Origin of the sequence: Paraburkholderia unamae (genome assembly GCF_003096875.1) — a bacterium.
In the GTDB taxonomy this organism is placed as follows: domain Bacteria; phylum Pseudomonadota; class Gammaproteobacteria; order Burkholderiales; family Burkholderiaceae; genus Paraburkholderia; species Paraburkholderia unamae.
Genome location: NZ_QEOB01000006.1, coordinates 1 through 57,671, shown reverse-complemented (window position 1 = coordinate 57,671; position 57,671 = coordinate 1). Strand labels below are relative to the sequence as shown.

The window sequence follows — 57,671 nt, the reverse complement described above, 5'->3', positions numbered from 1 at the left end:
TCGCGCTCTTCATTGAGGAGCTGTACATGCCTGATATCAAACATTTCGAATATTTATTTCTCGGCGGCGGCAAGGGTGGCAAGTCGCTGGCGATGGATCTGGCGCGTAAAGGCAGGCGCGTCGCGCTCATTGAGCGGGGAATGATCGGAGGGTCATGCATCAACGTCGCGTGCATTCCCAGTAAGACGCTGATCCAGAACGCACGAAACATGCAGGTCTGGCGCACAATGTCTGCCGAGCCTGACCTGCGGGTGGACATGACGAAAGTGCATGCGAACGTTCGTGCTGTTGTGGACGGCATGGTTGGCATCAATCGTCGCTCGTTTGAGCAGTCCGGGCTCGAGCTTGTGCTCGGAACAGGCCGGTTCGTCGCACCGCGACGAATTCTCGTTCGCCTGAATGACGGCACCGAACAACTCTTCTCTGGCGACCAGGTATATATCAACACGGGAACCGTCGCGGTGATTCCGGACATTCCAGGATTGCGCGGCTCCCGGCCAATGACCCATATCGAGGCACTGAACCTGGAAAGTCTGCCGGAGCATCTAATCGTGCTCGGGGGCGGCTATATCGGCCTGGAAATGGCTCAAGCATTTCGTCGTCTTGGCAGTCAGGTTACGCTCGTCCACAATATGCCGCGCGTCGCAATGCGTGAGGACGAGGACGTCAGCCGCGAGATTCAGAGCGCATTCGAGGAGGATGGAATCCGCCTGTCGCTGGCCACGACAATCACCCGCGTCGATGGAATTTCCGGCGAGAAGGTCACTATTGAATTCGATGATGGCGGTTCGATCGAGGGCAGCCATCTCCTCGTCGCAGCCGGTCGACAACCGGTGACCAACGACCTCGGGCTGGATCTCGCTGGAGTAGATCTCGATGAGCGTGGCTACATTAAGGTCGACGATAGGCTTGCGACGACCGCAAAGAACACGTGGGCTATTGGCGAGGTTGCTGGATCGCCCATGTTCACGCACGCTTCATTTGATGACTATCGCGTGCTCAAAGCGCGGATCGAAGGGCGTTCATCTAGCACGGCGTCGCGCGTCGTGCCTTACGCTCTTTTCACCGAGCCGGAACTCGGCCGCGTGGGCATCAACGAATCGGACGCAAAAGCACTCGGAATCACTGTGCGGGTGGCGCGTTTGCCGATGATGGCGGTTCCCCGCGCCCGCACCAATGGCACCACGCGTGGATTCATGAAGGCACTCGTGGCCCCCGATTCTGGGCGCATCCTTGGCTTTACGATGGTTGGCTCCGGGGCAGGTGAAGTCACGTCGGTTGTCCAGATGGCCATGCTCGGAGGTCTGCCGTACACCGCAATACGTGACGCAATTATCGCTCACCCTCTGCTTGCGGAAGGGCTGAATCTACTCTTCGCCACGCTTGACTAGGCTCGCTGGAGCGGCCGTCCCCGGAACTCACATGCAGGATCTGTTGACTTGTGCATTTCAGCCCCGGGTGCGTCGAGACTGTTGTCGTGCGTCCTCTTCCCAAACACGAGGGTACCGAGCGCTCTCTGGAGTACGTTGACGTCGCGGGACTTTCAAAGTCTCTTTGATTCTGAATATTGTCGCGGGCACTTATTCGCAGGTCACTCGGTACAGCAGAATTCTTCAATAGGCGTGCTGGATTGATTGCGTGTACTGCCTATTGCACCGGGAAAAAGGAGAGTCAAATGCGGAAAAGAAAACGACTGGCGCTTGCGATCGTGGGCGCGATGGCCAGTTTCGCGACACAAGTAGCAATTGCGGATGATGGCTCGACGAGGGCCCACAAGGAAGCTTCAGTGGTGCAACTTGTCAGCGTTCGTTCAAGTGAGAAAATGCCATGGAATGCAGTGGTTGTCGACTCAAGAAATCGGGTCATCGTGAGTTCACCCCGCTGGACCGGGAGCGTGGGTCCGGCAGTTGCCATTGCAGGGGAACACGGTGAATTGACGCCGTTTCCGGATGCGTCGTGGAACGATTGGAAGCCGGGCTCGGATGCATCTAGGCGTTTCGTCAGCGTCAATGCGATCCACGCAGACGCTAGCGGAGACTTGTGGATCGTTGATACCGGTTCGCCGGATTTTGGTGGGAGTCCGATTGAGAGCGGCGCCAAGATCGTACGAATCGATCCACGCACAGACGCGATCATACGAGTCTACATACTGCCTAAAGGTGCGCTCCGCACACACACCTACGTTGACGATATCCGGATCAATGGTACGCATGCCTATCTCACGGATGCCGGTGAGGGGGCGTTGCTTGTGCTGAACCTCGAAGACGGATCGGTACACCGGCATTTCGACAGCGCGGTGTTCACCCATGCCAGAGCGGATGACAAGATCGTTGTCAATGGCAAGGTGCTTGCAGGTGCAGATGGAAAGCCATTGAAGGTCAACGCTGATCCGCTAGAACTAAGTCCCGACGGCAGAGTGCTGTACTTTGGGCCACTTTCGGGGCCGATGTCCCAGATCGAGACCAGATATCTCGATGATGAATCCCTGAGCGAACAGTTACTCGCGGAGCACGTGACGCCATGGTTTGCCGATATGCCACCGGTCGGGGGCACCGCAATGGACGCAGACGGCAGTCTCTATTACACACCGCTCGCCGATAATTCATTGATGCTCCGAGCGCAGGACGGAACCATCTCAACGGTGATTCGAGATAACCGGCTGCGCTGGGTCGACGCGCCTTTTATCGATGGGCACGGCAACATATTCCTCCCTGTGCCGCAAATCGATGGTGCACCGGCCTTTAATCACGGGAAGTCCACAATGAATATGCCCATCGAGCTTTATCGCCTTCGTCTGCCCGATGCCAGAAGTTGAGGGGGGCGCGGTGTGTTCCCATACCGGAGACTGTCCGCTATGGGGCGATTGCCGCGCGCCCTCTGTTGAAGGGCCGCGGATCGACCATGCTACGAGCCCGACAAGGCAAGAAATTTGCCTCATCGGGTTGCTCAACGATTTCTTGGCCCTCCCGACGCCAACAGGTCGAAAACACGCCAGCAGTCGCGAATAAGTCCGGCAACAAATAATCGGCGTTTCGACGGTGCAGATAGCGGCGGCGTGATTGTCAGAGAGAGGGGATCTGACGTTCGAGATATTGATGAATTTGCGCAACCACAGAGGCTCCATCGCCAACGGCCGCTGCTACGCGTTTCGCGGAACCGCGACGCACGTCGCCTGCGCAAAATATGCCATTGACGCTGGTTTCGTGCTCAGAGGAACCGGTGGAGGCCGCGGTCCCAGTCAAAACGAAACCGCCGGGGTCAACCGCTACGCCGCATCCACTGAGCCATTCGGTGTTTGGGTGGGCGCCGATGAAAAGGAACACATGTCCTATCTCACGGGTCGTCCGATCGGATTCCTCGAGAATTTCAACAGTTTCGAGATTTGCGGACCCGTGAAGGGCGGTGATGGTGGCGTTGTAATGAACCTCAATGTTCTTGAGCGTCGCGATGCGTTCAATCAGATACTGCGACATGCTGGCGTTCAGGTTTCGCCCGCGAACAAGCATGACAACGCGCCGCGCATGTGAGGCAAGATAGACAGCTGCTTGTCCGGCCGAATTCCCTCCACCGACGACGATGACGTCCTGTCCAGTACATATCTTTGCCTCAACTGGAGACGCCCAATAGTATGCGCCTCGCCCTTCAAAGCGTGCGAGCCCATCGATATCCGGTCTGCGGTATGCGGCGCCAGATGCGATGACCACGCTGCGGGATCTGATGGCTGTCTTGTTTGCGAGCTGCAACTGAAACGGCGACGAAGCGCAGTCGAGAGATGTAACCGCTAGGGGGATTGCGAAGCGGGCACCGAATTTTTGAGCCTGAACGAAAGCTCGTGCCGTAAGTGAATGCCCCGAAATGCCCGTCGGAAATCCGAAGAAGTTTTCGATGCGCGCGCTTGCGCCAGCCTGTCCGCCTGGAGCTTGTGGGTCAAGCACAACTACGCGAAGTCCTTCGGACGCGGCATAAACGGCGGTTGCCAGGCCAGCGGGCCCGGCGCCGACTATAGCGACGTCGAAAACTTCATCAGTTCCGAACTCGGGCAGCCAACCCAAGGCTTCCGCAAGTTGTGCTTCCGTGGGAGCGTGGAGAATTACGCCATCCGGGCTAAGAACGATTGGATATTCGGGGCGATGATGAGACCACTTCTGAAGGAACTGCGATACTTCCCCATCCACGTCGGCGTTGACTACCGTGTGGGGAATATTGTTGCGAGAGAGAAAGCTTTGGAGCGCATTTAGTTTCTGCGTAGGCGCGTCAGTTACGAGAACGATTCCACTGCCACTTTCGATGAGGCCTACGCGCCTGAGGATTAGAGCACGCATGATTCGCTCGCCGAGTTCTGCCTCGGCAATGAGTAGCGAGCGTAGCTGCGCGGGCTGCAGGTGTATGGCGCGAACCTCGCCGATTGCATGACCATCAACGAGACAGCGGCTTCCGGAAAGCTGTCCGGCTTCACCGACGAAATTGCCAGGCCCCTGTTCGTTGATGACAATCGCGCGATCGAAAGCATCCCGGCGCGTTACCCGAATCTCGCCGGTGAGTACGACGTACATTCCGAATCCCGGATCGCCGATCTCGAACATGGACGAGCCGTCTGGCCATACCCGGACTTCTCCGAACCGCGCGATGCGGGACACTTCGTCGTCGGAGAGCGTCGGATACATCTGCTCTCGACGTGACGAATTGACGGAGCGTTGTGTCACTGGAGCGGGTAGTTCGCCGGAACGACCATCGAAATCGCTCGGAGGTTGCATTGATAGTTCCTGAGTCGGGGAGGAAATCGTTGGTTAGTCGACACGGAAGCCGCGGCTGGCATGTGGTGATGTTTAGGAACCACTCGCGAGCCGCGATCCGTATTTAGAACTGGAGGGGCACAGCGACGCGATCAGAGCCGGATTTGAAGAGGGAACTTACTCCCGTCTGTCAAAAGCCTTCCAAAACGATCTTGCCGACGGCCTTGTTGCTCTCTATCTGTGCGTGCGCCTTTCGCAGATTGGTAGCGTTGACGATTCCGATGTGTTGCCCTAGCGTTGACGTAAGCGTTCCCTGGTCGATGAGAGAGGCAACACGATCAAGCAGGAGATGTTGCTTGTCCATGTCAGCAGTCCGGTACATCGACCGGGTGAACATGAACTCCCAGTGAAGCGAGATTGACTTGCGCTTGAGCGGCATCGCGTCAAGTGTAGAGGGATCATCGATCAGCGCGAGTTGGCCTTGCGGCTTGAGCAGATCCACAATCTGCACGTAATATGAGTCCGTATGCGTCAGGCTGATGACGTGATCGACTTGCTTGATCCCGAGCTCTTCCAGCTGCGGACGCAGTGGCTTTGCGTGATCAATGACATGATTGGCTCCGAGCTCACGTACCCAGGCCTGTGAGGCTGTTCTCGATGCCGTGCCAATCACAGTGAGTTCGGTCAATTTGCTCGCCAGCTGCACTAGGATCGAGCCCACGCCGCCGCCTGCGCCGATGACGAGCAGCCTTTCACCTTGCCCGCCGCGCTCTGCAACCTTGAGACGCTCGAACAACAATTCCCATGCAGTAATGGCTGTCAGGGGCAACGCAGCCGCTTGCGCAGCAGAAATGCTGGTGGGGCGATGCCCAGCGATGCGCTCATCCACGAGTCCAAATTCTGCATAGCTTCCCGGGCGTGTGATGTCGCCGGCATACCAGACCGCATCGCCAGGCTTGAAACCCCTGACCTCCGCTCCAACCGATTCCACAGTTCCTGCTGCATCCCATCCGAGAATACGCGCGCCAGGTGGCTGCATGCCTTGGCGCAGTTTGCTGTCTACCGGGTTTACGGAGATGGCTTCGATTTTTACGAGAAGGTCACGGGGGCCCGGTTCAGGCTTTGGCAAATCCACTTCGTACAGCGCCTGCGGATCATCGATAGGCAGGCCTGCCTGCGAGTAGACGATGGCTTTCATATAACATTCCTTGATGACTGAGGTGGGACGAACAAGCTCTATTCGCCGCGCAAGAATTCACGTACGTGTGCGGTATAGGTCGATGCGTATTGGAACAGGGCACCATGGCCCGCGTTCGGATACACAATGAGCGTTGCATTCGGCAGATCTCTTCCGAGAACAAAGCTGTTTTTCGTTGGGATCATGATGTCGTTGTCGCCATTGGTAACAAGTACCGGATGGCCGATCTTCGCCAGCTTCCCACGCACATCGCCCTTCCAGTTTGCCCACGCGATCATGGCCTGTAGTTGTGTCCCTGCTACGTCTGGGCCTGCCGGTAGGTCGGGCTCTGCGCTGCGGGTGTCAAGGCGATTGACAAAGGCGGACGCCGCCGCCCTACCATCTGCCGTAGAGGGAAAAAACAGGCGCTTGAGCTTCTCGCTCATCGGCATGTCGCCATCGGTGTAGATCGCGACAAGTTCGGGGCGATCCATGCCTGCCCCCTCGCCGCCTTCGGGGGCGGAACCCGAAAGAATGATGCGTGACACGCGGTCCGGCATCTCGATTGCGATCTCCTGCGCCAGGAAGCCACCTAATGAGAAGCCGAGGATGTGGAGCTTGGGCACGTCGATCGCATCAATGAACTTCATTGCGTGCGCGGCCATTTCGGCAATCGTTGCTGGGACAGTTCCAGTCGAACGGCCAACCCCAGCGTTTTCGAAGAGGATGATTTCTCGATCCTCGGCGAGCGCATCGACGATTTCCGGATCCCAGTTGTCAAGCGTGCCGGTGAAGTGTTGAAGACAGAGCAGCGGCAGGCCGCCGTTGCTGTTGCCGAAACGGCGCATGGCGTAACGGAGACCAGACACTTCGACGAATTGAGTTTCGACGCCGGATGAGCGATTGGTATTCACGGATATTCCTCCGGAGCGCAGACTGCGCCCCGTCAAGTTTTTAGGTGAGACTGATATTGCTCAGGTCGATCGATACGACGAGTGGGTCCGGGAGCGAGGAGCCGTCCGGGAGCCGGGGGAAGATGCGCCGCTTGGTCGGGATGCGGATTCCAGAAACCGTGGTGTAGTCGGTTACGTAGTGCGCACCGGGTGTGTTCCCTGCAATTTCCACGTCATAGTCGAGACGTCGGACAAGATGGTCAGCGTCGACATAGATTGCCTGGACTTTACTGAATACCTCTAGCGAATCGGGGTAACGCACGATCACCTTGCGCCAGATTTCGTCCTGCTCCTTCCACTCGCCCGCGTCTTCACATTCGACGCCGGGCCATGCAAGGACGAACGGCGTGTTCAGATACGTCCACATTGCGCATCCCGCAAAAAATGCGAGCTGCAGTGAATTCCAGGGCGTTTCGAGCGTGTGGCCAGCAAAGGACGAGCGTGGCTTGTTGGCTGTTTCGACGATGTTCTGCGATTCGTCGAGAAGTGCAATCGTATCGCCGGTGAATTCCGTGCGTGCCGCGAGCGTGCCGAACGGCGCGTGCGATGCCCATTGGCGATCGGTCGCTACGGTGACAGTCGTCTGATCGAGTATTCCGCCTTTACCTTTTAGTGCCCACAACGCACCGCCTTGCGAGAGGTCGGCATGAATTTTCGTGAACTTGCGCCATTGCGTGAGTCCGCCATGGGCATCGATGATTGTTTGCGCGAGAGAATTCATGCGAGGCTCCTCAGTGTGTGGGTTTCATTACAAGGACCGCGCGGAAGCGAACGTCACCGCGCATCATGCGGTCATAGGCTGATTGCGCCTGCTCCAGCGGAAATGTTTCGATCAGCGGACGGATGTTCCGCTGTTGCGCGAACGCAAGCGTTTGTTCGTTGTCTGCGACGGTGCCGGTCAGCGCGCCAACTACCGAGCGGCCACCGAACACGAGATCTATGGCGTTCACCGTAATGGGTTCGCTGGCGATCGCAACGACGACGAGCTTCCCGCGAGGAGAAAGCCCAGGCACCATCTCCGACATGCCAAGGCCGGTCGGTGCGGTAGCGAGGATGACCTTTGCACCACCGAGGTTATGTAGAACCTCAGCGACGCTTTCGGCCTTGGCATCGATGTACCGATGTGCGCCAAGGTCGCGCGCCAGCGGTGCCTTGTCGGCACCACGCGCAATCGCGACGGTATAAAAGCCCATACTGTTGGCGAACTGAACCGCAAGGTGGCCGAGTCCACCAAGTCCATGGACAGCAACGATGTCTCCAGCCCGAGCCCCAGCGTTACGAAGTGCGTTGAAGGTAGTTAGACCTGCGCAGAGCAGCGGTGCGGCTTCTGCGGCCTCCAGGTCGTCAGGGACGCGAACCAGTCCGCGCGCCTCGGCGATCATGATTTCAGCGTAGCCGCCGTCGACGGTCATGCCAGTGATGACCGGCTTTTCGCAATTTACGATGTCGCCTTGCCGGCACGATGGGCACGTCCGATCTTCGCCAGCAAGGAAGCCCACTCCGACTCGTTGGCCGAGCGACCAACCCTCGACACCTTCGCCGAGTGCTTCGATGCGTCCTACAACCTCATGGCCGGGCACGAGTGCGCTGGCGCTTTCGGCTCTTTCAGGCTCAATGGTGGCGCTGTCGGAGTGACATACCCCGCAGGCCTCGACACGAATGCGGACTTGTCCGTAGCGGGGTTCAGGAACGGGGCGCTCTGCGAATTCGAGTTTTCCCGAGCCTACTGCGACGGCCGCACGGTACGTGGCTGGTTGGATCATTTGGGTTCTCACTCAAAACGGAAGTCAGAAAGATCAACACCGACGATCAACGGCTCCGGCAGGGCGATGTTGTCCGGGGTGCGAGGGTAGATACGCAGACGCGTCGGCATCCGGATGCCTTGGACGGTGACGTAGTCACTCAGATAACGTGCGGCGGCATTGCGTCCCTGGATATCGACTTCGTAGTCGTGGCGGCGGAGAAGTCCATCTGCATCGAAGTAAAGCGTCTGCACGGTGCTGTGCGTTGCGATGCTCGGTGCGAATTCGACCCGGAGACGTCGCCACGGCAGGCCATCGACAATCCAAGGATCAATCTCCTGCGCCACCACGCCTGGATATCGCAACAGGAACGGAGACGTCAGATAGGTCCACATGGTGTAGCCCGCGAAATACGCGAGCTGCGCATTAGACCAGGGCGTTTCCATCTCGTATCCTTCGAACGACGCCCGCGGATGATTGAGGGTCTCCACGATCGAGTCGTCAGCTCGTCGAATCTCAACGAGCGAGGGGGTATAGATCGAATGATCTGACGATGGTGCGAACGGCTCGTGTGACACTCGTTGTTCGTGAAGATCAACGGTGACACGCGAGTGCGTCAACACGTTTTCGCACTGTTTGAGTTTCCAGAGCGCGCCGATGTGATGAAGCTGGGCAGACACGCGGCGAAAGCTACGAAATCGGTCAAGACCGCCGGCAGTCGCGATGGCCTTGTCGATGAGGTTTTCCATTAGTAATCCTTATTTCATTTCAGATTGGTCCGATTTTTCCACTACTTGAAAAGATCGTGCCTCAGGGTCTGTCTAAACTGTGCGCGGCGTCAGCAGGAGAGCTTTTGCGAGTAAGCTAGAAATGCCACGATGTGAGCTGCAGATGCCTGCGGAAACTGGAGTTGAGGTCCATGTCCCGACTGTGGAAATGTGACCAGGTGAAGACTGGGGAACTGGGCGTTCAAGGCATACCAGTTCTCAACTGGAAATACGATGTCGTGATCGCCGCCAATGTGTAAAATCGGAATCGAAGCGGCGCGCAGCGCTTGCAGGACCGGCGGTGCTGGGAAAGCGGGATTTCTAGGGCCTTCACCGAGTTGATCCGCGGCCCAGCTATAGGGCACTTCAGGACTGACGTCGGACGTGCGGGCGGCGAGACGTCGTGAAGCCTCTTCTGCAGCCGCGCGGCTTTTCGCTGAAGTGGGTTCGAAGAAAAGGCTGACGAAGTCTTCGAAGTCGTTCTCGCGTTTTGCAAGCGTGTAGAACAAGGGCTCACCTGTTTTCACCAGCGGCCCGGGTGGTGTGGTCGCGATAAGCACCGCGTGACTCGCAATTTGCGGAGCTTGCGCCAATACAATTTGTGCAGCTACGCCACCGATAGACCAGCCACCGATGATTACGCGACCAAGCTCGAGTGCACCGATCAATTCGATGGCGTCTCGCGCCAGTGCGGCGGGGTTGTAGGTACGCTCGCCGGTGGACTGTCCGAGTCCACTGTAGTCAAAAATGACGACTTCGAACCCTTTTGCGGCGAGACTGTCAAGGAACAGAGGATCCCAAGAATCCATTGTGCCCCTAAAGCGTACGCAAAGTACGAAGGGCTTACCGCTACCAAAACGTCGATACGCTAGGCGTCGGTTCGGTAGGTCGGCGAAGCGTGTTACCGCACTGAGAGACGGGGAATCAACTTCGGGAGTTGTGCTCATCCGTATTCAACTGGTTGTTCAAGCGATTCTGCGGAGCTAAAACGGGACTGGACTGCCATTTATTCTGCCGGAGCTGGTCACGACGACGGCTGAACGGCAGAGGTTGGCCGAGCCACCACTCGAGGCGAATTTCCTGACTGCCGCGCAGGACACTTCACACTCAAGTCCAACGGACTTGATCAGCGAATCGGCCTGCACAGCAGAAAACGCGTTGTCTACTCCTTCATCTGTGACACTGACAACCAGAACGACGCTGGCATCCTGATCGATCTTTTCGGCGATCAATGCGACATCGGAGGGAGATCGTCGATCGGCGGCTACGACCTCAACTGCGCGGCGGGTCTGGGTGGTCAACTCCTCTGCGAGTGCGTTCAGACTCGCGCGATCCCGATCGATCAGAATGAGATCGTGACCGTTGGCTGCAAGGTAATCCGCATAGGCGGCACCAATAACAGACAATGCGCCGCTCACCACTGCAGTTCCGCGTGAAGCCGTCATTCTTATTTCCTCGTTGGAAAATCTATCGACGATAGGAGCCTATGATCCTGGGGAATCACGTGTTTCTCCAACGACATTTATAATCAGGTTTTCGGTCATGGCCCGCGGTGACAATGATGCATCGAATTGGTTACTTTTTGACTGATGGCTTCCAGGTTATGGCCATCGGAACACAAACTGTTTTCGAGATTGCCAACGTAGTGGCGCGAGAGCAGATTTATAGCGTCACAAATTATTCACTTGCAGGTGGGGAAACCAAGGCGTCACTAGGCGTATCCGTGAATACGCAGCCGGCCGACTCTACCGCGGTGGCGGACACGTGGATGGTCAGTGGAATCGTCAATCCGATCGGACGATCCACCGATCCTGAAGAACTCCGATTCGTCATCGAAGCGTCTGAGCGCTCGCGGCGCACGGCGGGCCTTTGCACAGGTGGATTTGTCCTTGGAGAAGCGGGTCTTCTCGACGGGCGGCGCGCGACGACCCATTGGGCGTTTGCGGCGGCGATGCAAGAGCGCTGGCCTAAGGCGGAAGTGGAGGCAGACCGGATCTTCATCGTCGATGGCCCAATATGGACTTCAGCTGGACTGACGGCGGCGATGGATCTCGCGCTGGGTATGGTGGAGAAGGACCAGGGTCCGGATTTTGCCAATTCGGTCGCGCGTGCGCTCGTCATGCATCATCGTCGGTCCGGTGGCCAATCGCAGCATTCTGAAATGCTGGCGCTTGCACCAAAATCGGACAGGATTCACTTAGCTCTTGAGTATGCGCGAGTGAATCTGTCAAAGCCTTTGCGTGTCGACGATCTCGCAAAGGCCGCACACTTGAGCCCTCGGCAGTTCGGCCGCATTTTCCTCGCAGAGACTGGCGAGTCGCCCGCCAAAGCCATCGAGCGACTTCGCTTGGAGGCGGCGCGGAATATGATTGAGCGAGGTCGGCATCCGCTGGAGACGATTGCCCGCGAGACAGGGTTTCGCGACAGGCGCCATCTGCGGGAAGTTTTTGTTCGTGGGTTTGGTGTATCTCCGCAGTCATTAAGGCGGGATGCACGATGCGATGAGCCCTCTGAGGCGGCGGAATAGCCGGCTAACGAACCGCTTGCTCTCGTTGAACAGCGGAACACTCAGCAAGGTCATAACCGCGCCGTTTGAAACTTTGCGGTTCCTGCCTTGGCCCAGGCGAGAGCAATGCGATGCGCCAACGTTGCTCGGAGGACAATTTGATCAAACGGCTGCACGGGAGGGAACCGGGCGACTTCTGTTCTGGACCCCGGTCTTACCGCAAAAGCTCGGTGATAACGACAGCTTTGTCATCGCGCGCCCTCAACGTCAGTGGCGCTTTGTTGCGGATCGCGGCCCGCATCGACCGGCGCGGGCTGGACAGGTCCTACGTCGATCCGCGCGTGATCCGCGCAAGATATGCTGAGCGGGGCACCGGCAATACATCATTTATCGTCGTTCCTTCGCGCTGTGCCGCGAAATGTTCGCGTGGGGCGCCGTTGATCGGCTGCGCGCCTTCTCTTATACCTCGCACGGCCGTTGCGCGCTTCGCTCGACAAGTTCGCTTGCCGCCCGCGATGATCCAGACGGCGCGGTTCAGCATGTTGCGGGACGAACGCGGACCCACGGCTATTGGCTTGACAAGGTCAGGAACGCCGTGGCGACGTTGTACAAAGGCGCGATCCACGATTTCAACTACTGAAAGTGCTCGCCGCTCACGCACCGATAGGCGCCGTCATGCAACAGACGGAGACAGCACTAAAGACGCCTCTGAAATTACGCGGCTCGCAGCGCGAGAGGGCAAGATGACGCTGTTGCGCGGGACTGGATACCGTGATGCCGCAAACGCGTTCGAGATGACCCGTGTCGTTCTTTGATGTCCTTGAGGAAAGGCGGCTTTGTCGCGAAAAGCGGTCGCTCGACTTGGCGATCCCGATGGGCCGGTCTTGGCCGCACGTTCATTGCGCGACCGGCACTGCGGCGTCGCCAAGAAGACCTTTCAGCGTACGCGCATTTCGCTGACCTTGGTCCTCGTAATGGTTGTTGAACACGACGTGCGTCTGCGCGACGGTTGCGGCAAGCATCTCTAATGCGTATGGAGAACTCGCGAAGCTTGTCGTCGCTGTAGTCGTAGTTGAAACGATCACTTGCAGCAGTTGCGCCTTTGATGTTCCACGTCTCGTGGTTGCGGCCGTGCAGGCGGACCAACGCGAGGTCGGGGCTCGTTACCTCCCAAACTGCGGGGATCGAATTCGCGGTGCCTTGCGGCTCGTCCACGATCACGTTCACAAGTCTTCTTTCGCACTCGAAAGCGAGTGTCGAGTCTCTGTGTTTCTCGTCGAACCAGCTCCGGTTGCGAAATTCGACTGCCATCAGATGTCGCCCGGCGATGATGTCGGCACAAGGCTCGACGTGTGCCCGGCCATCGGGACCTGAAATTACCCAGGGCGCGAACTGGAAGTGGACGGCGCCGAGCTTTCCGGCTTCGTGCAATGGCGCGATCGCTTCGAAATACCGTCACCAAAGCTCCTTGCGGACGTCCTAAGGCTTGTCCTTGTAGTAGAGATTTTTCTTGCCGTTCTGTGGGAGTGCCGGTTGCATGTCCTTCGGGAACATGTCTCGAGGCGTCTGGTGCCGAGTGAACAGGCGGAAAGCCTTGATGTTGAACACGAATCCGGGCGGTGTGCGCTCGACCCACAGGACGGAGTTGCTTCCGTTGGGCATGGAGTGTAGCTCGAGTCGACCTCCACCAGCGTGAACTGGCTGGCATAGAAGCGCAGTCGCGCCTCCGCGCTGTTGCAGCCGAGGGATAGAAGCGCTTGCTGTTGATGAGCGCGGGATCTGTCCAAGATGTGTTGCCAACACGGATGTTCATTGGCTCTCCATCAGCAGAAGTTACGACTCATGGTAGGGAGTTCGCCAAGCAGCTTACTGCAGTCTACCAGGCGGTTTGCAACGAGGTGGCGAACCTCGCCTTCCTTTTGCCAGACGCCGTAGACGGCAAGCAGTGACGAGCCAAGTGCTTCGCGCCGGAATTTTTCCAGCACCGACTGCCAGATGATGATATTTACGCTTCCGGTTTCATCCTCAAGCGTCATGAACATTACCCCCTTTGCGGTGCCGGGCCGCTGCCGGACGGTGACGATCCCGCAGGCACGCGCGAGTTGTCCATTGCGATAACCCATGAGCGTCCGGAAGGCGACGAGGCGCATCTTCGTGAGCTTGGGGCGGAGCAGGGCGACCGGATGCCGGCCTAATGTGAGACCTGTTGAACGATAGTCAACGACGATCTCCTCGCCTTCGGTCATCGGAGCAAGTACCGGGGTTTCATCGTCATCAGTGGCGCCGCGCAGGAGGTCGCGATCAGGAACCGCTGCAACTGATTGCCAGAGCGCGGCACGGCGATCACCGGCGAGCGAACGAAGGGCATTCGCAGACGCGAGGATTTCAAGGTCGCGACGATCGAGCTGGGCCCGTCGCGCAAGATCCGATACATCAAGGAACGGGCGCACCGCCCGAGCCATCTCGATGCGCGCGGCCGCTTCCTCCTTCATGCCGCGAACAAGCGACATGCCGAGGCGCAACGGGCCGTCGGTCGATGCGCCTTCGATCGTCGAGTCCCAGTTGCTCAGCGCCACATCTACCGGCAGCACCTGCACTCCATGGCGCTTGGCATCCTGAATAAGCTGCGATGGAGAGTAGAAACCCATCGGCTGGCTGTTGAGCAACGCGCATACGAAAACCGTAGGCTCGCGGCATTTGATCCATGCACTCGCATAGACGAGCAGTGCGAAGCTCGCAGCGTGGCTCTCCGGAAATCCGTATTCGCCGAAACCATGGATCTGCGCGAAGATTTGCTCGGCGAATTCCTTATCGTATCCGCGCTCAAGCATGCCGTTCACGATACGGTCGTAATAGACGCCAAGTCCCCCCTTGCGTCTCCACGCGGCCATGGCACGACGAAGCTGGTCCGCCTCGCCGGCGGAGAAGCCGGCGGCGAGCATCGCAACTTGCATGACCTGCTCCTGGAAAATCGGCACGCCGAGCGTGCGCGCGAGCGCCTGCTCCATCTGTGGGCTTGGAAATGTCACGGGCTCGATGCCCTGACGTCGGCGAAGGTATGGATGAACCATGCCGCCCTGGACGGGGCCAGGGCGCACAATTGCCACCTCGATCACGAGGTCGTAGAACCGACGCGGTTGCAGACGAGGCAGCATGCTCATCTGCGCCCGCGATTCGATCTGGAAAACGCCGACTGTATCTGCGCGGCAGATCATTTCGTATGTGGCGGAGTCTTCTGGGGGGATGTCCTGAAGCTCAAAGACTTCGCCGCGTTTCTCCGAGATGAGATCCAGCGCGCGACGCACGGCTGACAGCATGCCGAGCGCGAGTACGTCGATCTTAAGCAACCCCAAGGCTTCGATATCATCTTTGTCCCACTGGATGATCGATCGATCTGCCATTGCCGCATTCTCGATTGGAACGAGGCGTGAGAGCTTGCCCCGGCTGATCACAAAACCACCGCTATGCTGCGACAGGTGGCGTGGAAAGCCGAGCAGCAGGGCGGCGAAATTCGCCCACTGCGCAATCAGTGGCGCCTCGGGATCAAGTCCAGCCTCTGCGAACCGGATCAGCAGGTCCTGACTTGAGTCAAACCATTGGTGGGCCTTCGCAACACGATCGACAATTGCCGGATCGACGCCCAGCGCCTTGCCGGCTTCACGCAGTGCGCTTCGGGGCCGATAGGTGGTGACCGCAGCTGTCAGCGCTGCGCGATCGCGTCCGTACTTGCGGTAGATGTACTGAACGATTTCGTCACGTCGCTGGTGCTCAAAGTCGATATCGATATCCGGAGGCTCCCCCCTCTCCTTGCTGATGAAGCGCTCGAAGAGCATCGATGATCGTGCAGGGTCGACCTCGGTTATGCCCAGGCAGTAACACACTGCCGAGTTGGCGGCAGAGCCTCGGCCCTGGCAAAGGATCCCCTCGTTCCGAGCGAAACGCACGATGTCATAGACCGTGAGGAAGTACGGCTCATATTTCAGGTCGGCGATAAGTGCGAGTTCGTGCTCGATCTGCGTCTGGACGTTTTTGGGGATGCCTGCGGTCCAGCGCCGATGTGCGCCGATATATGTTTCCTGACGCAGATAGGCCTCAGGCGTGAAGCCGTCTGGCACAAGTTCGTCGGGATATTCATACCGCAGTTCGTCGAGCGAGAATGTGCAGCGCCGCGCGATTGCAACGGTTTCAGCGAGTGCTCTGGCAGGATACAGGTTCGCGAGGCGCAGGCGGGCTCGAAGGTGCTGCTCGGCGTTTGGCGCGAGGTCATATCCGCAATCAGCAACGGGTCGGCCAAGCCGGATTGCCGTGAGGACGTCCTGAAGCGGTTTGCGTGAGCGCACATGCATGACCGGAGCGCCCGTTGCAACGATGGGCACGCCATGACGCACGGCTATCTGTTCGACCACACCGCGGTGGATGTCATCCATCGCGCGAGCGTGGAGCGTCAGCGCGACCCATGCACGCTCACCGAATGTAGTGGCGAACCATTCCATCTGCACATCAAGGCGCGCCTCGTCTGCCGGATATTCCGGGCTGAGGATCGCAATGCATTCGGGGAGCGACTTTAGATGGGCGTGAGGAGGCTCTGGATGGTCAAGATCTCGCGTCGCCAGACGATAGCTACCTTTGTCGGCACGCATGCGGCCGAGCGTGATCAGTTCGCTCAGGTTGCCATAGCCCTCGCGATTCATCGCTAGCGCGGTAAAACGAAGCGCGGGCAAACCATCAGCATTGGTCAATCCAAACTCGGAGCCGACGATGAAGGGAATGCCCGCTTTCTTCGCCTCAACGTGCGCGCGTACGACACCCGCGAGCGAGCATTCGTCGGTCACTGCGATCGCGGTATAGCCTAATTGCGCTGCGCGCTCGGAGAGATCGTCCGCGTGCGACGCTCCGCGGAGAAACGAAAAATTTGAGACGCATTGAAGCTCTGCGTAATCGGGCAGTGCGCCATAGGGCGAAGCCAACATCACTCGCTCCGGGGCTAGCCGAACAGGCCATGCAGAAACCAGCGCGGCTCTCGTTCATCGCTGACGCCAACGCGCTCGCGATAAATCCAGTAATGCATATGGTTCTCTGCTTCGGCGACAAAATAATCACGGGTTACTGTTTCTTCGTCCTGCCAGCCGCATTCGATCCGTTCACCCGGAGAGACCATCCGCAGTGGTGTCCCGTAAAACGGTCGGTGCCCACGCATGATGAGTTCTATGGGCTTGTCTAGCAGCCACGAGGGACGCGGCAGGTCACGCGGCAACTCTCGGCCCGCCCTTGCGTAGTCGCTTGAAATGGGCACCCATCGAGCAGCGATTTCGGGTCGGAAGTCCGCTATCGGATTGGGGCGCAAAACGTTTTCTGCTCCCAGTCGTGCTGTCAGCAGTTCCATTAGTCGTGCGTGATCCTGGATGGAGCCACCCGGTTCCGGAAATAGCGAATCGCTCGGTGCCTCAGCCTCGCGCACATCCTTCGCTTTGAGCCGCAGCGCGATAACGGGCGCGGCAAGTTCGACCCGTGCAAGCCGCTCCTTCAGGAGACGAACGAGATGCTCCTCGTGCCAGGTGGGTTCTCCGAGTGCAATCTCAAGCTCGGTTGGTGGAATCGCTTTGCGCCCGCGCTCATGCTCTAGCGAAAGGACAAAACGGGCTATTGCCAGCTTGCGCGAGGCTAACCAGCCTGTCATCTGGAGGGTGAGTCGTCGCGCGGCAAAAAGCGTCGCTTCGACGTGTTCGATGCGATCAGGGAGTTCTATCCGCTCATTGAAGATCGGCGGCATGGTTATCCACTCATGTGCTTCAGGGGCTGCTGCCGTTGCGCGATCAAGCACGTCGAGAACGGCTGTGCCGCATCGCTTCTTCAATCCTGCGCGCGGCAATCGCATCACGTCAGCGATCGACGTGCAGCCCAGTCCCTCGAACCACTCCGCAAATTTGCGCGCTGCCGGTACAGCGGTCACCGGGACACTCATAAATCGACGGGACAAGGTTCGAATCGAGACTGCAAAGCCGCCGTCAACCCGTGCAAGAAGCCAGGCGGCCTGTGCCGTGGGCGCGACGGATATGGAACCCGTCACTCCAAAGGCCGTAATTGCGCTGCGAATGCGCTGACGCAAAGAGCGCAAACCACCGAAAAGCCGCAAGCTTGCCGTGACGTCCGCAAGCACGACATGCTCCTCGGTTACGACGACATTGGGTGTGAACTGAAGAAGAGCAAACGCAACACTCCTGACTGTCTGCTCTTCGCGTGCCACGTCGCGCTCCCTCAGGTCCGCATTCGGTGCGAGGGTGAGTACCCCGCCTCGGCGCATGCCTGCAACTATCCCGTGAGCGTGCGCCGTCGCGTCTAACGCGAGTACGCGGCCCTTTTCCAGCACCACGACGCCAGCGTCATGCGCTGGCGTGTGCCACGTCGGGCAAAAGCTCTCGATGGGCAGGCGCGGCAGATGAACGCCGATCCAGTGGTGCATTTCGGTTCAACAGGACAGGTGAAGGTGACAAGGGGACGAAAACGGGCTGATCTCGGTGAGGTCCGCGACGCTTGACGAATGAGATATTCAGCCCACCCTTGACCGCTTCCAACGCTATGCGCAGCGGCGCCGGAGATGTTGAGCTTGCTGCCGCAATAGGGCGGAAAAGGAAGAAAAGCGTTTCCGACCGCTGCGCAGACAGCTGCAATCGCCTCAGGGCTTCCGGACGGATGTGCTGCTGCCAGAAAAGCAGGGTGCCGACAGTCCCAGCCCGCAGAATTTGCTCGGCGGCCCACAATGCGTCGGCGTTCGAGGATGGAGACAGCACGCGGATGTTTTCGACATTGAGTCCCCACCATGAAAAGGCGGTTGGTTGGAGCGTGTGGGGTGGCTGCAGCAGCATAACTGACCGCTTCGTCGCTGCACCCAGCGCTGACTTGAGCAAGCGGAGCTCGCCACAGCCTGGCTGTTGTAGCAAAATCTCGCTCAAAGATCCAGTGGGCCAGCCGTGACCCGGCAATTCAGCGTCAAGCGCCTCGTACCCACTGGCCACTGTTCGGGCTCGTGCCGATGCTAGCTGCGACGCACGCCATAGATCCGGGTGGATATCTTCGATCTGCGCAAGCGGCAAAGCCATTTCCGCCCCCTAATACTGTACATTCATACAGTATCGTACCGGCGAATATGCGTCTGCGCAAGCCGTTATGAAATAGATTCTCCGGTCGTGGTTCAGGATGGCGCTTGAATCTTCGTGGGCCACCGCTGCCACGCGCGGGTACACGATTAGATAGCATTCGGGCCAGAAATTGGGGGCAAGCTACAAAGCTTTTTGCACGGTTAGGCCGCCAAAGGTGAGATCTTACGGGACGGCTGCTTTTTGATCGTCGATCCACAACGTCAAATTTAGGGCGCGATAGCGAATCTAAAAGCTCAAGAGCCTTTCCCTGTTCCAGCAACGTAGTGGTCCGTTTTTCGGTGAACAGCTATCAATCGGGCGTGTCTGGCCCAGATAGATCGGCAACGGTTCGCTTTCCGGCGGCGTCAGCGAGTACCTCATCCACCCAACTCAAGAAGCTATTCCGATTTTCATCCTCCACGCATAGTGGTGACGAACCGTCCAATGAATCTTGAATCCCTTTAATGCCAACGAGGCGTTCAGCAAATGAAGCCATCAGATAAGCTGCGTTATGACGTGTCCGATCATCAGGAATATCAATTAATAGATAGCGCGATCCTTCCGTTCTCAACACGAGATCCATAAATCTGACACACGATTCACGCGCGCCAATACTGCAGCGTTCAATCCCGCCTAACATAATCGCGCTATCCAATATGTTCTTGACAAGCGAAAAGTCTCCCCCGCTTTCGAGGCGTACCTCAATCTGACGCCTGATCTCCTCACTTTCGCCAAGCGAAAGCAATGTCAGTTCTTCATCTTCTGAGTCAGCAAACGACGCATCGTCCGTTACCATTCCTGATGCCAACTTCTCCGACTCCACAAACATCTTGTAGCGGTTTGTCCACTCGAGAATCAGCACTTCAGATTTCTTGTCGATTGCGGAAATCTGCTCCTTTAGCAATTCGGCCTCAAGCGCGAGCTTCTTTCGGCCATTGGTGTCCAGATCTGACGTATCTCGCCACGACAATTCATGCAAAGCGTCTTGGACGCCGTTTCGCGTTCTACCGATACCTCTCAATTCGAGCATAATTTCGTTCATTGCTTGGGCTTGCTGTATGAGAAATGCCGGACCGGTACTGAAGAATCGGCAGTTTCCACATCCTCCGATGATTGCGGAAAAACGTGGTTTCGCGCGGGCGTCGGAATCGTCAAGGTTAGGAATGGCAACATGGCATCCCGTTCCACCAAGGGGGCAGATACCGCCGGGGACAATTTTCCAGCCCCAAAACTGGAGCAGAAGATCCGCGTCGCGATGCCGAGCGTATTGACGATTAAATGTCCACTTTTTTTCCTGATGAGCGAGCGTGGCGCGGTGCCGATCCCAGCCGTACACAGTCTGGTTTTCAGAGATATTTTTAATAATTAATTCGGTAACTCCGCGGGACTCGGGGCGATTGTAGTGCGCGGTCATCACAGCGGTGAGGTGGGCGACGACCAGTTCCTGCACAATGTGAATAGGCACTCCCATCTCGATCAACCAGGAAATCCCCGCCAGTCGAACGCTATAAATATCATACAGACTGACTCTGCCACCCGTAGTCTTTCGGGTGAGTTCAACTGTTTCACCTTTAGCTGCGAGGCGATCTTCAGTCTCGGCACAGAGCGCGTCGAACAATTCTGTAATTTTCGCGTGCGAAACGGGAAGGTAGTGCTTCGTTCGGCCTTTGTCGTTCCGGAAAAATTCCGTGGAAAGGTCAAGGAAAAGAGGGGTGAATGCAGGAAGAAATTCGGAATGTTTCTGATTGACCGCAACCTCATCAGAACGTGAATCATTGAAAAATACCGGAGTTGGATGTGGGTAATGCGCATTAATCCATTCCGTCTGCGAGCGCAGAAGATCATATGGCAGCCTTATCCATCGAGCTGTTTCGACTCCAAGACTACCTGCTTCGTCCTCGGACAGGAACGGCCACGGAAGCTCATAGCCCTTGCGGTCGCGGGGCGCCCACATTTGGGTCTTGTTTGTGGAGACGAAAATGCAAGGCTCAACGACCCCCAATAGGCCGTCCGTGAGGGGTTGTATGACGCCACTCGGTCGACCGTAACGCTGGAGATGTGACGAGCCATCCGCGTATCGCCATGCGGACAAGGGATGCGTGTTCGTCACATACGATTGAGTCAAAAAACTCCAGATACATTCGTCCATCAGGCCTCTATCCAACCATCGCACTTGCTTGGGACGCAACGGAACGATCAACAAAAGCGCTAACAGGCGCGCTCGTGTTGGACACCACACTATCTCGGCTTCGCTATTGAAACTGTCTCGCTTAATAAAAGTATCGTTAGGACATGCGGTCTTCGCCCACTCAAAAGTTGGATCCCCATCCTCATCAGGATCGAGGAGAATCTCAATCATGTCCTCTTGGACCGAACGTGGCAGACGCGGTCGCGGGCTCTTGGGGCCTCTGTCTATCGAGAAAGGATTCTTGATTCCCTCGAACGGATCAGCAGGCAAGTGCAGTCCCGCGTCCGGCGAAACAAGCAATGCTTTCGCTACAATTGAGAAAGCACGCGCCACTTCATGCCAGTACGACCACGCGGTCGATTCGCTTATCTTCTGGGATGCAACCCGATTTTTAAGATGAGAGAAAAAACTCCCTGCACAAAGCGGTGCGTTAGAATTAAGGAGATCGTTGGCCTCAATATCGCCGGGGGTACGAAATCCTCTTTCTTCTACCCAGTCCACGATCGTCCGCATTGCCGCATTGAAATGCTGCTCCCCGGAAGCACTTGAGTTCTCGAAGATCTGGGTGAATCTGTTCCACTCGCCGCCCAACCGTCCGGCAGACGCTCTCAACTCGGCGGGACTTCTGGGCTTGTGCCGCGTCTCAGGTTCGTTGCGGGGCTTACTGCTGATTGGAACCTCGAACTCGGCCCTAACCAATGCGCGGGCGGATTTCCTGCCGTCAAGAAGCGACAGAGGCCAGGGCGGAAGATCCCTCCTCGATAACTGTATTGCCTCAATGGACGATCGGTAGAGAACCATTGAGCTTGTTACACCTCGCTTAAGAAGATAGTTTGTTCGTTCTACTATGTTCTCCGGAAAATCAAAAGGCGAGCGGATCGTAGACGTGAAAGTGACACCCCGAATCAAACGACGATCGGAAGTCGTGAACGGTGAGTCTGTAAGGGAAAAGACCTTATCAAGCGTTTCAGCGGCAGCCCTACATGGAATCGTATCGTAGGAAAGCAGTATCGAACGATTTAGCGCTAGGGCTGCGAGAAGAACTTCCGCTGCGTAAGCTATGTGCAAGACCTTGTAAAGTGCGATTTCGTGAGTTGTCTGAAGTGGAGTTACCCCGAGCTCATCCAGCAGTTTGAGGGGCGCGACGTTACGCGAAAGAACTTCATTGCGTGGGAACTTATGATCAAATGTAAATCTTGCTATTTGCAGCAAAAATTCCAACGCATTTTCGATTTCGAGAGGGCGAAGCTTCTCTAAAAATCTATTAACTTCAGTGGAATTGAAAAATGATAGATTATGAGATTTATATTGAAACCTGACTGTAATATCGCGAGATTTATGCAATTTTAAAAATATATCGGATAGGGTATCGATTCTTCCAGGTAGATCCAAATCAGGTATTTTTGATACGAGTCGTGCAATACCGATCCACGCTTTTCCGCGTTCCTGGTAACCGATATTTAGCCCAAATCGGGCAAGCGCCGATCTCTTCAACTTAAACTCGATGTCGGGGAGCTCGAAGGACAATTCGTCATTGGCGACGAAATCTTCACCGAATTCGGTGAGAAGTCGCGTTGCGAGGGCTGTTAGTGATTGCTTGATATACTCCGAGCCAAGATCCTCAGAAAGTTTCAAAAGGTCACTTGAATTCAATGAGCTATCCAGAATAACCACCTTCTGGCTCGTGTTGAAAAGGACCTCCGACTTAGACCAATAGCCCACGGCTCTATCGAGTACGCTAAGGTCTCGTGTGACCGCGGAAGCATTGAGTTCAGCTTTGTCCATCGTATGTAGCTCCCTACAGCGAGCACGAAGATGCTCGAGCGTCAATTATCATCGCCAAGTCCCGCGATCCACTCCTTCGCCGACTCCCATTGAGCGGGTGTAAGTAGGACCCTCAAATCGCTAGGCGCGCAGGCGACAAGACACGTGAGGTTGTCCCGTCGCTCCACGCGCAAGGCCGCCACCTCCCCTTTGAAAACAGTTCGCAAAGCGGAGAGAAGTGGCACAGGCATATCGGACGTTTGGGGGAGAATCTCGATTGGTAGCGAGAGATCCTCAGTTGGGCCGAGTGCAAATGCGGACGTGAGAGAAACTGGACGTGTCTTCGTTTCTCGTTCTAGCAAGAGCGATAAATTCTTGTTCTCCGTAACGAGCCTGGTGTTGTCATCGCGTAACAAGTCGATGCAAAGTCGGACCTTCGGGTCTAATCCTTCAGCCGGATAAGCGTCGGGTTGCCGGGGATGAGCCGATTGAGGATTGCTTCGCCGCGGATCGCGATGCCGTTTAGACAAGTGCGCCGCATACTCACTCATTCGCGCGGCGATATACAGCTTAAGCTCGCTATTGTTCTGTATCGTTTGGGGCCGAGGTCCTCCAAATTGTTCCGTGGCCACTGCTGCAACGCGGCTGTAGTTCATTGTCCCTTTGGCTAGCTCGATTTGGTCGCACGCCTTCTTTATCCGTTCAAGGCTCGATCGAGCCTTGGGGCCGACCTGCTCGAACAGCCTCATGTAAATTGCCTCGGCTGTTTCGTTCGATCTCAATTCTTGTTCCCCTCTATGAAACGGTCAGTGGATGGGACCAGCGAGCCTTCGGGCGAAGGCGATCGGGAAACGATCTCTGATGCGAGTTGTAAGAATGCGCGCTGCTGCTTTCGGTCGAAAGGAAGAGGGCCGCGGCGGTCAATCGCTTCTTGCACGGCACGTCCTCCGACCATGCTTTCAGCCATCGTCGCTAGAGCGTGAGCCGCTTCGGCGCGTGCGCGAGGATCACGGATATCCATTAGAAGCGATCGCGATCCCTCCGCGCGAAGGATTCGTTCCATGAAGTCACAGCAAACGTCCTTTGATAGAGAAGATGCGTGTTCAAGGCCGCCGTGAATGGTTGCGGCATCCAGGATGTTTAGCGCCAGCGCGAACTCCCCGGCTTCCTCAAGTTTGATTTCTATCTCATGCTGAATGTCATCGCTCGAGCCAGAGGACACTAAACGGGTCTTGGCGAGTGATTCTTCTTCGATAGCCGAACCCGTGTCGTTCGAATAACTGAGTTGTTCCATCGAGTCAGAGAACATACGATAGCGATTGACCCATTCCAGTATCGTCGGTTCACACAGTCGGTCAATAGCCGCGATCTCGTCCTGTAAGCGCTCCTTCGCAATGGCAAGTTCACGCCGCTCATCCTCTCTCAGGCCGGGGACGTCGTCCCATGAAATCTCCGAACGTGCCTGTACGAGTGCCCGACGGCTGCGGGCGTGCATCCGAAGTTCGAGCATCAACTCGTTCATTGCGAGTGCCTGATCAACGATAAACGCAGGCCCAGTGCTGAAAAATCTGCAGTTACCGCAACCTCCCTCAACCGGAGAATAATGCTCCGTTGACTGGTCGGGATCTGATGACTTGTTTACATGACCAACTTCGCAAAGCGCGCCACAAACCGGGCAGATGCCGCCAGGGACGAAGATCCAGCCAATGTACGTGTCGAGCAACCCGTTTCCGCGATGCTCTTTCTGATGATAATTGCAGGACCACACTTCGGGACGAGTGGAAAGCCTCTCGCGCTGTTCGCGCCAGCGATGAACGTTCTGCTTCCGCTGAAGTGAAGCGATGATCGTTGACTTGAGCGTTTGTCGATCAGCCCGTTTATAGTGGAACATCATCACGGCGGTCGCGTGGTCCGAGATATATTCCTGAACGACACTAACCGGGACGCCCGATTCGATGAGCCTCGAGATTCCCGCGACCCTTAGCCCGTGGAGCTCATACGCGTGAAGCCGCCCATTAACCGCTCTGCTCGAGGTGCTCGGTTTGGTGAGCACAACATGTCGATCTTCGAGCGCGTACCGTCGCTCTGTCTCAAGAGATAGCGCCGAGAAAGCCTTCCCAATCAGATCCCTTGAGACTGGTATATGAAACCCGTTTCCGGACGCGTCTTCGACGTCTCTCATTGCCGATAAGTCGGCGAAAAGAGGGGTGAAACACGGAAGTTGATCGAAGTACCTTTCATTCACTTGGCTCCGGTCCTCCCACGTATCAGCGAAGCTCACAGGACGAGGGTTAGGAGCGTATCGATTCATCCAGCGGATTTGCTCGAAGATGGTGGAGTACGGGCGGTTCAGCCAGAGTGCGACGTCTTTGCCAACTTGCGTAATGTGTGCTGGCTCGATATATGGCCATGCCATGTCGTAACCTCGTCTGCTCTCTGGCGACCACATCGGTACCTTGGAGGTATTGATGAACAGCCCCAACTGGGCGCTCTTGACGAGCAGGTCGGAGAGATTCTGCAGCACGCCAGATGGTCTTCCGAATCGTTCCAGATGGGAAGTTCCGTCCTTGTATCTCCAATTCTTAAGTGGGTGCTCATTTGGAACATAGCAACGTTGGTCGACGCTCCAGACCTCCGTGTCGAACAGGCCGCGATCCAGCCATCTAACCTGCTTCACACGTAGAGGAAGCATCAGTAGCAGCGCGAGAGCGTTGGCGCGAGAGGGACACCAGACTTTCTCCGCGAGTGTCTTACCGTCGATCTGAGGATAAAACCAGTCCTGTTTGAAATATGATTTAATCCACGCGTAGGTCGGTACACCGTCTGGGCCAGGATCAAGCAAAACGTTCAATAGCGCTTCTTGTAACGTTTCCGGCAGGCGGTTCTTCGAAGTTGGGCTTCCAAATAAGCATCGAAACGGGTTTTGGTGCGGTTCGAAGGGATTTTCCGCAAGGGGCAGTGCAGTATCGGCTGAGAGCTTGAGAGAATTGACTACAAGGGAAAAAGCGCGCGAAGCGGTGTTCCAGTAGATAGACGCGGTCCCTTCCTTGAGACTTCCCTCTCTAATGCGCGCCCAAAGCCACGCATTGAAAGTATCATCGCGATCCGGCGCGCAGGGGTCGAGAATGTCGGAAGCCCTGATCTCGTCGGGTGAACCTATACCGCGTTCTTCGCACCAGCCAAGTAGGCTTTGAACTTGCGCGCGTTGGTGCTTTTTTCCGGATGCACTGGTCTCGTCGAGAATACGCATGAAGCTTTGCCATCCAGGATGCGCAAGCCCGTTTGTGTCGCTGCCTGCCGGCGATTCGTTACCGCTACTTCGCATCGTGGGCTCCAGGCTTCGCTAAGAGGTCCAATGTGCGGGAACATCGAGAGTCAGCCTTGTTTCAGGAAGCTCAACTCCGGAAACGCCCTTGATAATCTGCCGTCGTACCTCAGAGGGCGACAAGTGGTAGTAATCCTCTGTGCTTGTCAGCCGGGCGTGACGCAGAAGTACCTGGGTCATGTCCTTGGAAAGCCTTAAAACTGTCGCGCAGTAATAACCCGCGAGGTGACGCAACGAATGCGGTCCAAGAGAAAGATGCTCAAGGCCAAGACGCTGTATGGCCCGATCCCACACCTTCTTCAACGCCGGTATCGTCAGCGGCATCCCAAACGTGTTTCGGTCAAGCTGGATGTAGAGCCATGGATGAAACGGCCACTTCTTCGGCTTGCCGTAGAAGTTCTCGCGGAGATACTCGTTGAGGCATTTTCGAAAATAGATTCCGATGCGTGGATCGATCCAATGCGCCTCATAGCCAAACATTTCGGTGGTAGCTCCAGGGCTATCGTGGAATGTCATCCCTTTGAAGCCGACGCGCATTCCACCGTGCCCACGATACTTGTTGCGGGGGCGCAGGCAATATAGGTCTGGGAGCGAGGCACGGAAGACGGTGTTCTTCCACTCTTTTTCAAGGTAGGCAGCGCGGGTGGCATGATGGCGATGCCCCTTGCTGTCCTCCCAGCGCCACTCTCCGGTCTCGGGATCATCAAGCCGGATACGAGCTTCACCGAGCGGACTCGTACCCATAACGTCAGCGAGAAATAAATGAAGTGGCTCGGACTCTCGCATCCCCAGTCCAAAAAGCTGCAAAAACAGCATCTTGTCCCGCGGGTTCGGAGTCGACTCCACGAGATCAACGAACCGATCGAGAGGGAACGACTTCGGGGACAGGAAGTCTCTCCGCTTCTTGCCGCCATGTGCGTCTGGAGCAACTGGAACGACTACCGTTTTATCGTGCTTCCGCCCCGGGAATAAGTGAAGAAGAAGATCAAATTTGGTCCGCCGCTGGAATTCGGCGTACTTCTCCCAGTTGCTTAAAAGGCGGGCCTCGACTTGAAGCAACGGAGACGCTCCGTGAAACGTAACCTGGAACTTGTCAAACTCTCTTAACGCAGAAATGTAGCGTTGCACGGTCTTATAACCAACCGGCCTCCAATCAAGGCCGAGGCCCATTTCCGCTTCTGGTCGATCAGTGCCTTTCTGTTTTGCCGCTAGGAAGCCAATCACTAGATCGACGGATTCGCTTTCCGAGAGCGGTCGGTCGCCGAACTTCGCGAGGCAGTATTCGAAAAGTCCGAGGACGGCCCGAAGCATTTCATCAAAAAGTGATTGCTTAATGCCCGCGTTCAGTAAGAACGCGACCCATTGATTAATTAGAAAGCCGGGAGAGCCGTTCAAGAAAACGAGCGGAAATTTCGTATTGGGGAACTCGACCGTCCATACATACTTGATCGACCAGAACCGCTGGTGGGCCACGGGAGCCTCGCTCGCTATCAGTAGTATCAGTACACGATAGGATTCCCGCAACGTAGATACAAGAAAAACGCACAAGCGTTTTTTAAGTGATTGACGAAAAACCGTAGGTTCACCCCGTGTGGACAACTTCGCTGTACACAGGTCAAGCCTGTGTACAGCCGGCTTTTTGGCCGGTTCCGAAGTTGACCACACTTGAGACTGGCGCGCCCGCTTCGCGGGCTTGCCCCATTTTAAAAATCCCGATATCGGGAGGATATCGAGGGATATCATAACGACGTCGACTTCGAGCATCAGCGCCGCGAGGAAGTCATCCAGTACATCTATCGCAAGTACGGCACGCGCCGCGCCGCGCTGGCCGCGACGCTCATCACCTATCGCTCGCGCAGCGCGCTGCGCGACGTGGGCAAGGCGCTCGGGCTCGACAACACGCTCGTCGAGAAGCTTTCGGGCGCGCATCAGTGGTGGGACGGCCCCGACTCGATCGCGCGCCATCTGGAGGAGGCGGGTTTCTCGCCCGACTCGCACGTCACGCAGCAGCTCATCCGCCTCACGCGCGAGTTGCGCGGCTTTCCGCGCCATCTCTCGCAGCACGTGGGCGGTTTCGTGATCGCGCGCGACAAGCTTTCGCGCCTCGTGCCGATCGAGAACGCGGCGATGAAGGACCGCTACGTGATCGAGTGGGACAAGGACGACATCGACGCGCTGCGCCTCCTGAAAGTGGATGTGCTCGCGCTCGGCATGCTCTCGGCGATCCGGCGCTCGCTCGAATTCGTCGCGCTTCGGCGCGGTTTGCCGCAGTTTCGCGTGCAGGACGTTCCGCGCGAAGACAAGGCCGTCTACGAGATGTGCTGCCATGCGGACACGGTCGGCGTGTTCCAGATCGAGTCGCGCGCGCAGCAGAGCATGCTGCCGCGTTTGAGGCCGCGCGAATACTACGATCTCGTGATTCAGGTGGCGATCGTGCGGCCGGGGCCGATTCAGGGCGACATGGTGCATCCGTACCTGAAACGCCGGCATGGCGAGGAAAAGGTCGAATACGCGAAGGAGGAGTTGCGTCCGGTGCTGGAGCGCACGCTCGGCGTGCCGATCTTCCAGGAGCAGGTGATGCATCTCGCGATGGTCGCCGCCGACTACACCGGCGAGGAAGCCGACAAGCTGCGCCGCGCGATGGCCGCATGGCGGCGCGACGGCGACCTGCGGCCGTATCAGGCCGATCTCACGAAGCGCATGCGCGCGAAAGGCTACTCGCAGGAGTTCGCCGATCGCATCTGCAAGCAGATCGAGGGCTTCGGCGACTATGGCTTTCCGGAGAGCCATGCGGCGAGCTTCGCGCTGCTTGTTTACACGAGTTCGTGGCTCAAGCGTTACGAGCCCGCGGCATTTCTGGCAGGACTGCTGAACAGTCAGCCGCTCGGCTTCTATTCGCCTTCGCAGCTCGTGCAGGACGCGAAGCGCCACGGCGTGCAGGTGCGAGCGCCCGATATCGCGCTGAGCGACTGGGAGTCGGTGCTGGAGCGGCGCCATCGGCCCGGCGAGCGGCTCGACGCTGCCACTGCGCACGCCGATGCCGCGCTGCGCCCGCAACGGCTGCGCGCCGCGTTACCGGATTACCGGCCGGAACTCGCGCGCCGCCTTGGCCGTCACCTCGCGCACGTGCGCCGCGCGCGGCGCTTTCGCATCGCCTTGCCGGCGCATCGCTATGGGCGTCGCGGCCCGGCGGTGCGGCTCGGCTTCAGCCTGATCAAGGGTTTTTCGGAGGACGCGGCACGCCGCGTGATGCAGGCGCGCGCCGAGGCCCCGTTCACCGACGTCGACGATCTCGCGCGCCGCGCGGCGCTCACGCGGCGTGAGCTGGAGGCGCTGGCGGCGTCGAATGCGCTCGCGAGCATCGCGGGCCACCGGCGCGAGGCGTGGTGGGCCGTGACCGCGCAGCATGCGGTGCCGGCGCTGCTGCGCGACGCGCCCGTGGCCGAGGCGCCGCTCGCGTTGCCGCGTGCGTCCGAAGGCGCGGAGATCGTCGCCGATTATGCGAGCCTGCGCCTCACGCTGAACCGGCATCCGCTCGAACTGCTGCGGCAAGGTCTCGCGAAGCAGCGCTTTCGCACGGCGGCGCAGCTCGCGCATAGCCGGCACGGCACGCTCGCGCGCGCGTGCGGCATCGTCACGGTGCGGCAGCGGCCCGGCACGGCGAAGGGCACGATCTTCGTTTCACTCGAAGACGAGACGGGTTCCATCAACGTGATCGTGCATGCGGCGCTCGTCGAGTCGCAACGCAAGGAGTTGCTTGGGTCGTCGCTGCTGGCGGTGGCGGGCGTGGTGCAGCGCGAGGGCGAGGTGGTGCACCTCGTCGCGCAACGGCTGGAGGATCACAGCCGGCTGCTCGGCCGGCTCGCCACCGAGAGCCGGAATTTTCACTGAAGCGCGGCCCGCCGCTACGCGTTTGGCTCGCCGTTCTGCGGATTCTGCATGAAGGCGTCGAGCACCGCGCGAATCGCCACGTCGAACGGCGTGCGGCGGCCCATGCCCAGCGCTTCGAGACGGCCGGAATCGAGGTGGCAGTCGCGCGGACGGGGCGTGGCGTCCGTGGGCGTGGGCTGCGCGAGCAGCCGCGCCTCGACGCCGAGCGCCTGCGCGAGTTGCACGGCGATGTCGTGCTTCGTCATCGGCTCGTCGCCGGACCATTGCGCGACGCCGCGCACGGGTTCGCCGTCCGCGCAGCGCAGCAGCAGCTCGCGAATCACGAACGCCACGTCGGGCGTGAAAGTGGGGTAGCGCGTGGCCCATGCATCCATCGGCGCGGCCTGCGCGCCGGGCTGCGCCGAGGCGATGATGGCCGGCACGAGGCTCGTGACCGCCGACTCGTGCCAGCCGACGATCGGCCCGTACAACAGAGGCAGACGCAGCACGAGCGCGTTATCGCTCGCCTCGATGAGGGCGCGCTCGCCTTCGAGCTTGCTGTGGCCGTACGCGTTGAGCGGGTTCGGCGTGTCGCCGGCGCGGTAGGGCGCTTGCGTGCCGTCGAACACATAATCGGTGGAGATCGAGAGCACCCAGGCGCCGCGCTGCCGCGCCGCCGTGGCGATGCTGCGCACCGCGTCCACGTTGAGCGCGCGCGCGGCCGCCGGGTCATGCTCGCAAATATCGGGACGGCGCTCGGCCGCCGCCAGCACGATGGCGTCGGGCGCCTCGCACTCGACGAATGCGTTCACGGCCTGCGCGTCGCGCACGTCGAGCACGGTTTGCTGCGGGCCGCCGTGGCGGAACGCGGTGGGTACGACCTGCCAGGGCGTTGCGGCGGCGAGTTCGCGAACGACGGCGCGCCCGAGCAGACCCGACGCACCAATCACGGCGACCTTGAACATGGCGCGCTCCGTCAGGCGCTGGCCGTGCCGACCACGGTGTAGCCGGCTTCGTCGATCGCGGACTTCAGGACTTCGGCGCTCTGGTTTGATTCGACCTTCACGCGGCCCGAGGCCAGATCGATCTCGACTTTGGCCTGCGCGTCGTGTTCGTGGATCGCGCGCGTGACGGCGCCTACGCAGTGCTGGCAGCTCATGCCTTCGACGTTGAACTGGATCATCGTGTCTTCCTTTTTCAGAGAGTGAGGCGGGGTATGACTGGATATGAGGCCGCCGGCGGATTATGCCAGCGGAGGCCGGTTGTCGCGTTGGACCTTCCCATCATAGGAAGGTGTACGATCAAGGAATCGATCGGACCAACGATCAAACAGTGGGAGAGCAGCGTGAACATTGGCGAAGCGGCAAAGGAATCGGGCGTCACGGCGAAAATGATTCGCTACTACGAAAGTGTCGGATTGCTGGCGCCCAAGGGGCGTACGGACGCCGGCTACCGCGTCTACGGTCAGGAGGAAGTGCATTCGCTGCGCTTCATCCGTCAGGCGCGGCGTCTGGGCTTTCTGGTCGACGACATCCGGCGCCTGCTCGCGCTTTGGCACGACCGCTCGCGCGCAAGCGCCGAGGTCAAGTCGATTGCGCTCGAGCACGTGGCCGAGCTCGACCAGCGCATCGCCGAGCTGACCCAGATGCGCGACACGCTTTCGCATCTGGCCGCGCACTGCCAGGGCGACGACCGGCCCGACTGCCCGATCATCGAGGGCCTCGCCGACGCCGCGGCGCTGGACTGCCCTGAGTGCGCCCATTCGCACTGATTGCAGGTGCAACCGCCGTGGGCAAATTGACGCAACCTCCCGGCGCTTTCGCACCGAATTGGTGCTTGTGCGGGCAGCTAGCGCCAAACGCCCGTGAATCTGCTTGAAAATGTGTCGATAAAACATGATGTTGCCGATTCGTATCTCGGTGTCATTCCAGATTGGAATGCACGGCATTCGTGCAATTCACTAGCCAATCCCGGTGCAACCGTTATAATGCGGGTATTCCCTTACTAGGGTTATCCCTGATGCAAATCCACCGGGGATCGCCGAATCCTTGGAGCACACCATCATGTTTGCGTACCTTCTTGAAAAGCTGAGCAACTGGTTTGAAACTGCCGAACGTCGCCGCCGCGAAGCGTATCTCGCTTCGTCGTCCGATATCGTGCAACTCGAACAACGCATCCGTTCGATCGAATCGAACGGTTACAACTCGCTGTAAGCCAGATTTGCTGGTTCGTTGTAAGCCGGTTCAAACGGCAGCTATCAAGCCCCGCATTGGCGGGGCTTTGTCATTTATGCGCCGTCGATGGAAGAGAGTCTGAGCCTTGCCACTGGGGTAAGGTAAAGTCTTTTTGCGACAAGCCGTCATAGCAATGGAGTCGCTTTCTTTCGGGGGCAGCACATGGTGCAGAACCACAATTCCCACCCGTCGCATCGCGCGCCGCGTCGTTTTTCTGTTGTTTCTGTTGCGCGCGCCGGGCTGATTGGCGCCGTCATGGCGTGGGCGAGTGCCAGCGCGCTCGCGGGGCAGCCGCTCGTGCTGGATACGCAACGGGGCATCAGCGACGGCCAGTCGGGGCTCGTGCTGCAAAACGCGCCGCTCTCGCACGAGCCGATGGTGCAGGCAGTGCAGCCGGCCGGCATTGCGCCGGATTCGTCGCAACCGTATATCGTCGCGCCGTACGTGGAAGTGCCCGGCGGCGGGGGCGGGCGGCCGAATCCGCCGCCTCGTCCGCCGCGGCCCCCGCATCGGCCTTCGCCGCCACGCCCGCAACCGCTGCCCGCGCAGTAATGGCGCCGGGCGCGCCGGGCTCGGCCCGGCTAGCGCAGCGCGCGGCTCAGTCGCCGCGCGATTCGATGCGAAATTGCGCGCCGGCGTCCTCGCCGAGCGTTTTCACGAGCCACGGCAGTGCTTCTTTCATCGCCGCCTGAAGCGTAAAGGGCGGGTTCAGTATGAACATGCCGCTGCCGTACAGGCCGAAGCCGTCTTCGGGCGGGTTCCTGACCGAAAGCGTGACGTGCAGCCAGTTCTTCTCCTGTAGCCGCTTGAGCTGCTCCGGGAAGCGCTTCGACTCGGGCCGCGTGACCTGCGGATACCAGACCGCATAGGTGCCCGTGGCGAAGCGCTTGAGACTTTCCTCGACGCACGTGAGCGTGCGCGCGTAGTCGCGCTTGTCCTCGAAGGAGGGGTCGATCAGCACGAGCGCGCGGCGCGGCGGCGGGGGCAGCAGCGTCTTGATGCCGTCGAAGCCGTCGCCCGCGTAGATCATCACGCGGCGGCCCGCGTCGTGAAAGCGGTGGCGCAGCACGTCGATTTCCGTGCTGTGCAGCTCGAACAGCCGCATGCGGTCCTGTTCGCGCATCAGCCGCCACGCGAGATAGGGCGAGCCGGGATAGAAGCGCAGCTCGCCGTCGGGGTTCAGGGCCGCCACTTCGTCGACATAGTCCGCCAGCGCGGCGGGCAGGTCGTCGCGGCCCCACAGCTTGCCGATGCCGGTATTGAACTCGGCGTTCTTCGTGGCGTAGCCTTCGCGCAGTGCATACGCGCCTGCGCCCGCGTGGGTGTCGATGTACCAGTACGCCTTGTCCTTCTTGCCGAGGTAATGCAGCAGTTGCACGATGACGGCGTGCTTGAGGACGTCGGCATGATTGCCGGCGTGAAAGGCGTGACGGTAGCTCAGCATGATGGGGCGGGACGCAGGGTCCGGTGAGAATGCGGTGAAAGCGCGATGAAAACAATAAGACAGCAGCGGCGGCGCGCCGCGAGGTCGCACGAGGTCGCGTATTGTACGCCACCGCAAGCCGCCCCCGCCGTGCGCGCACGGCCTGCCGGCCACTGCGTCAGCCGTTTCGTCCGGCCGTTGTGTCAGTCGCTGCGTCAGTCGTAAGCGTCGCCGACGATCGCCTCGATCTGCGCCTTCACGTCCGGCGTGATCTTTTCCGCCACTTCGCGCGCCTTCATGTTCTCGCCGATCTGCTCCACGCGCGAGGCGCCGGTGATGACCGTGCTCACGTTCGGATTCTTCAGGATCCACGCAAGCGCGAGTTGTCCCACGGAACAGTCGAGCTGTTTCGCGAAGTCGGCGAGCTTGCCGACGATCGCGTTCTTGTCAGGGTCCGTGACATTCTTGCGCAGCCAGTCGTAGCCTTGTAGTTCCGCGCGGCTACCGGTGGGCACACCGCCGCGGTATTTGCCGGTGAGCAGCCCCGAGGCGAGCGGGCTCCACGTGGTGAGGCCAAGGCCGATGTCCTCATAAAGCCGCCGGTATTCGTCTTCCACGCGCTGGCGGTGGAACAGGTTGTACTGCGGCTGTTCCATGACAGGCTTGTGAAGATGGTGGCGTTCCGCGATTTCCCATGCGGCGCGAATCTCGTCGGCGCTCCATTCCGAGGTGCCCCAGTAGAGCGCCTTGCCGCGCGAGATCATGTCGCTCATCGCCCACACGGTTTCCTCGACCGGCGTGTTCGGGTCCGGGCGGTGGCAGAACACGAGATCGACATAATCGAGCTGCAAGCGCTTGAGCGAGCCGTCGATGGCGTTCATGAGGTACTTGCGATTGAGCGTGTGATACTGGTTGGGCGCTTCGTTCAAGCCCCAGAAGAACTTGGTCGAAACGACATAGCTCACGCGCGGCCACGCGAGTTCCTTGAGCGCCTGCCCCATCAGCTCTTCCGACTTGCCGCCCGCGTAGACCTCGGCGTTGTCGAAGAAGTTGACGCCCGCGTCGCGCGCCGCCGCGAGCGATTCGCGCGCGAGTTTCGCGTCGACCTGATTGCCGTAGGTGACCCACGAGCCGATGGACAGTTCGCTAACTTGCAGGCCTGAGCGGCCCAGTCGCCGGTAGTTCATGAACGCTTCTCCTCCAGTGCGGTATTGAGTTCGCAAAGCTAGCACGAGTTCGCCATTTGCGCCGGGCGGGCATGCGCTACGCGCGGCGCCTTGCAGTGCGGCAACGGCGCGGCGAAATTCAGTTTTGCTTGTCCTCCTCGATGCTTCACGCAAGCCGCTTCATGCACAATAGCCGCGTTGGCCGCGACGCAACATCCGGCCGGATGGCATAAGCCATTCGTCAGGTTTGACGGCGCGCGAGCCGGGGTTTCACACTGTTCAACAACCTGGAGGTGTCCGATGTCGTCTCTCTCTCTGAATACGAAACTCGATGGCAAGGTTGCAGTCGTCACCGGTGCGGCCAGCGGCATCGGCAAGCAGATCGCGCTGACGCTCGCGCAGGCGGGCGCCGCCGTCGCGATCGCCGACCTCAACCAGAGCGGCGCCGACGCCGTAGCCGAGGAAATCAAGGGCGCGGGCGGCAAGGCCATCGGCGTGGCCATGGACGTCACCAATGAAGACGCGGTGAACCAGGGCATCGACCGCGTGGCGGCCGAACTGGGTTCGGTGGACATCCTCGTGTCGAACGCGGGCATCCAGATCGTCAATCCGATCGAAAGCTACGCGTTCTCCGACTGGAAGAAGATGCAGGCCATCCACGTCGACGGCGCCTTCCTCACCACCAAGGCCGCGCTCAAGCACATGTACAAGGACGATCGCGGCGGCGTCGTGATCTACATGGGCTCGGTGCATTCGCACGAAGCCTCGCCGCTGAAGTCGGCCTACGTCGCGGCCAAGCACGCGTTGCTCGGTCTTGCGCGCGTGCTCGCGAAGGAAGGCGGCAAGCACAACGTGCGCTCGCATGTGGTGTGTCCGGGTTTCGTGCGCACGCCGCTCGTGGAAAAGCAGATTCCCGAACAGGCGAAGGAACTCGGCATCAGCGAGGAAGAAGTCGTCAAGCGCGTCATGCTGGGCGGTACGGTGGACGGCGTGTTCACGACCGTCGAGGACGTCGCGCAAACGGTGTTGTTCCTTTCGGCCTTCCCCTCGGCTGCGTTCACGGGTCAGTCCTTCGTTGTGAGCCACGGCTGGTTCATGCAATAAAACACGCATTGGATGGAGGAGGCGCGGTTATGGCGCAACGCAAGAAGGGGCAGGCCCAGTCGGCCGCCGTGGGGGAGGAGACTGCGGTGCATGGCGGCGCGGCGGCGCGTCCGCACGTGACCCACTGCGGCAGCGAATCGCAGCAGTGGGAAACGGTCGCGCTTACGCTCCAGGGCGGTGGCGCGCTCGGCGCGTATCAGGCGGGCGTGTACGAGGGGCTGTTCGAGGCTGGCATTTCGCCCAACTGGATCGCCGGCATTTCCATCGGCGCGCTCAATACCGCGCTCATTGCGGGCAATGCGCCCGAGCATCGCGTGGCGCGTTTGCGCGAATTCTGGGAAACGATCTGCCAGCCTGCCTACAGCCCGCCGCTGCCGCCTTTCATCGAGCACGCGCTCTTCAATGCGAACGCTTCCGTGCGCAAGACCTTTACGGCCATGCAGGCGGCGGGCGCGATTGTGGAGGGGCAGAAGGGATTTTTCGTGCCGCGCTTTCCGCCGCCGTTGCCCAATGCTTCTGGGCATCCGGAAAAAGCGAGCTACTACGACACGAAACCCCTGAAGGTGACGCTCGAGCGCCTGTGCGACTTCGACCGTATCAATTCAGGCGAAACGCGGGTGTCGGTGGGGGCGGTCAACGTGGGCAGCGGCAACTTCGTGTATTTCGACAACACGACCACGCGGCTGCGGCCCGAGCATTTCATCGCATCGGGCTCGTTGCCGCCGGGTTTTGCGGCCGTGGAAATCGACGGCGAGTATTACTGGGACGGCGGCCTGATGTCGAACACGCCGCTCTACGAAGTGATCCAGACCACGCCGCGACGTGACACGCTGGCGTTCCAGGTCGATCTCTGGAGCGCGCGCGGGCCGGTGCCCGACAACATTGTCGACGTGCAGGGCCGCATGAAGGATATCCAGTATTCGAGCCGTACGCGTCTCGTGACCGATATCCTGCAACGTTCGCAGCGCTACCGTCACGTCTTGCGCGAAGTTCTCGATCGCATCGCGCCCGAGCACGCCAACGATCCCTGGGTCGCGCTGGCGGACGAGCTTTCGTGTTCCAGGAAGTACAACGTGATCCACCTCATCTACCGGCACAAGGAGTACGAGGGGCACTTCAAGGACTACCAGTTCGGCATTTCGACCATGCGCGAGCACTGGACAAGCGGCTTGCAGGACATTCGCGCCTCGCTCGCACAACCGGGCTGGCTCGACAAGCCCGACAACGATTCGGGCTTCGTCACGCACGACATCCATCGCGACATGCGCGGCCACGGCGGTTGAGCGCTTATTGAGTGTTTGTTGAGCGCTCGTTGATCGTCCCGCCAAAACAAAAGGCGTCCGTTCTTGCGAACGGACGCCTTTTTCATGCTTGCTTGCGCGTTGGGCTTACTTCAGCACTTGCGCGACTGCGCTCGCAACGGCGTCGAGGTTGCGCGTGTTCAGCGCGGCCACGCAGATGCGGCCCGTGCTCACGGCATAGATGCCGAACTCTTCGCGCAGACGGTCCACTTGCGCGGCGGTCAGGCCCGAGTACGAGAACATGCCGCGCTGCACGTTGATGAAGTTGAAGTCGCGATCCACGCCGGCGGCCGTGAGGCGTTCGACGAGGCCCGTGCGCATCGCGCGGATGCGGTTGCGCATTTCGCCGAGTTCCGCTTCCCACATCGCGCGCAGGTCGGCCGAGCCGAGCACGGCTGCGACCACCGAGCCGCCGTGCGTCGGCGGGTTCGAGTAGTTCGTGCGGATCACGCGCTTGAGTTGCGAGAGCACGCGCGCCGATTCTTCCTTGCTGGTCGTGAGGATCGACAGTGCACCCACACGCTCGCCGTACAGCGAGAACGACTTCGAGAACGACGACGACACGAACACGTTGAGTTCCGAAGCGGCGAAGAGGCGCACGACTTCGCCGTCTTCCGCGATGCCGTCACCGAAGCCTTGATACGCGATGTCGAGGAACGGCACGAGACCGCGTGCCTTCACGGCTTCGATTACCTGCTTCCACTGGTCGATCGTGAGGTCGACGCCAGTCGGGTTGTGGCAGCACGCGTGCAGCACGACAACCGTGCCGGCGGCGTAGCCGTTCAGCGCGCTCAGCATGCCTTCGAAGTTCACGCCGTTGGTCTGCGCGTCGTAGTACGGGTACGCGATGACGTCGAAACCGGCGCTTTCGAAGAGGGCGCGGTGGTTTTCCCAGCTCGGGTCGCTGATCGCGACCTTGGCGTTCGGGTTCACGCGCTTCAGGAAGTCCGCGCCGATCTTCAGTGCGCCCGTGCCGCCCAGCGCCTGCGCCGTGACGACGCGGCCGGCTGCGATCAGCGGCGAGTCGTCGCCGAGCAGCAGCTTTTGCACGGCGGCGTCATAGGCGGCGAGACCTTCGATCGGCAGATAGCCGCGCGGCAGGCCGGCTTCCACGCGCGCCTTTTCGGCTTCGCGCACCGCGCGCAGCAGCGGAATCTTGCCTTCCTCGTTGGTGTACACGCCCACGCCGAGGTTCACCTTGGTCGCGCGAGCATCGGCGTTATAGGCTTCGTTCAGACCCAGAATCGGGTCGCGGGGGGCGAGTTCGACAGCGGAAAAGAGGGACATGATCGTTCGGCAAAAGTGAAGGGAGATCGGTTGGGCCACACGTGCCGGCCACAGAACGCGTTATTGTAGCGAATCCTCAAGCCGGATTTCCGCCGATTTGGCATCCGTCGCGCCGCCCGGCCCTTGCAGCGCCGCCTGAGGCGCCCCATCTAGCTCCGTAGCGGGCCCGAAGCCCGCTCCAGGCCCGCTCTGGCATGCCGACCGGCAAAATCAGGCGAGGCGATAGAATAGTTGTTTGCTCCGCGCACAGGATGTCACCCATGTCCGACCACATCGTCGCCGACGCGCCCGCGCTCGACGAGTCGAAGTTCGTCCAGTACGAGGGCTCGCCGTTCCAGCTCTACCAGCCGTACCCGGCGGCCGGCGACCAGCCGACGGCCATCGCAACGCTCGTGGAAGGCGTGGAGGACGGGCTCTCGTTCCAGACGCTGCTCGGCGTCACGGGCTCGGGCAAGACCTACACGATGGCGAACACCATTGCGCGCCTGGGCCGCCCGGCCATCGTGTTCGCGCCGAACAAGACGCTCGCCGCGCAGCTTTACGCCGAATTCCGCGAGTTCTTTCCGCGCAACGCCGTCGAGTATTTCGTCTCGTACTACGACTATTACCAGCCGGAAGCCTATGTGCCGCAGCGCGATCTCTTCATCGAGAAGGATTCGTCGATCAACGAGCACATCGAGCAGATGCGGCTTTCCGCCACCAAGAGCCTGATGGAGCGGCGCGACGTGGTGATCGTTGCGACGGTTTCGGCAATCTACGGTATCGGCAATCCGTCCGAGTACCACCAGATGATTCTCACGCTGCGTCACGGCGACAAGCTCGGCCAGCGCGACGTCATCGCGCGCCTGATCGCGATGCAGTACACGCGCAACGAGCAGGACTTCCAGCGCGGCACGTTCCGCGTGCGCGGCGACACCATCGACATCTTCCCGGCCGAGCACGCTGAAATGGCCGTGCGCGTGGAACTGTTCGACGACGAGGTCGAAACGCTGCAACTGTTCGACCCGCTCACGGGCCGCGTGCGCCAGAAGATTCCGCGCTTCACGGTGTATCCGTCGTCGCACTACGTGACGCCGCGCGAAACCGTGCTGCGCGCCGTCGAAACGATCAAGACCGAATTGCGCGAGCGACTGGAGTTCTTCCACACCGAAGGCAAGCTCGTGGAGGCGCAGCGGCTGGAACAGCGCACTCGCTTCGACCTGGAGATGCTTCAGGAACTGGGCTTTTGCAAGGGCATCGAGAACTATTCGCGGCACTTTTCGGGCGCGCTGCCCGGCGAACCGCCGCCCACGCTCGTTGATTACCTGCCCACCGACGCCATGATGTTCCTCGACGAGTCGCACGTGCTGATCGGCCAGTTCAACGGCATGTACAACGGCGACCGCGCGCGCAAGGAAAATCTCGTCGATTACGGCTTCCGGCTGCCTTCGGCGCTCGATAACCGGCCGCTCAAGTTCAACGAGTTCGAGCGCAAGATGCGCCAGGTGGTGTTCGTCTCCGCCACGCCCGCCGACTATGAAAAGAAGGTGACGGGGCAGATCGCCGAGCAGGTGGTGCGGCCCACGGGCCTCGTCGACCCGACGATCGAGGTGCGCCCGGCGTCGACCCAGGTGGACGACGTGCTCTCGGAAATCAACGCGCGCGTGGAAGTGGGCGAGCGCGTGCTCGTGACGACCCTCACCAAGCGCATGGCGGAGCAGCTCACCGAGTTCCTCGCCGACCACGGCGTGAAAGTGCGCTACCTGCACAGCGACATCGACACGGTCGAGCGCGTGGAGATCATCCGGGACCTGCGGTTGGGCACCTTCGACGTGCTCGTGGGCATCAACCTGCTGCGCGAGGGACTCGACATTCCGGAAGTCTCGCTCGTGGCGATTCTCGACGCCGACAAGGAAGGCTTCCTGCGCGCCGAGCGCTCGCTGATCCAGACGATCGGCCGCGCGGCGCGCAACGTGAACGGCAAGGCGATTCTCTACGGCGACCGCATCACCGACTCGATGCGCAAAGCCATCGACGAAACCGAGCGCCGCCGCGCCAGGCAGATGGCCTTCAACGAGGCGAACGGCATCGTGCCGCGTGGCGTGGTCAAGCGCATCAAGGACATCATCGACGGCGTCTACAACGTCGATGAAGCCCGCGCCGAACTGCGCGAGGAGCAGGAGCGCGCGAAGTTTGAGGATATGTCCGAGAAGCAGATCGCCAAGGAGATCAAGAAGCTCGAGAAGCAGATGATGGACTACGCGAAGAACCTCGAATTCGAGAAGGCCGCGCAGGCGCGCGACCAGCTTGCCGTGCTGCGCCGGCGCGTGTTCGGGGCGAACGTGGGCGATCATCCGATCTGAGCGATTACCGCTCGTTGCGCTGCCTCCATGCCTTCGATCGCCTTTCGGGTGTCGAAGGCGCTGAAACCGGCCTGCCAAAACACCGTAAGGCTGTGTTAACAAACCGCTGCTAAAACCCTGTTGCATTAAGGTTTTTCGCGCCGCCGAATTTGTCCCTCATCTGCATCGGTGTTAAACTTCGCTATTATTGAGAATTGTTCGCATTAACGTTTTTAGCTGCATGCGGACCGGCTCAGTTGGATGTAATCCTCATATATAAAAACCAGGAGTTTCGATGCGGATCCACTCTCTCTTGCGCGGTACCGCCGTCATCGCGGCCGCCACGGCGGCGTTTGCGGCCCATGCGGCTGAATACCCGATCGGCAAGCAGCAAATCCAGGGCGGTATGGAAATCGGCGCGGTCTATTTGCAGCCGATCACGATGGAGCCGGAAGGCATGATGCGCAAGGCGTCGGATTCCGATATCCACCTGGAGTCGGACATCCACGCGGTGAAGAACAACCCGACGGGCTTCGCGGAAGGCGACTGGATGCCGTACCTGCAAGTGCATTACGAGCTGACCAAGCCGGGTTCGAGCTACGTGCAAAAGGGCGACCTGATGCCGATGGTCGCGAACGACGGCCCGCACTATGGCGACAACGTCAAGCTGGCGGGCCCCGGCAAGTATCACCTCAAGCTGATCGTGGAAGCGCCGATGCAGACGGGCCACATGGCGTTCGGCCGTCACGTCGACAAGGAAACGGGCGTGGGCCCGTGGTTCAAGCCGATCACGCTCGAATACGACTTCCCGTTTGCCGGTATCGGCAAGAAGGGCGGCTATTAAGCGGAAAAATTAGCGGCCCAATGAGCGGGCCGCGAAGCGGATAGCGCAAATGGCAGCGGCGCTCGCCTCGTGCGGCGCCACTGCATGAAATGCAGCAAGGAGCAGGTAAGACCAATGACTGGAATCCGGAAGTTTGCGGCGCTCGCGCTCAGCGCGTCTTTTGCGGTGTCGCTTGCTGGCGTGGCCACGCTCGCGCACGCCGAGGATCTGCCGACGTTCAAGCTCGAAATGAACGACGGCAAGCTCAATCCCGCGCGCATCGAGGTGCCGGCGGGCAAGCGCATCAAGATCGAGGTGCGCAATACGGGCAAGGGCGCGGCCGAGTTCGAGAGCGTCCAGTTGCGCAAGGAAAAGGTGCTGGCGCCGGGCGCGGACTCGTTCGTGGTGATCGCGCCGCTCGATCCGGGCGAGTACAAGTTCTTCGACGATTTCCACCAGCAGGCGCAGGGCGTGATCGTCGCCAAGTGAGCGCTGCCGGGTGAAGGCAATTGTCGCGAAGTAGTAAGGCCGCCGGCGCGTAGGGCCGGCAGCAGGAGGTGTTGAATGGGTCAGGTGATGTTCATCGTATGGCGGGAGAGCGTTGAGGCGCTGCTCGTCGTGGGGATTCTCTATGCGTGGCTGAAAAACGGCGACGCGGACGCGCGGCGCGGCTTGCCGTACCTGTGGGGCGGCGTGGCGCTCGGCATTCTTGCCGCTATCGGCCTCGGCGCGGCGCTGGTCGGCTTCACCGAGGTGCTCTCGGGCGACGCGCAGGACTACTTCCAGACCGGCATGGTGCTGGTGGCGTGCGTGCTGATCGTGCAGATGGTGCTGTGGATGAAGCAGCACGCGCGCACGCTCAAGCGCGAGATGGAGCAGTCGCTCGAAGCGAGCACGCGCGATTCGAACTGGTGGGGCGTGCTCGTGCTCGTCGCGCTCGCCATCGCGCGCGAAGGCAGCGAAACGGTGATCTTCCTCTACGGCCTCGGCTTCGGCCAGTCGGGCCACGTGGACGCGAGCCAGTATTTCGCCGTGCTGATCGGCCTCGGGCTGGCGTTCCTCACCTTCTACATCCTGCAACTGGGCGGCAAGTACTTCTCGTGGCGGCACTTCTTCCGCGTCACCGAGATCATGCTGCTGTTCCTCGGTGCGGGCCTGTTCCAGACCGGCGTGGACAAGCTGATCGACAAGGAATTCCTGCCGACGATCATCGACCAGGTGTGGAATTCCTCGGCGATCCTCGACGACTCGAGCACCTTTGGCTCGCTCGTCGCGACGCTTACGGGCTATCGCGCGCATCCGGCCCTCATGAACCTGATCGCCTACGCGGCGTACTGGCTCGTGGTGTGGTTCCTCGTGCGGCGCGCCACCGGCCGCGCGACCGCAGTCGGGAAGAGGAAGGCAGCATGAGTTGTGCATCCCAGCGCCCGATGCAGGGAGCGGGGCGCCCTGGCAAGCTCGCCCAGGCGGGCCAATGGATGCAACGTCACGGCGCGGCGATCCGCGCCGTGCAGTGGGTCGTGGTCGCCGTTTATGCCTTCCTGATTCTCGTGCCGGCGGTCATGCCGCTGCCCGGCGACACGGCGCACCTGTGGAACAACCTCACGCTTGCCGCGCAGTTCGTGTTCTGGGGCATCTGGTGGCCGTTCGTGCTGCTTTCGATGGTGATGCTCGGGCGCGTGTGGTGCGGCGTGTTGTGCCCCGAAGGCGCGCTCACCGAGTTCGCGAGCAAGTTCGGGCGCGGCTGGGCGATTCCGCGCTGGATGCGCTGGGGCGGCTGGCCCTTCGTGGCCTTCGGGCTCACCACGATCTACGGACAGATGGTGAGCGTCTACCAGTACCCCAAGGCGGTGCTGCTGGTGCTGGGCGGCTCGACCCTCGGCGCGATGGTCATCGGCTTTCTGTACGGGCGCGAGAAGCGCGTCTGGTGCAAGTATCTCTGCCCCGTGAACGGGGTTTTTGCGCTTCTGGCGCGTCTCGCGCCGTTTCGCTACAAGGTCGACGAAGACGCCTGGCGCAATTCCTATCAGCACGGCGAACACGGCGGCCACCGCGTGATTCCCGTGAACTGCGCGCCGCTCGTGCCGCTGCGCAACATGAAGGGCGCCGCGCAGTGCCACATGTGCGGCCGTTGCAGCGGGCACCGCGACGCCATCTCGCTGTCGTGGCGCTCGCCCTCGGAAGAGGTGGTCGAGCTCGGCGACAGCCAGGCGAGTGCCTGGGACACCGCACTGATTCTCTACGGCCTGCTGGGCGTGGCGATCGGCGCGTTCCACTGGACCGGCTCGCCGTGGTTCATCGGCATCAAGCAGTGGCTCGCGGGCTGGCTCATCGACCGCGACATCACCTGGCCGCTCGACACCAACGCGCCGTGGTTCCTGCTCACGCATTATCCCGAGCAGAACGACGTGTTCTCGTGGCTCGACGGCACGATGATCGTCGGCTATATCGTCGCGACGGGGCTCGTGTACGGCACGGCGCTCTTCGCGATTCTCGCCGCTTCGACCGCCGTGTTCGGCCGTTTCCAGATGCGCCGCCTGCATCACTTCGCGCAGTCGCTGATTCCGCTCGCGGGCGCGGGCGTGTTCCTCGGCCTCTCGGCCACGACGCTCTCGCTGTTGCGCGCCGAGCACGTGCCGCTCGACTGGGCGACGGAGGTGCGCATCGCGATCCTCGTCATCACCAACGCCTGGAGCGCGTGGCTCGCCTGGCGCGTGACGGGGCGCTACAGCACGCGCCTGTGGCAGCGCGCGCTCGCGCTCGCGGGCTTCGCCGTGGCGCTCGCCGTGGTGGACAGCGCATGGTGGCTGATGTTCTGGGGTTGGACGCGCTGAGTTTCGGGCGCATTTTCCGCACCGTCTTCCGGCGCGTTCTGCGCTACTCTCCTTGCATCGTCATGTGGCTTTGGCGCCGGGCTGGTCCCGGCGCGGCCCGCCAGCACAAGGAGAAACCGTTATGCGAACCCGCGCAGTTCTGACTGACGAAGACGTCGTGAAGATGGCCGATGCGGCCGTGGCGCACGCACGCGCCAACCAGTGGAACGTGACGATCGCCATCGTCGACGAGGGCGGGCATCTGCTCTATCTGCGCCGGCTCGACGGCGCCGCGCCCATCACCGCCGAGATCGCCATGGCGAAGGCGCGCACCGCGGCGCTCGGCCGCCGCGAAAGCAAGGTCTACGAAGACGTCATCAAGCAGGGCCGCACGGCGTTTCTCAGCGCGCCGCTCACCGGCATGCTCGAAGGCGGCGTGCCCGTGATCGTGGACGGCGACGTGATCGGCGCGATCGGGGTATCGGGCGTGAAGTCCGATCAGGATGCGGCCGTTGCGCGCGAGGGCATCGCGGTGCTCGGGGCGGGGTAAGCGCGGCCGCTACGCCACGCCTGGCGGTGGCGCAAAAAACAAAAGCCGCGGACAGATGCCGCGGCTTTTGCCTCGGGCGGCTCACGCTTCGCGCGCCGCCCCGATCAGGTATGAGAACAAAAAAATGGCGTGGCTTGCTGCGACGGCTGGCTTAAAGCTTGAAGGATGTCTGCACGAAGGGGTCTAGATCTCGCGTGCAAGCCGTCGTTGCTGGCTAATGCCCAACGCCTCTCGGTGGAGGCGGTCCCCACAATACCCGGTTAAAACCTGTTCGAATCCTGCTTCTGTCCTGCCCGAGACTTACTTCGTCAGGATCAGCTTGCCGAGCCGCGTGGCCCGCAACTGATACGTCTCGCCGTTGTGCTTGATGCTCACATGGCTGCGGCCCTGAAGCAGCGCCGCGCTTTCCAGCGTTCGCTCGCCGCCCGCCGCGCCGCTTGCCGTATCCGCGCTCTTGCGCGGCTGCGATTGCGGCTGCGCATGTGTCGCTGCGGGTTTCGGCCGTGCGCTGGTCAATGCCGAGCCGCCGGTGCGGCGGACGCTAAGAGTGGTGGAGCGGTTGAAGTCGGTCATGAACGTGACGTCTTTGTCTCGATTCGATGGAGTTATTCTAAATGATAATCGTTCCTATTTTCAACTGTCCGAAATTTATCGAAATTTACTAGCGATAGCCAGAGGGGGAGGCGGACAGGCACAGCGGCGCCCCGCGAGCGCGAGGGCCGCTGCATGGCGTCGGTCAATGCACGGCGTTCGGCAGGTCGCCGTTGCCTTGCACGAACTGACGGATCAGACGCACGGTGTCGATGTCCGACTCGCGATACGCCGACTTCACGATCTCGGAGGTCTGCCGGTCGTCCTCGCTGTCGGCGGTCGGCAGCGTCGTGCGGTACTCGAAGCGCAGAAAGAGCTGTAGCGCGTCGGGTTGCTCGATCGTCATCGTGAGCGAGCCGCCCACGTAGTCGGCCGTCGCCAGGATGTCGTAGCGCACGCTCTCGTTGGCCGTGAGCGTGACGCGGTCGCGCACCGTGGCGTGGCCGTAATGCAGTTCGCGCTCCAGCGTGCTGTCGGTGCGCGAGAGGATCGTGCAGCTATCGAGACCGATCACGAAGAGTTGCGGCTGTTCGGCGCGCAGCACGAGTCCTTCCCAGAGCTGGTCGCGCGTCATGGCAACCACCAGCGGGTTCAGCGGGTCGTTGATCTGGATGAGGTGTTCGAAATTCAAGGCGGCGCCTTCCTGTGTCTATGTCCTTGTGCCGGCGCTCAAGCGACGACGAGACCCGAGCGTATCGTGATCGTGTTGGTGAGGACCTTGTGGACCGGGCAGGCGTTGGCGATCTGGAGCAGGCGCTCGCGCTGCTCTTCGGTGAGCGCGCCTTCGAGCGCGATCTGGCGATCGATCGTCGTGCCTTCGTTGCCGGTTTCCATCGAGAGCTTCACGCGTACGCCTTCGAGCGGCCACTCCTTGCGCTGTGCGTACATCTTCAGCGTGATGGAGGTGCAGGCGCCGAGGCTCGAGAGCAGCAGCGAGAAGGGCGACGGTCCGCGATCGCCGCCGCCGAGTGAGGCGGGTTCGTCGGCGATCCAGGTGTGTGTGCCGTCGTCGAACTGGACCTGGTAGTTCGTCGAGCCAATGTGTGCGGTGACTGCGGGTTCGGCCATGCGCTCCTCGCGGGAGGGACGGTTAAAGGGGACGGGCGCGCGCCGGCCGGCGCGCGCCCCGGAAACCTTATTGTGACGGAAAGCGGGCAAGCCTGTGGTGATGAGGCGGCGCGACGGCCGTGGCCGCGCGCGCCTGGTGTGCGTCTGGGTGTGCGCGTGGCGTGCGCTTCGTGCGCCCGGTGCTCGTCTAGTGTGCGATGCGCCCCATGCGACCGGCCTGATAGTCGAGCACGGCCTGGCGGATCTCCGGCTCCGTGTTCATCACGAACGGGCCGTAGCGCACGACCGGCTCGTTCAGCGGCACGCCGCCGATCAGCAGGACTTCGAGCGGTGCGCTCGCGTCGGCGGGGGCGGCGAGCGTGACCGTGTCGCCGTCGCGCGCGAAGGTCACCATCTGCTGCGCCTCGACCGCCTGCGCTTGCGGACCGTAGAGCCCCGTGCCCGAAAGGCCGTAGGCGAACACGCGATACTCGGCCGGCACCGGCTGCTGCACGCTCGCGCCGGGCGCGATCGTGAAGTGCTGGTAGAGGATGGGCGTGCGCGTTTCGATCGCGGCCTTCGCGCCGAGCGCCTCGCCCGCAATCACCTTCACCGTGACCTTGCCGTCCTTCGAGCGGCCCACCGGAATCTGCTCCGTGGGCAGTTCCTGGTAACGCGGCGCGATCATCTTGTCGCGCGCGGGCAGGTTCACCCACAGTTGCAGGCCGTGCATCCGGCCGCCCGTGCGCGTGAATTCGGGGTCGGGCATTTCACTGTGGATCACGCCCGCACCCGCCGTCATCCACTGCACGTCACCGGGGCGCAGCGTGCCCGAATGGCCCGCCGAATCCTTGTGGCCGAAGCGGCCCGCGAGCATGTACGTGACGGTTTCGAAGCCGCGATGCGGGTGGTCGGGCGCGCCCTTGGCTTCGCCCGGCGCGTAGTCGGTCGGGCCCATTTCGTCGAGCAGCAGGAACGGATCGAAGTCCATCAGCGTGCGGGTGGGGAACGGCCGATGAACGATGAATCCGCCACCCTCGGTGGTGCGAACCGCGGGATAAACGCGTTCGATCGTACGGGTCGTGGTCATGGATATCACCTCGAATTGTGGGAATTGCGTTATATGCGAAACAAACAGCTATTATAGGTACCCAATTCGGGCTGTTTTACGGCCTCATCGCAATGGATTGTCCCATCGCTGGAACGACGACATGAAAATCGATTCGCATAACCTCAACGACCTGATGTACTTCTCGCAGGTGATCGAGCATGGCGGATTCTCGGCCGCCGAACGTGTGCTCGGCATCTCGAAGTCACGTCTGTCGCGGCGGGTGAGCGAACTCGAGGCCTCGCTCGGCGTGCGCCTGTTGCAGCGCTCCACGCGCAAGCTCGCGCTCACCGAGGCGGGCGAACTCTTCTACCAGCATTGCCGCGCGATGCTCGCCGAGGCGCAGGCGGCGGTGAACGTCGTTCAGTCGCTGCGTTCGTCGCCGCGCGGCACGGTGCGCGTGAGCGTGCCCGTCACGCTGTCGCAGACGATCTTTTCGCAGATCATTCCGGAATTCATGCATCGCTACCCTGAAGTGCGGGTGGTGATGCGCGTGACGAACCGCGTGATCGACCTGTTCGAAGATTCCGTGGACATCGCGCTGCGCGTGCGCTCGGAGCCGCCGGAGAACGCCAATATCGTGGTGCGCCCGCTGTGGCGCACCGAGCAGATGCTGGTGGGCGCGCCGAGCCTGCTTGCGCAGAATGCGCCGCCGCTCACGCCCGACGACCTCACGCGCTTCGAAACGCTCGACACGCCCACGAGCGACGGCCGCCATGTGTTCCAGCTGATCGCGCCCGATGGCACGCGCCACGCGCACGAGCACGAGCCGCGCCTCATCACCGCGGACCTCACGACGATCCGCGAGGCGGCGCTCGCGGGCCTCGGCATCGCGGCCATGCCGGAGATGATGTACGGCGCCGCGCTGCGATCGGGCAAGCTTTCGCCGGTGATGCCGGGCTGGACGCTGCCCGTGCCGCAGCTTTATGCGGTGTTTCTCTCGCGCCAGGGCATGGTTCCCGCCGTGCGGGCCTTCGTCGATTACCTCGTGGAAGTGCTCGACGCCGACAAGAGCTTGCAGCAGGAATGCCCGCTGAGGAGCGAGATCGCCGCGCTCGCGGCGCACGCGGGCGGGCAGGGCGCGGCCACGGGCACGACATCAAGCACAACAACAAGTACACCGAATGTTCAGGGTGCACGGGCCGGGTTGCTGCGCACGAAGTCCGCAAGCAAGATCGAAACGGCGTGAAGCTTTGCGAACATGCACGCGCGTGCGCTTGTATGAAGCTTTGCCCTGAAGCACCGCTGTTGCGCGTGCCGTTCAGCTTCGGCTCAAACGCCATTTGTTTTTAGGCATTCAAGCGCTGCCGGCCATCGCTACATTCAATGGCTCAACGCTTGAAGGCCAGCGGCGAGAGGAATATATTGAAGTCCTCCTCGCCAAGCACCGGTCTTGAGTGGGGATTGATGGCCGCTATCATAGTGAGCCTTCAGGGCCGAAAGCGCAGTCCGTGTTGCCCACGGCAGTCGCATGTGCCGGCGTGAACCGATCGATTGTCGGGGAGTCGCCGCCACCGCCCGAATGCGCCGCGTGCGCACGAAAAAAGGCCTTCATCTGACGATGAAGGCCTTTTACTTTGTGCCGCCGTTTTGGGCTGGCGGTATTCAGTGATGCGCGGGATCGGTGACGAAGCCGAGCTTCGTGAGGCCGCCGCTCTGGGCCGCCGACATCACCTGGGCCACGCGTTCGTACTGCACCTTGCGGTCCGCGTTCAGGTGCAGTTCCGGCTGCGGCGTGGTTTGCGCCGCGGCGGCGATCTTCTGGTTCAGCGCCGCGTCGTCGACCTTGTCGCCATCCCACAGCACGGTGCCGTCCGCTTCGATCGATACGTTGATCTGCGCGGGCTTCGCATCTTCCTTCTGGCTGCTCGCGTGCGGCAGGTCGATTTTCACGGCGTGACGGATCACGGGAATCGTCACCATGAAAACGATCAGGAGAACCAACATGACGTCGACGAGCGGCGTCATGTTGATTTCGTTCATCAGGCCATCGTCGTCGTCGCTGGCAAAGGGGCTCATCGCCATGTTGCTTGCCTCCGCTCTTTAGTGGCTGCGCGCGGCGACACGCAGGTTGCCGGTGCTGCCGTCCTTCGCGCCGCTGCGCGAGGTCGAGGTGAGACGGGCGCCCGTCACGAAGAAGGCGTGCAGGCCGTGCGCGAAGCGGTTGAGCTTCGTGACGATCGCCTTGTTGGCGCGGGTGAGGGCGTTGTAGCCGAGCACCGCGGGAATCGCGACGAAGAGGCCGAACGCGGTCATGATGAGCGCTTCGCCCACGGGACCGGCCACGGCGTCGATCGAGGTCTGACCGGTTGCGCCGATCGTAAGCAGTGCGTGATAGATGCCCCACACCGTGCCGAACAGGCCGACGAACGGCGCCGTGCTGCCGATCGAGGCGAGTATGGCGAGGCCGCTTTGCATCTTCGCGACGGAATCGTCCATCGTGTCTTTCAGGCAGCGCGTGACCCAGTCAGACACGTCCATGCGGTCGTGCAGATGCGGTTGCGTCTGATGATGGTGATCGGCGGCTTCCTGGCCCGAGAGGGCGAGCGCGAGGAACGGGTTGTCTTCGCGCGTGCCGCTGCCGAGCTTCTTCACGCCGTCGGCGAGATCGTCCGAGTGCCAGAACTGCTGCTCGGCGTTCTTCGTGAGGCGCTTCAGGCGCGCCACGTTCCAGCCCTTCACGACGATCACGCACCACGACAGCACCGACATGATCAACAACGCGAGCGCGATGCCGCGTGTCACGAAATCCCCTTGCGCCCAGACGTGGGCGATACCGTAGTTCTGCATTCTCAATCCTCTTTATTCAATTCATGAAGGCGTGTGGCTTCAGCCGGTCAATCGTGCAGGCTGAAGTCGAATGGTTGCGTGTAGGCCGCGCGCACGGCTTCGCCGTTTTCCAGGTACGGCTTGCACGAGCTTTGGCGCATGGCGTCGACTGCGGCGTCGTCGAGGCGGCTGTAGCCGCTCGACTTCTTCAGCTCGATGTTCTCGATCTTGCCCGTGAGGCCCACGACGAAATGCACGAAGGCCGTGCCGGTCTCGCCACGGCGGCGCGAAAGCGTCGGATAGTCGGGCTGCACGATGCGGCAATCGAGGTGCGAAACGTTCTTCGGTGCCGAGAGCGCCATGGTCGGCTTCGCGTCGGTGGCTGCGGCGGCCGTCTGCGCGGGCGCGGGCGGCGTGGGAGCCGGCGGCGCGGGCGTGGCGGGCGCCGCCGATTCGATCGCGTGCTGCGAGGGCGCTTCGGCGACGGGCAGCGGAGTCGGCTTGGGCTTGGGCTGAACCTTCGGCTTTTCGCGCGTCACGTGCGGGACGGGCTTGGGCGGAGGCGGCGTGGGCGTGGACTGGATCGCGGCCGGTGCGGCCACGGGATCGGGCTTGAGCAGTTCGGCCGTAATGGTCTGCGACTGTAGCGCAACGGGCGTCACGGGTTCGCGCTTCATCAGCACGACGGCGATGAGCGCGGCGTGCAGCGCGAGCACGATGGCGCTCGCGGTGACGACACGGCGATTGACGCGAACGGCGGGAGACGGCAGCGTGCCAGCGGTGGTTTGGAAAGCCTGCATGTTTAGCGTGGCTGCCATGCGGACGACGGCGCGCGGACGATCCAGCGAGTCCTGCGCAACGTGTCGGGCAGCTTTATTTGCGAAAGATCAACAGCGATATACACAACGTCGTGACGAAACCGATCAGCAATTCCATAGCGACCTCCTTTGAGGTTCACGAGCGGTAGCTGGCTGGTCGCGAGACGGGCTTGCTGTCGGCGGCGGTTAGGTGTCCGGCGCGCCCGGCTGTGCGGGCGGACGGTACGGGCGCGCATCGGTGGCAGGATGCGCGCCATGACATCAGGCTGCCTTGCGCTCGTAAAACGTGAGCGGCACGACATGCGGGACCACGGCGGGGGCGTGCGGCACCCCGCAGCGGCTCGCGCATACGCCGCTTTGCGCCATCACGTCGCGAACGGATTCTTCGCACTTGCCGCAGCAGGTCGCGACGCCGAGCTCGAATTGCAACTCGTCGAAGGAATCCATACCTTCCGCGATGGAGGCACGGATCGTCCGATCGGAGACAGACTTGCAAACGCAGACAATCATGATGGACCGCAATAGAGAGAGTTAATGCGAATTATTATCATTATGTTTGATGGGTTTGGCAAGCGGCCAGACGGAATTTTTGTAACAAAACCGGATGCTTAGCAGGGGTTTTGCTTTAGGTCAGATGCCGGCGATGCCGGGGCCGGATGCCGGAGACGTGGTTGGCGGGCAGACAAGCGCTTGCCGCGGCGCCCAGGCTTGAGGCCATGGGGCGGGCGCTGGAGGCCGCCTGCGATCGTTTGAGAGCGCGCTGCGGGGACGCGCTCGGGCAGGCCGTGGATGAGAAAACGGGGTTGAAACGTCAGCGGGCCGTGGAGCCGAGGGCTCAGGCCGCGTTGGCTTCGAGTTCGATCGTGCGCCGTGACGGAATCGCCACGCGTTCGACTGCCGCGTCGAGGCCGAGCAGGGCGGCGGCCAGTTCGCGCAAGTGTGCGCCGTCGCTAGTCGAGCAGAAGCGGATCGCATCGGCGTGCGCACCGGCATCCCCGCCGCTTGCGCGCAGGCCGTGCTGATCGAGCACGCGCTCGAGCTGCCGCGCGATGGCGACGCTGGTGTCGATGAGCGTCATGCGTTCGCCGACGATCGAGCGGATCGCGGCGTCCAGAAACGGGTAGTGCGTGCAGCCGAGCACCAGTGTGTCCGCGCCGGCGTCGAGCATGGGCTCGACGTACGCGCGCAGCAGCGCGAGCAACTCGGCTGAACTGATATCGCAGCGCTCCACGGCCTCGACGAGGCCATGGCCCGGCTGGCACAGCACGCGCAGGTCGGCCGCGTGACGCTCCACGAGCGCCTGGAAGCGCGCGCTGCGCAGCGTCACCTGGGTGGCGAGTACGCCGGCCACGCGCGACTTCGAAGCGAGCGCCGCCGGTTTGATGCCCGGCTCCACCCCCACGAGCGGGATGGAGAGCCGCTCGCGCACGAGCGCGATGGATTGCGCCGTGGCCGTGTTACAGGCCACCACCAGCGCCTTGGCCCCTTGCGCGACGAGCCATTCGCAGATCGCCAGCGTGCGGTCGGCAATGAAGTCGTCGTCGCGCTGGCCATAGGGCGCGTAGCGCGAGTCGGCGACATACACGAGCCGCTCGGCGGGCAACAGCGCGCGCACGGCGCGCAGCACCGAGAGACCGCCGAGACCGGAGTCGAAGATGCCGACAGGCGCGGCGCTGGAAGAGGCCGGAAGGTTCAAGAGGCTGGGCGCTGGAGTGTTGAAGCGCACCCGCAAGGCGGACGGGTGCGCGACACGCGAGGGGCGTGCGATCAGGATTCTACCGAACCCATTGCCGATTGCTGGTAATTCTGGATGCCGACCTTGTCGATGAGGTCGAGCTGCGTTTCGAGCCAGTCGATGTGCTCTTCGGTGTCGTCGAGAATTTTCACGAAGATTTCACGCGAAATGAAATCACGCACCGATTCGCAATAGACAATGGCTTCCTTGCAGGTGGACTGCGAAATCTGCTCGAGCTTCAGATCGCACTCGAGAATTTCCTTGGTCTCTTCGCCAATCAGCAGCTTGTGCAGGTCTTGCAGGTTCGGCAGACCGTCGAGCATGAAAATGCGTTCGATCAGCCAGTCGGCGTGCTTCATTTCGCCGATCGATTCGTCATATTCGTGCTTGCCGAGTTTTTCGAGGCCCCAATGCTTGTACATGCGGGCATGCAGGAAATACTGATTGATAGCCGTGAGCTCGTTCTTGAGCTGCGCGTTCAGATATTCGATGACTTTCTTGTCGCCTTGCATGATCTTTCCTTTCTTGGTGTGGCGGAGACTGGTTTCCAACAATAAACGCTCAATACGCAAAAGCCAAGGGCTAATACGGGTGGAATTGAGGCATTTATTGGCGATTAACTGGGTGCTGAGAATTAGTCTCAGTACGATTTGCGTGACGCAATAAAAAACCGGGGCGCGTGGCCCCGGTTTTTAACAGGCATTAAGCATGCATCAAACCGTTGCGACTGGAATCTTGCCGATCTTTGCCTGCCATTCGGCGGGGCCGGTCTTGTGGACCGAGGTGCCCGACGAATCGACCGCGACCGTCACCGGCATGTCCTGCACGTCGAACTCGTAGATGGCTTCCATGCCGAGGTCTTCGAATGCGAGGACCTTCGAGCCGCGGATCGCCTTCGAAACGAGGTAAGCCGCGCCGCCCACGGCCATCAGGTAAGCGGCCTTGTGCTTCTTGATCGCCTCGATCGCCACGGGGCCGCGCTCGGCCTTGCCGACCATCGAGATGAGACCCGTTTGCGAGAGCATCAGCTCCGTGAACTTGTCCATACGCGTAGCGGTGGTGGGGCCTGCCGGGCCGACCACTTCGTCGCGCACCGGATCGACCGGGCCGACGTAGTAGATCACGCGGTTCTTGAAGTCCACCGGCAGCTTCTCGCCCTTGGCGAGCATGTCGGCGATGCGCTTGTGCGCGGCGTCGCGGCCCGTGAGCATCTTGCCCGAGAGCAGGAGCGTCTGGCCCGGCTTCCACGAAGCGACTTCTTCCGGCGTGAGCGTGTTCAGATCGACGCGCTTGCTGGTTTCCGTGTTCGGTTCCCAGTTGACCTTCGGCCATGCGTCGAGCGAAGGCGCTTCGAGCTTGGCCGGGCCCGAACCGTCGAGCACGAAGTGCGCGTGGCGCGTGGCGGCGCAGTTCGGGATCATCGCGACGGGTTTCGAAGCCGCGTGCGTGGCCGTGGCCATGATCTTCACGTCGAGCACGGTGGCGAGACCGCCCAGGCCCTGCGCGCCGATGCCGAGCGCGTTGACCTTCTCGTGCAATTCGACGCGCAGCTCTTCGATCCAGTCCTTCGGGCCGCGCTTGATGATGTCCTGGATGTCGATGGATTCCATCAGCGATTCCTTCGCCATCAGCATCGCCTTTTCAGCGGTGCCGCCGATGCCGATGCCGAGCATGCCCGGCGGGCACCAGCCTGCGCCCATCGTCGGCACGGTCTTGAGCACCCAGTCGACGATCGAGTCGGACGGGTTGAGCATGACGAACTTCGACTTGTTTTCCGAGCCGCCGCCCTTGGCCGCAACCTGAACGTCGACCTTGTCGCCCGGCACGATCTCGTAGTGGATCACGGCCGGCGTGTTGTCCTTCGTGTTCTTGCGGCCGCCTTCGGGCGGGTTCACGATCGACGCGCGCAGCACGTTGTCCGGGTTCAGGTAACCGCGGCGCACGCCTTCGTTGATCATGTCGGTGACGCCCATCGTCGCACCGTCCCAACGCACATCCATGCCGACCTTCACGAAGATCGTGACGATGCCGGTGTCCTGGCAGATCGGGCGCTTCCCTTCGGCGCACATGCGGCTGTTCGTGAGGATCTGCGCAATGGCGTCCTTCGCGGCCGGGCTCTCTTCGAGCTCGTACGCGCGGCCGAGTGCCTCGATATAGTCCTGCGGATGGTAGTAGCTGATGTATTGCAGCGAATCCGCAATGCTTTGGATGAGGTCTTCCTGTTTGATGACGGTCATGGCTAGCTTCTGTGGGGACGGGTGTTTTGAATTTTGAGTCGTATTGAATCGTGGGGCCGCGCGCGCCGTTCAGTCCGATTCGGCGTGCTCGGGAACCGCGCGAGGGGCTGCGGCATGCCCGCCTGGCACCGGATGGCGCGCGGCGAGGTCCTGATAGTGTTCGGGGTGCGTGTGCGTGGTGATGCGGTCGATCCACGCCATCACGAGCGCGGAGACGAGGAACGCCACGTGGATGATCACCTGCCACATCACCGTATGCGTCGAGGCGGCATCGGGATTGATGAAGGTCTTGAGCAGGTGGATCGACGAAATGCTGATGAGCGCCATGGCGAGCTTCACCTTGAGCACGCCGGCGTTCACGTGGTCGAGCCACTCGGGCTCGTCGGGGTGGCCTTCCAGGTTCATGCGCGAGACGAAGGTCTCGTAGCCGCCCACGATCACCATGATGAGCAGGTTCGAGATCATCACCACGTCGATCAGGCCGAGCACGGCCAGCATGATGCTGGTTTCGTCGAGCGTGGTGGCGTGGCTCACGAGGTGCCACACTTCCTTGAGGAACAGCAGGCAGTACACCGCTTGCGCGACGATCAGGCCCAGATAGAGCGGCACCTGTAGCCAGCGGCTCATGAAGATGACGCTGGGCAGCGGACGCATGCGGCGACGGGCTTTACCGGGAGCGGCGGCGGAATGCTGGGGACGTGCGGCGGACATGGGCAATCACGGTAGCGAATACGGGCGGGGCCGTTCAGGCGGGGCCAGATGGCGCTCGCAAGGGGCCGGGCGGGCGCTATTGTACAGCGTCGGCGCAAGGGCCCGCCCGGATTCCGGCAGCGCCGCCCGCGCCCGATACTTTCAGACAGATTACAAAACCGTCACGACGCCACCGGCGGCACGCGCCGGGTCTTGAGGCTCGCGAGCGCGATGCCGGCCACCACGCAGGCGAGCGCGATGCCGTGCGCGGGCGTGGGGCGCTCGTCGAGGAAGGCGATGCCGTAGACGGCGGCGGCCACCGGCAGCACGGCCGTGAACACGCCCGCGATGCTGCCGGGCACATGGCGGATGCCCATCATCCAGAGGCAGAACGAGAACACGCTCGCCGAAAGCCCGTACCAGAGCGCGAGCCACCAGACGCCCGCGGGCACGCTCGCAAAATCGAACGACAGTGCGGCGGGCAGCCCGACGGGCAGCATCAGCAAAAAGCCGAACAGATGCGTGTAGGCGCAGATGTCGAGCGGCGCCAGCGTTTGCGTGAGGCGGCGCGACAGGATCACATAGAGCGACTCGCAACCCACCGCGCCGAGCACCATCAGGTTGCCGGTGAACGAACTCGCGCCCGCGTCGCCGCTTGCACCCACATGCGCGAGGTTGATGACCGCAATGCCCGTGATGGCGAGCGCGATGGAGGTGAGCGCCCGCGCGTCGGGGCGCTCGCGCAGGAAGAGCCACGAGAAGAGGGCGATCACGGCGGGAATCGTGCTCGTGATGACGCCGGCCGCGACCGCGCTCGTGCGATGCACGCCGCCCAGCATGAGCAGCGTAAACCCGAATGTCCCAAACAGCGCCTGGAGGAACAGATTGAGCCATTCGCCGCGCTTCACGCGCTGCATCTTCGTGCGGCGCAACAGCGGGCCGAGCACCGCGAGGGTGATCACGAAGCGCAGCAGCGCGAAAAGCGGAACGGGGATGAAGGCGACAATCGACTTGCCGATGCCCACGTTGCTGCCCACGAGCAGCATCGAGGCGACGAGAAAAAAGGAATAGCGGTTCAAGCTGGAATCCGGGTACGCAGTTCAGTTAGCATTCTAAATGTCTGCTTACCTGGGTGCCAACGCGCGCCGCCGGCGGTTAGGTCCACCAGCGCGCGTAAGTGGCCGGTAAGTTGCTACGCTTAATCTAGCCGGCATGGGTGCACGCGCAGAGCGCATGGCGTCCATGCATGCTGCAATGCCACAATGACGGCTTGCAGCGCAAGCTAATAGCGTCGCGCCCGCATGCGGGCGGCGGCGCACGGAGACGGCGCGCGCGGGCATTGAAGATGCTCACGCGTGTCCACGAGTTTGACGTTTCATCTTCACCAAGGGGTTGTCGATGTCTGCGATTGAATCGGTTCTTCAGGAACGCCGGGTCTTTGCGCCTTCAGAACAAACGGTGGCTGGCGCCACGGTGTCCGGCATGGACGCCTA

Annotated in this window: 46 protein-coding genes and 2 pseudogenes; 16 read left to right on the top strand and 32 right to left on the bottom strand. The window is 60.9% G+C overall.

Going from position 1 to position 57,671, the window contains the following annotated elements; all coding sequences use genetic code 11:
• Positions 1 to 26 precede the first annotated feature (26 nt).
• Complete coding sequence (locus C7402_RS14000; protein ID WP_112171177.1) at positions 27 to 1,391, top strand: dihydrolipoyl dehydrogenase family protein; 1,365 nt, start codon at positions 27 to 29, stop codon at positions 1,389 to 1,391.
• A 284-nt stretch (positions 1,392 to 1,675) separates the two neighbouring features.
• Positions 1,676 to 2,815, top strand: coding sequence for a major royal jelly family protein (locus tag C7402_RS13995; RefSeq protein WP_244314849.1), 1,140 nt, complete (start codon positions 1,676 to 1,678; stop codon positions 2,813 to 2,815).
• Between the two features lie 247 nt (positions 2,816 to 3,062).
• On the opposite strand, the gene C7402_RS13990 is transcribed toward C7402_RS13995, so the two are convergent.
• From C7402_RS13990 to C7402_RS13955, 8 genes are all read right to left on the bottom strand, one after another.
• Complete coding sequence (locus C7402_RS13990; protein ID WP_112171176.1) at positions 3,063 to 4,754, bottom strand: FAD-dependent oxidoreductase; 1,692 nt, start codon at positions 4,752 to 4,754, stop codon at positions 3,063 to 3,065.
• Between the two features lie 169 nt (positions 4,755 to 4,923).
• A complete protein-coding gene (locus C7402_RS13985) occupies positions 4,924 to 5,931 on the bottom strand; it encodes a zinc-binding alcohol dehydrogenase family protein (protein ID WP_116611088.1) in 1,008 nt (335 codons plus the stop codon).
• Between the two features lie 38 nt (positions 5,932 to 5,969).
• On the bottom strand, positions 5,970 to 6,824 hold the full coding sequence (locus C7402_RS13980) for an alpha/beta fold hydrolase (protein WP_244314847.1): 855 nt from the start codon (positions 6,822 to 6,824) through the stop codon (positions 5,970 to 5,972).
• 40 nt (positions 6,825 to 6,864) lie between these two features.
• Positions 6,865 to 7,584: a hypothetical protein gene (locus tag C7402_RS13975; protein WP_112171173.1), complete on the bottom strand. Its 720-nt coding sequence runs from the start codon at positions 7,582 to 7,584 to the stop codon at positions 6,865 to 6,867.
• A gap of 10 nt (positions 7,585 to 7,594) precedes the next feature.
• A complete protein-coding gene (locus tag C7402_RS13970; RefSeq protein ID WP_112171172.1) occupies positions 7,595 to 8,626 on the bottom strand; it encodes an alcohol dehydrogenase catalytic domain-containing protein in 1,032 nt (343 codons plus the stop codon).
• An 8-nt stretch (positions 8,627 to 8,634) separates the two neighbouring features.
• Positions 8,635 to 9,354, bottom strand: a complete 720-nt coding sequence (locus tag C7402_RS13965; RefSeq protein WP_112171171.1) for a hypothetical protein — start codon at positions 9,352 to 9,354, stop codon at positions 8,635 to 8,637.
• Positions 9,355 to 9,443: 89 nt separating this feature from the next.
• Positions 9,444 to 10,319: an alpha/beta fold hydrolase gene (locus tag C7402_RS13960; RefSeq protein WP_112171170.1), complete on the bottom strand. Its 876-nt coding sequence runs from the start codon at positions 10,317 to 10,319 to the stop codon at positions 9,444 to 9,446.
• 36 nt (positions 10,320 to 10,355) lie between these two features.
• Positions 10,356 to 10,817 carry an SDR family NAD(P)-dependent oxidoreductase gene (locus C7402_RS13955; protein WP_112171169.1) on the bottom strand — a complete coding sequence of 154 codons (462 nt, stop codon included), beginning with the start codon at positions 10,815 to 10,817 and terminating at the stop codon, positions 10,356 to 10,358.
• A 116-nt stretch (positions 10,818 to 10,933) separates the two neighbouring features.
• Here C7402_RS13955 and C7402_RS13950 point away from each other — a divergent pair, with 116 nt between their 5' ends.
• Positions 10,934 to 11,899, top strand: a complete 966-nt coding sequence (locus C7402_RS13950; RefSeq protein WP_112171458.1) for a GlxA family transcriptional regulator — start codon at positions 10,934 to 10,936, stop codon at positions 11,897 to 11,899.
• 875 nt (positions 11,900 to 12,774) lie between these two features.
• On the opposite strand, the pseudogene C7402_RS13945 reads toward C7402_RS13950, so the two are convergent.
• The 6 genes and pseudogenes from C7402_RS13945 to C7402_RS13920 all read right to left on the bottom strand — a co-directional run bounded on the left by C7402_RS13945 (position 12,775) and on the right by C7402_RS13920 (position 26,216).
• Positions 12,775 to 13,691, bottom strand: a pseudogene (locus C7402_RS13945) (DUF72 domain-containing protein).
• A 10-nt stretch (positions 13,692 to 13,701) separates the two neighbouring features.
• A complete protein-coding gene (locus C7402_RS13940) occupies positions 13,702 to 16,848 on the bottom strand; it encodes an error-prone DNA polymerase (RefSeq protein WP_112171168.1) in 3,147 nt (1,048 codons plus the stop codon).
• A gap of 14 nt (positions 16,849 to 16,862) precedes the next feature.
• Positions 16,863 to 18,338 carry a Y-family DNA polymerase gene (locus C7402_RS13935; protein WP_112171167.1) on the bottom strand — a complete coding sequence of 492 codons (1,476 nt, stop codon included), beginning with the start codon at positions 18,336 to 18,338 and terminating at the stop codon, positions 16,863 to 16,865.
• The gene (gene imuA / locus C7402_RS13930) at positions 18,259 to 18,975 is read right to left on the bottom strand and encodes a translesion DNA synthesis-associated protein ImuA (protein WP_112171166.1); all 717 of its coding nucleotides are present in this window, start codon (positions 18,973 to 18,975) and stop codon (positions 18,259 to 18,261) included. Before imuA ends, C7402_RS13935 begins: the two co-directional genes overlap by 80 nt.
• 349 nt (positions 18,976 to 19,324) lie before the next feature.
• Positions 19,325 to 22,987, bottom strand: coding sequence for a VPA1269 family protein (locus C7402_RS13925; protein WP_116611087.1), 3,663 nt, complete (start codon positions 22,985 to 22,987; stop codon positions 19,325 to 19,327).
• Positions 22,988 to 23,744: 757 nt separating this feature from the next.
• The gene (locus C7402_RS13920) at positions 23,745 to 26,216 is read right to left on the bottom strand and encodes a VPA1269 family protein (RefSeq protein WP_165841888.1); all 2,472 of its coding nucleotides are present in this window, start codon (positions 26,214 to 26,216) and stop codon (positions 23,745 to 23,747) included.
• 1,821 nt (positions 26,217 to 28,037) lie between these two features.
• Between C7402_RS13920 and C7402_RS13915 the strand changes: the two are divergent.
• Positions 28,038 to 30,182 (top strand): annotated as a pseudogene (locus C7402_RS13915) (error-prone DNA polymerase); the annotation flags it as partial.
• 14 nt (positions 30,183 to 30,196) lie between these two features.
• Here C7402_RS13915 and C7402_RS13910 read toward each other — a convergent pair.
• Both C7402_RS13910 and C7402_RS13905 read right to left on the bottom strand, forming a co-directional pair.
• Entirely contained in the window at positions 30,197 to 31,126 is a 930-nt protein-coding gene (locus C7402_RS13910; RefSeq protein ID WP_116611085.1) for a dTDP-4-dehydrorhamnose reductase family protein, read from the bottom strand.
• Positions 31,127 to 31,137: 11 nt separating this feature from the next.
• Positions 31,138 to 31,344 (bottom strand): heavy-metal-associated domain-containing protein, encoded by a 207-nt coding sequence (locus tag C7402_RS13905; RefSeq protein WP_112171161.1) that lies wholly within the window; start codon positions 31,342 to 31,344, stop codon positions 31,138 to 31,140.
• A 162-nt stretch (positions 31,345 to 31,506) separates the two neighbouring features.
• Between C7402_RS13905 and cueR the strand changes: the two genes are divergently transcribed.
• From cueR to C7402_RS13890, 3 genes are all read left to right on the top strand, one after another.
• Positions 31,507 to 31,932 (top strand): Cu(I)-responsive transcriptional regulator, encoded by a 426-nt coding sequence (gene cueR / locus C7402_RS13900; RefSeq protein WP_112171457.1) that lies wholly within the window; start codon positions 31,507 to 31,509, stop codon positions 31,930 to 31,932.
• Between the two features lie 292 nt (positions 31,933 to 32,224).
• Positions 32,225 to 32,374, top strand: a complete 150-nt coding sequence (locus tag C7402_RS13895) for a DUF3563 family protein (RefSeq protein WP_112171160.1) — start codon at positions 32,225 to 32,227, stop codon at positions 32,372 to 32,374.
• Positions 32,375 to 32,650: 276 nt separating this feature from the next.
• Entirely contained in the window at positions 32,651 to 32,947 is a 297-nt protein-coding gene (locus tag C7402_RS13890; RefSeq protein ID WP_244314845.1) for a hypothetical protein, read from the top strand.
• A 46-nt stretch (positions 32,948 to 32,993) separates the two neighbouring features.
• Here the strand turns inward: C7402_RS13890 and C7402_RS13885 are convergent, their stop codons facing one another.
• Positions 32,994 to 33,839, bottom strand: a complete 846-nt coding sequence (locus tag C7402_RS13885) for a 23S rRNA (adenine(2030)-N(6))-methyltransferase RlmJ (RefSeq protein ID WP_116611083.1) — start codon at positions 33,837 to 33,839, stop codon at positions 32,994 to 32,996.
• A 194-nt stretch (positions 33,840 to 34,033) separates the two neighbouring features.
• Positions 34,034 to 35,005 (bottom strand): potassium channel beta subunit family protein, encoded by a 972-nt coding sequence (locus C7402_RS13880; protein ID WP_116611082.1) that lies wholly within the window; start codon positions 35,003 to 35,005, stop codon positions 34,034 to 34,036.
• A 279-nt stretch (positions 35,006 to 35,284) separates the two neighbouring features.
• On the opposite strand from C7402_RS13880, the gene C7402_RS13875 reads away from it, so the two are divergent.
• Positions 35,285 to 36,088, top strand: coding sequence for a 3-hydroxybutyrate dehydrogenase (locus C7402_RS13875; protein ID WP_112171156.1), 804 nt, complete (start codon positions 35,285 to 35,287; stop codon positions 36,086 to 36,088).
• Between the two features lie 29 nt (positions 36,089 to 36,117).
• Positions 36,118 to 37,371: a DUF3734 domain-containing protein gene (locus C7402_RS13870; protein WP_116611081.1), complete on the top strand. Its 1,254-nt coding sequence runs from the start codon at positions 36,118 to 36,120 to the stop codon at positions 37,369 to 37,371.
• A gap of 105 nt (positions 37,372 to 37,476) precedes the next feature.
• Here the strand turns inward: C7402_RS13870 and C7402_RS13865 are convergent, their stop codons facing one another.
• Entirely contained in the window at positions 37,477 to 38,676 is a 1,200-nt protein-coding gene (locus C7402_RS13865) for an amino acid aminotransferase (protein ID WP_112171154.1), read from the bottom strand.
• 260 nt (positions 38,677 to 38,936) lie between these two features.
• Here C7402_RS13865 and uvrB point away from each other — a divergent pair, with 260 nt between their 5' ends.
• From uvrB to C7402_RS13835, 6 genes are all read left to right on the top strand, one after another.
• Positions 38,937 to 41,018: an excinuclease ABC subunit UvrB gene (gene uvrB / locus C7402_RS13860; RefSeq protein WP_116611080.1), complete on the top strand. Its 2,082-nt coding sequence runs from the start codon at positions 38,937 to 38,939 to the stop codon at positions 41,016 to 41,018.
• Between the two features lie 274 nt (positions 41,019 to 41,292).
• Positions 41,293 to 41,841 carry an iron transporter gene (locus C7402_RS13855; RefSeq protein WP_112171152.1) on the top strand — a complete coding sequence of 183 codons (549 nt, stop codon included), beginning with the start codon at positions 41,293 to 41,295 and terminating at the stop codon, positions 41,839 to 41,841.
• 114 nt (positions 41,842 to 41,955) lie between these two features.
• Entirely contained in the window at positions 41,956 to 42,309 is a 354-nt protein-coding gene (locus C7402_RS13850; RefSeq protein ID WP_181565541.1) for a cupredoxin domain-containing protein, read from the top strand.
• Positions 42,310 to 42,384: 75 nt separating this feature from the next.
• On the top strand, positions 42,385 to 43,230 hold the full coding sequence (locus C7402_RS13845) for an FTR1 family iron permease (protein WP_116611079.1): 846 nt from the start codon (positions 42,385 to 42,387) through the stop codon (positions 43,228 to 43,230).
• 20 nt (positions 43,231 to 43,250) lie between these two features.
• Positions 43,251 to 44,654, top strand: a complete 1,404-nt coding sequence (locus C7402_RS13840) for a 4Fe-4S binding protein (protein ID WP_116611078.1) — start codon at positions 43,251 to 43,253, stop codon at positions 44,652 to 44,654.
• Positions 44,655 to 44,775: 121 nt separating this feature from the next.
• The gene (locus tag C7402_RS13835) at positions 44,776 to 45,183 is read left to right on the top strand and encodes a GlcG/HbpS family heme-binding protein (protein ID WP_116611077.1); all 408 of its coding nucleotides are present in this window, start codon (positions 44,776 to 44,778) and stop codon (positions 45,181 to 45,183) included.
• Positions 45,184 to 45,483: 300 nt separating this feature from the next.
• Here C7402_RS13835 and hemP read toward each other — a convergent pair whose 3' ends face one another.
• From hemP to C7402_RS13815, 4 genes are all read right to left on the bottom strand, one after another.
• The gene (hemP, locus tag C7402_RS13830) at positions 45,484 to 45,756 is read right to left on the bottom strand and encodes a hemin uptake protein HemP (RefSeq protein WP_112171148.1); all 273 of its coding nucleotides are present in this window, start codon (positions 45,754 to 45,756) and stop codon (positions 45,484 to 45,486) included.
• 163 nt (positions 45,757 to 45,919) lie between these two features.
• Positions 45,920 to 46,405, bottom strand: a complete 486-nt coding sequence (locus C7402_RS13825) for an SRPBCC family protein (protein WP_116611076.1) — start codon at positions 46,403 to 46,405, stop codon at positions 45,920 to 45,922.
• 38 nt (positions 46,406 to 46,443) lie between these two features.
• Positions 46,444 to 46,842: an OsmC family protein gene (locus C7402_RS13820; protein ID WP_112171146.1), complete on the bottom strand. Its 399-nt coding sequence runs from the start codon at positions 46,840 to 46,842 to the stop codon at positions 46,444 to 46,446.
• A gap of 187 nt (positions 46,843 to 47,029) precedes the next feature.
• Complete coding sequence (locus tag C7402_RS13815) at positions 47,030 to 47,911, bottom strand: pirin family protein (protein WP_116611075.1); 882 nt, start codon at positions 47,909 to 47,911, stop codon at positions 47,030 to 47,032.
• Between the two features lie 121 nt (positions 47,912 to 48,032).
• Between C7402_RS13815 and C7402_RS13810 the strand changes: the two genes are divergently transcribed.
• The gene (locus C7402_RS13810; protein ID WP_224042433.1) at positions 48,033 to 49,118 is read left to right on the top strand and encodes a LysR family transcriptional regulator; all 1,086 of its coding nucleotides are present in this window, start codon (positions 48,033 to 48,035) and stop codon (positions 49,116 to 49,118) included.
• Between the two features lie 416 nt (positions 49,119 to 49,534).
• On the opposite strand, the gene C7402_RS13805 is transcribed toward C7402_RS13810, so the two are convergent.
• The 9 genes from C7402_RS13805 to C7402_RS13765 form a co-directional block, all read right to left on the bottom strand.
• Complete coding sequence (locus tag C7402_RS13805) at positions 49,535 to 49,954, bottom strand: ExbD/TolR family protein (RefSeq protein WP_112171144.1); 420 nt, start codon at positions 49,952 to 49,954, stop codon at positions 49,535 to 49,537.
• Positions 49,955 to 49,972: 18 nt separating this feature from the next.
• On the bottom strand, positions 49,973 to 50,719 hold the full coding sequence (locus C7402_RS13800) for a MotA/TolQ/ExbB proton channel family protein (protein WP_112171143.1): 747 nt from the start codon (positions 50,717 to 50,719) through the stop codon (positions 49,973 to 49,975).
• 47 nt (positions 50,720 to 50,766) lie between these two features.
• Positions 50,767 to 51,498, bottom strand: coding sequence for an energy transducer TonB (locus C7402_RS13795; RefSeq protein WP_112171142.1), 732 nt, complete (start codon positions 51,496 to 51,498; stop codon positions 50,767 to 50,769).
• Positions 51,499 to 51,777: 279 nt separating this feature from the next.
• A complete protein-coding gene (locus tag C7402_RS13790) occupies positions 51,778 to 52,026 on the bottom strand; it encodes a (2Fe-2S)-binding protein (protein ID WP_112171141.1) in 249 nt (82 codons plus the stop codon).
• A 325-nt stretch (positions 52,027 to 52,351) separates the two neighbouring features.
• Positions 52,352 to 53,212 carry a glutamate racemase gene (murI, locus tag C7402_RS13785; protein WP_244314844.1) on the bottom strand — a complete coding sequence of 287 codons (861 nt, stop codon included), beginning with the start codon at positions 53,210 to 53,212 and terminating at the stop codon, positions 52,352 to 52,354.
• A gap of 71 nt (positions 53,213 to 53,283) precedes the next feature.
• Complete coding sequence (gene bfr / locus C7402_RS13780; RefSeq protein WP_112171140.1) at positions 53,284 to 53,763, bottom strand: bacterioferritin; 480 nt, start codon at positions 53,761 to 53,763, stop codon at positions 53,284 to 53,286.
• Between the two features lie 201 nt (positions 53,764 to 53,964).
• Entirely contained in the window at positions 53,965 to 55,488 is a 1,524-nt protein-coding gene (locus C7402_RS13775) for a fumarate hydratase (protein ID WP_116611074.1), read from the bottom strand.
• A 69-nt stretch (positions 55,489 to 55,557) separates the two neighbouring features.
• Positions 55,558 to 56,199: a TIGR00645 family protein gene (locus tag C7402_RS13770; protein WP_112171138.1), complete on the bottom strand. Its 642-nt coding sequence runs from the start codon at positions 56,197 to 56,199 to the stop codon at positions 55,558 to 55,560.
• A gap of 161 nt (positions 56,200 to 56,360) precedes the next feature.
• Positions 56,361 to 57,257, bottom strand: a complete 897-nt coding sequence (locus tag C7402_RS13765; RefSeq protein ID WP_116611073.1) for a DMT family transporter — start codon at positions 57,255 to 57,257, stop codon at positions 56,361 to 56,363.
• Between the last annotated feature and the right edge of the window lie 414 nt (positions 57,258 to 57,671).

Excerpts from the sequence above, each read along its gene's own strand:
- C7402_RS13890 (WP_244314845.1), top strand. The coding sequence starts at position 32,651 with ATGGCGTGGGCGAGTGCCAGCGCGCTCGCGGGGCAGCCGCTCGTGCTG.
- C7402_RS13875 (WP_112171156.1), top strand. The coding sequence starts at position 35,285 with ATGTCGTCTCTCTCTCTGAATACGAAACTCGATGGCAAGGTTGCAGTC.
- C7402_RS13840 (WP_116611078.1), top strand. The coding sequence starts at position 43,251 with ATGCAGGGAGCGGGGCGCCCTGGCAAGCTCGCCCAGGCGGGCCAATGG.
- C7402_RS13800 (WP_112171143.1), bottom strand. The coding sequence starts at position 50,719 with ATGCAGAACTACGGTATCGCCCACGTCTGGGCGCAAGGGGATTTCGTG.
- C7402_RS13815 (WP_116611075.1), bottom strand. The coding sequence starts at position 47,911 with ATGACCACGACCCGTACGATCGAACGCGTTTATCCCGCGGTTCGCACC.
- C7402_RS13950 (WP_112171458.1), top strand. The coding sequence starts at position 10,934 with ATGCATCGAATTGGTTACTTTTTGACTGATGGCTTCCAGGTTATGGCC.
- C7402_RS13935 (WP_112171167.1), bottom strand. The coding sequence starts at position 18,338 with ATGCACCACTGGATCGGCGTTCATCTGCCGCGCCTGCCCATCGAGAGC.
- C7402_RS13910 (WP_116611085.1), bottom strand. The coding sequence starts at position 31,126 with ATGTTCAAGGTCGCCGTGATTGGTGCGTCGGGTCTGCTCGGGCGCGCC.
- C7402_RS13805 (WP_112171144.1), bottom strand. The coding sequence starts at position 49,954 with ATGGCGATGAGCCCCTTTGCCAGCGACGACGACGATGGCCTGATGAAC.
- C7402_RS13790 (WP_112171141.1), bottom strand. The coding sequence starts at position 52,026 with ATGATTGTCTGCGTTTGCAAGTCTGTCTCCGATCGGACGATCCGTGCC.
- C7402_RS13940 (WP_112171168.1), bottom strand. The coding sequence starts at position 16,848 with ATGTTGGCTTCGCCCTATGGCGCACTGCCCGATTACGCAGAGCTTCAA.
- C7402_RS13985 (WP_116611088.1), bottom strand. The coding sequence starts at position 5,931 with ATGAAAGCCATCGTCTACTCGCAGGCAGGCCTGCCTATCGATGATCCG.
- hemP (WP_112171148.1), bottom strand. The coding sequence starts at position 45,756 with ATGACCGACTTCAACCGCTCCACCACTCTTAGCGTCCGCCGCACCGGC.
- C7402_RS13865 (WP_112171154.1), bottom strand. The coding sequence starts at position 38,676 with ATGTCCCTCTTTTCCGCTGTCGAACTCGCCCCCCGCGACCCGATTCTG.
- C7402_RS13855 (WP_112171152.1), top strand. The coding sequence starts at position 41,293 with ATGCGGATCCACTCTCTCTTGCGCGGTACCGCCGTCATCGCGGCCGCC.
- C7402_RS13880 (WP_116611082.1), bottom strand. The coding sequence starts at position 35,005 with ATGAACTACCGGCGACTGGGCCGCTCAGGCCTGCAAGTTAGCGAACTG.
- C7402_RS13975 (WP_112171173.1), bottom strand. The coding sequence starts at position 7,584 with ATGAATTCTCTCGCGCAAACAATCATCGATGCCCATGGCGGACTCACG.
- C7402_RS13970 (WP_112171172.1), bottom strand. The coding sequence starts at position 8,626 with ATGATCCAACCAGCCACGTACCGTGCGGCCGTCGCAGTAGGCTCGGGA.
- C7402_RS13920 (WP_165841888.1), bottom strand. The coding sequence starts at position 26,216 with ATGCGTATTCTCGACGAGACCAGTGCATCCGGAAAAAAGCACCAACGC.
- C7402_RS13870 (WP_116611081.1), top strand. The coding sequence starts at position 36,118 with ATGGCGCAACGCAAGAAGGGGCAGGCCCAGTCGGCCGCCGTGGGGGAG.
- C7402_RS13835 (WP_116611077.1), top strand. The coding sequence starts at position 44,776 with ATGCGAACCCGCGCAGTTCTGACTGACGAAGACGTCGTGAAGATGGCC.
- C7402_RS14000 (WP_112171177.1), top strand. The coding sequence starts at position 27 with ATGCCTGATATCAAACATTTCGAATATTTATTTCTCGGCGGCGGCAAG.
- imuA (WP_112171166.1), bottom strand. The coding sequence starts at position 18,975 with ATGGCTTTGCCGCTTGCGCAGATCGAAGATATCCACCCGGATCTATGG.
- C7402_RS13845 (WP_116611079.1), top strand. The coding sequence starts at position 42,385 with ATGGGTCAGGTGATGTTCATCGTATGGCGGGAGAGCGTTGAGGCGCTG.
- C7402_RS13775 (WP_116611074.1), bottom strand. The coding sequence starts at position 55,488 with ATGACCGTCATCAAACAGGAAGACCTCATCCAAAGCATTGCGGATTCG.
- C7402_RS13820 (WP_112171146.1), bottom strand. The coding sequence starts at position 46,842 with ATGGCCGAACCCGCAGTCACCGCACACATTGGCTCGACGAACTACCAG.
- C7402_RS13990 (WP_112171176.1), bottom strand. The coding sequence starts at position 4,754 with ATGCAACCTCCGAGCGATTTCGATGGTCGTTCCGGCGAACTACCCGCT.
- C7402_RS13770 (WP_112171138.1), bottom strand. The coding sequence starts at position 56,199 with ATGTCCGCCGCACGTCCCCAGCATTCCGCCGCCGCTCCCGGTAAAGCC.
- C7402_RS13960 (WP_112171170.1), bottom strand. The coding sequence starts at position 10,319 with ATGAGCACAACTCCCGAAGTTGATTCCCCGTCTCTCAGTGCGGTAACA.
- bfr (WP_112171140.1), bottom strand. The coding sequence starts at position 53,763 with ATGCAAGGCGACAAGAAAGTCATCGAATATCTGAACGCGCAGCTCAAG.
- C7402_RS13795 (WP_112171142.1), bottom strand. The coding sequence starts at position 51,498 with ATGCAGGCTTTCCAAACCACCGCTGGCACGCTGCCGTCTCCCGCCGTT.
- C7402_RS13965 (WP_112171171.1), bottom strand. The coding sequence starts at position 9,354 with ATGGAAAACCTCATCGACAAGGCCATCGCGACTGCCGGCGGTCTTGAC.
- uvrB (WP_116611080.1), top strand. The coding sequence starts at position 38,937 with ATGTCCGACCACATCGTCGCCGACGCGCCCGCGCTCGACGAGTCGAAG.
- C7402_RS13895 (WP_112171160.1), top strand. The coding sequence starts at position 32,225 with ATGTTTGCGTACCTTCTTGAAAAGCTGAGCAACTGGTTTGAAACTGCC.
- C7402_RS13955 (WP_112171169.1), bottom strand. The coding sequence starts at position 10,817 with ATGACGGCTTCACGCGGAACTGCAGTGGTGAGCGGCGCATTGTCTGTT.
- C7402_RS13905 (WP_112171161.1), bottom strand. The coding sequence starts at position 31,344 with ATGATCCAGTTCAACGTCGAAGGCATGAGCTGCCAGCACTGCGTAGGC.
- C7402_RS13810 (WP_224042433.1), top strand. The coding sequence starts at position 48,033 with ATGAAAATCGATTCGCATAACCTCAACGACCTGATGTACTTCTCGCAG.
- C7402_RS13995 (WP_244314849.1), top strand. The coding sequence starts at position 1,676 with ATGCGGAAAAGAAAACGACTGGCGCTTGCGATCGTGGGCGCGATGGCC.
- C7402_RS13850 (WP_181565541.1), top strand. The coding sequence starts at position 41,956 with ATGACTGGAATCCGGAAGTTTGCGGCGCTCGCGCTCAGCGCGTCTTTT.
- C7402_RS13885 (WP_116611083.1), bottom strand. The coding sequence starts at position 33,839 with ATGCTGAGCTACCGTCACGCCTTTCACGCCGGCAATCATGCCGACGTC.
- C7402_RS13925 (WP_116611087.1), bottom strand. The coding sequence starts at position 22,987 with ATGGACAAAGCTGAACTCAATGCTTCCGCGGTCACACGAGACCTTAGC.